This window comes from Luteimonas sp. Soil_C_16, assembly GCF_057657295.1.
In genome coordinates this window covers 55033-108379 of record NZ_JBDGIS010000005.1, presented here as the reverse complement: position 1 = coordinate 108379, position 53347 = coordinate 55033, and the positions used below count along the sequence as shown (strand labels likewise).

General features: G+C 69.0%; 60 protein-coding genes (2 of these 60 running past the window's edge). 26 read left to right on the top strand and 34 right to left on the bottom strand.

Features of this window, described 5'->3' with window-relative positions; genetic code table 11:
* The 3 genes in view from AC3A5T_RS11095 to AC3A5T_RS11085 are tightly spaced (at most 56 nt apart) and all read right to left on the bottom strand, a layout consistent with a single transcriptional unit that may run on beyond the window.
* Positions 1 to 162 carry the 5' portion of a DUF4426 domain-containing protein gene (locus AC3A5T_RS11095; RefSeq protein WP_487628619.1) on the bottom strand. It extends 312 nt beyond the left edge of the window, so the window shows 162 of its 474 coding nt (coding positions 1-162); it begins with the start codon at positions 160 to 162; its stop codon lies off the left edge, out of view.
* A complete protein-coding gene (gene proC / locus AC3A5T_RS11090) occupies positions 155 to 994 on the bottom strand; it encodes a pyrroline-5-carboxylate reductase (RefSeq protein ID WP_487628618.1) in 840 nt (279 codons plus the stop codon). Before proC ends, AC3A5T_RS11095 begins: the two co-directional genes overlap by 8 nt.
* 56 nt (positions 995 to 1050) lie before the next feature.
* The gene (locus AC3A5T_RS11085; RefSeq protein ID WP_332078741.1) at positions 1051 to 1704 is read right to left on the bottom strand and encodes a YggS family pyridoxal phosphate-dependent enzyme; all 654 of its coding nucleotides are present in this window, start codon (positions 1702 to 1704) and stop codon (positions 1051 to 1053) included.
* Positions 1705 to 1883: 179 nt separating this feature from the next.
* On the opposite strand from AC3A5T_RS11085, the gene AC3A5T_RS11080 reads away from it, so the two are divergent.
* The 3 genes from AC3A5T_RS11080 (at position 1884) to AC3A5T_RS11070 (ending at position 4971) form a co-directional block, all read left to right on the top strand.
* Entirely contained in the window at positions 1884 to 2921 is a 1038-nt protein-coding gene (locus AC3A5T_RS11080) for a type IV pilus twitching motility protein PilT (protein ID WP_055246947.1), read from the top strand.
* Between the two features lie 102 nt (positions 2922 to 3023).
* Positions 3024 to 4154 (top strand): PilT/PilU family type 4a pilus ATPase, encoded by a 1131-nt coding sequence (locus AC3A5T_RS11075; protein WP_159679746.1) that lies wholly within the window; start codon positions 3024 to 3026, stop codon positions 4152 to 4154.
* A gap of 190 nt (positions 4155 to 4344) precedes the next feature.
* On the top strand, positions 4345 to 4971 hold the full coding sequence (locus tag AC3A5T_RS11070) for a superoxide dismutase (RefSeq protein ID WP_332078545.1): 627 nt from the start codon (positions 4345 to 4347) through the stop codon (positions 4969 to 4971).
* 218 nt (positions 4972 to 5189) lie between these two features.
* On the opposite strand, the gene AC3A5T_RS11065 is transcribed toward AC3A5T_RS11070, so the two are convergent.
* Positions 5190 to 5756 (bottom strand): DNA-3-methyladenine glycosylase I, encoded by a 567-nt coding sequence (locus tag AC3A5T_RS11065; RefSeq protein ID WP_487628789.1) that lies wholly within the window; start codon positions 5754 to 5756, stop codon positions 5190 to 5192.
* 108 nt (positions 5757 to 5864) lie between these two features.
* Between AC3A5T_RS11065 and AC3A5T_RS11060 the strand changes: the two genes are divergently transcribed.
* The 5 genes from AC3A5T_RS11060 (at position 5865) to AC3A5T_RS11040 (ending at position 9963) form a co-directional block, all read left to right on the top strand.
* A complete protein-coding gene (locus AC3A5T_RS11060; RefSeq protein WP_487628617.1) occupies positions 5865 to 6320 on the top strand; it encodes an FKBP-type peptidyl-prolyl cis-trans isomerase in 456 nt (151 codons plus the stop codon).
* A gap of 106 nt (positions 6321 to 6426) precedes the next feature.
* Positions 6427 to 6981 carry a YqgE/AlgH family protein gene (locus AC3A5T_RS11055; protein WP_487628616.1) on the top strand — a complete coding sequence of 185 codons (555 nt, stop codon included), beginning with the start codon at positions 6427 to 6429 and terminating at the stop codon, positions 6979 to 6981.
* Positions 6978 to 7448 (top strand): Holliday junction resolvase RuvX, encoded by a 471-nt coding sequence (gene ruvX / locus AC3A5T_RS11050; RefSeq protein ID WP_487628615.1) that lies wholly within the window; start codon positions 6978 to 6980, stop codon positions 7446 to 7448. The genes AC3A5T_RS11055 and ruvX overlap by 4 nt, the downstream gene beginning before the upstream one ends.
* A gap of 118 nt (positions 7449 to 7566) precedes the next feature.
* Complete coding sequence (locus tag AC3A5T_RS11045; RefSeq protein ID WP_487628614.1) at positions 7567 to 8511, top strand: aspartate carbamoyltransferase catalytic subunit; 945 nt, start codon at positions 7567 to 7569, stop codon at positions 8509 to 8511.
* 57 nt (positions 8512 to 8568) lie between these two features.
* Positions 8569 to 9963: an amino acid permease gene (locus AC3A5T_RS11040; protein WP_487628613.1), complete on the top strand. Its 1395-nt coding sequence runs from the start codon at positions 8569 to 8571 to the stop codon at positions 9961 to 9963.
* Between the two features lie 37 nt (positions 9964 to 10000).
* Here the strand turns inward: AC3A5T_RS11040 and AC3A5T_RS11035 are convergent, their stop codons facing one another.
* The 16 genes from AC3A5T_RS11035 to AC3A5T_RS10960 all read right to left on the bottom strand — a co-directional run bounded on the left by AC3A5T_RS11035 (position 10001) and on the right by AC3A5T_RS10960 (position 23302).
* Positions 10001 to 10831, bottom strand: a complete 831-nt coding sequence (locus AC3A5T_RS11035; RefSeq protein ID WP_487628612.1) for a carboxylesterase family protein — start codon at positions 10829 to 10831, stop codon at positions 10001 to 10003.
* Positions 10832 to 10850: 19 nt separating this feature from the next.
* Entirely contained in the window at positions 10851 to 11495 is a 645-nt protein-coding gene (locus AC3A5T_RS11030) for a DUF1294 domain-containing protein (RefSeq protein ID WP_487628611.1), read from the bottom strand.
* Positions 11496 to 11505: 10 nt separating this feature from the next.
* The gene (gene mgtE, locus AC3A5T_RS11025) at positions 11506 to 12867 is read right to left on the bottom strand and encodes a magnesium transporter (protein WP_332078555.1); all 1362 of its coding nucleotides are present in this window, start codon (positions 12865 to 12867) and stop codon (positions 11506 to 11508) included.
* A gap of 198 nt (positions 12868 to 13065) precedes the next feature.
* Positions 13066 to 14799, bottom strand: a complete 1734-nt coding sequence (ptsP, locus tag AC3A5T_RS11020) for a phosphoenolpyruvate--protein phosphotransferase (protein ID WP_487628610.1) — start codon at positions 14797 to 14799, stop codon at positions 13066 to 13068.
* The gene (locus tag AC3A5T_RS11015; protein ID WP_332078557.1) at positions 14799 to 15068 is read right to left on the bottom strand and encodes an HPr family phosphocarrier protein; all 270 of its coding nucleotides are present in this window, start codon (positions 15066 to 15068) and stop codon (positions 14799 to 14801) included. Before AC3A5T_RS11015 ends, ptsP begins: the two co-directional genes overlap by 1 nt.
* A gap of 51 nt (positions 15069 to 15119) precedes the next feature.
* Positions 15120 to 15512, bottom strand: coding sequence for a PTS sugar transporter subunit IIA (locus AC3A5T_RS11010; protein ID WP_332078558.1), 393 nt, complete (start codon positions 15510 to 15512; stop codon positions 15120 to 15122).
* A 91-nt stretch (positions 15513 to 15603) separates the two neighbouring features.
* Positions 15604 to 16479: an RNase adapter RapZ gene (rapZ, locus tag AC3A5T_RS11005; protein WP_487628609.1), complete on the bottom strand. Its 876-nt coding sequence runs from the start codon at positions 16477 to 16479 to the stop codon at positions 15604 to 15606.
* Complete coding sequence (hprK, locus tag AC3A5T_RS11000; RefSeq protein WP_332078560.1) at positions 16476 to 17435, bottom strand: HPr(Ser) kinase/phosphatase; 960 nt, start codon at positions 17433 to 17435, stop codon at positions 16476 to 16478. The genes rapZ and hprK overlap by 4 nt, the downstream gene beginning before the upstream one ends.
* Positions 17432 to 17905, bottom strand: coding sequence for a PTS sugar transporter subunit IIA (locus AC3A5T_RS10995; RefSeq protein WP_332078561.1), 474 nt, complete (start codon positions 17903 to 17905; stop codon positions 17432 to 17434). Before AC3A5T_RS10995 ends, hprK begins: the two co-directional genes overlap by 4 nt.
* Before the next feature lie 39 nt (positions 17906 to 17944).
* On the bottom strand, positions 17945 to 18271 hold the full coding sequence (gene hpf / locus AC3A5T_RS10990) for a ribosome hibernation-promoting factor, HPF/YfiA family (protein ID WP_487628608.1): 327 nt from the start codon (positions 18269 to 18271) through the stop codon (positions 17945 to 17947).
* Positions 18272 to 18406: 135 nt separating this feature from the next.
* On the bottom strand, positions 18407 to 19870 hold the full coding sequence (locus tag AC3A5T_RS10985) for an RNA polymerase factor sigma-54 (RefSeq protein ID WP_487628607.1): 1464 nt from the start codon (positions 19868 to 19870) through the stop codon (positions 18407 to 18409).
* Positions 19871 to 19906: 36 nt separating this feature from the next.
* Positions 19907 to 20626, bottom strand: coding sequence for an LPS export ABC transporter ATP-binding protein (gene lptB, locus AC3A5T_RS10980; RefSeq protein ID WP_232137050.1), 720 nt, complete (start codon positions 20624 to 20626; stop codon positions 19907 to 19909).
* Positions 20626 to 21162 carry a lipopolysaccharide transport periplasmic protein LptA gene (lptA, locus tag AC3A5T_RS10975; RefSeq protein WP_487628606.1) on the bottom strand — a complete coding sequence of 179 codons (537 nt, stop codon included), beginning with the start codon at positions 21160 to 21162 and terminating at the stop codon, positions 20626 to 20628. Before lptA ends, lptB begins: the two co-directional genes overlap by 1 nt.
* Positions 21140 to 21706 carry an LPS export ABC transporter periplasmic protein LptC gene (gene lptC / locus AC3A5T_RS10970; protein WP_487628605.1) on the bottom strand — a complete coding sequence of 189 codons (567 nt, stop codon included), beginning with the start codon at positions 21704 to 21706 and terminating at the stop codon, positions 21140 to 21142. Before lptC ends, lptA begins: the two co-directional genes overlap by 23 nt.
* Entirely contained in the window at positions 21703 to 22260 is a 558-nt protein-coding gene (locus AC3A5T_RS10965; protein WP_487628604.1) for a KdsC family phosphatase, read from the bottom strand. Before AC3A5T_RS10965 ends, lptC begins: the two co-directional genes overlap by 4 nt.
* Before the next feature lie 40 nt (positions 22261 to 22300).
* A complete protein-coding gene (locus tag AC3A5T_RS10960) occupies positions 22301 to 23302 on the bottom strand; it encodes a KpsF/GutQ family sugar-phosphate isomerase (protein ID WP_487628603.1) in 1002 nt (333 codons plus the stop codon).
* A 163-nt stretch (positions 23303 to 23465) separates the two neighbouring features.
* Between AC3A5T_RS10960 and AC3A5T_RS10955 the strand changes: the two genes are divergently transcribed.
* Genes AC3A5T_RS10955 through AC3A5T_RS10945 form a run of 3 tightly spaced genes read left to right on the top strand, consistent with a single transcriptional unit; the run spans position 23466 to position 25276 of the window.
* Entirely contained in the window at positions 23466 to 23717 is a 252-nt protein-coding gene (locus tag AC3A5T_RS10955) for a BolA family protein (protein ID WP_232137043.1), read from the top strand.
* Positions 23717 to 24976: a UDP-N-acetylglucosamine 1-carboxyvinyltransferase gene (murA, locus tag AC3A5T_RS10950; RefSeq protein ID WP_487628602.1), complete on the top strand. Its 1260-nt coding sequence runs from the start codon at positions 23717 to 23719 to the stop codon at positions 24974 to 24976. Before AC3A5T_RS10955 ends, murA begins: the two co-directional genes overlap by 1 nt.
* 3 nt (positions 24977 to 24979) lie before the next feature.
* Entirely contained in the window at positions 24980 to 25276 is a 297-nt protein-coding gene (locus AC3A5T_RS10945) for a hypothetical protein (RefSeq protein ID WP_487628601.1), read from the top strand.
* A gap of 70 nt (positions 25277 to 25346) precedes the next feature.
* Here AC3A5T_RS10945 and AC3A5T_RS10940 read toward each other — a convergent pair whose 3' ends face one another.
* From AC3A5T_RS10940 to purM, 5 genes are read right to left on the bottom strand one after another with little or no spacing between them, the layout of a single operon-like run.
* Positions 25347 to 26045 (bottom strand): DUF3108 domain-containing protein, encoded by a 699-nt coding sequence (locus AC3A5T_RS10940; protein WP_332078567.1) that lies wholly within the window; start codon positions 26043 to 26045, stop codon positions 25347 to 25349.
* Positions 26046 to 26062: 17 nt separating this feature from the next.
* Entirely contained in the window at positions 26063 to 26872 is an 810-nt protein-coding gene (locus tag AC3A5T_RS10935) for a DUF3108 domain-containing protein (protein WP_487628600.1), read from the bottom strand.
* Positions 26796 to 27452 carry a phosphoribosylglycinamide formyltransferase gene (gene purN / locus AC3A5T_RS10930; RefSeq protein WP_487628599.1) on the bottom strand — a complete coding sequence of 219 codons (657 nt, stop codon included), beginning with the start codon at positions 27450 to 27452 and terminating at the stop codon, positions 26796 to 26798. The genes AC3A5T_RS10935 and purN overlap by 77 nt, the downstream gene beginning before the upstream one ends.
* Positions 27449 to 27913 (bottom strand): hypothetical protein, encoded by a 465-nt coding sequence (locus AC3A5T_RS10925; RefSeq protein WP_487628598.1) that lies wholly within the window; start codon positions 27911 to 27913, stop codon positions 27449 to 27451. The genes purN and AC3A5T_RS10925 overlap by 4 nt, the downstream gene beginning before the upstream one ends.
* Before the next feature lie 10 nt (positions 27914 to 27923).
* On the bottom strand, positions 27924 to 28967 hold the full coding sequence (gene purM / locus AC3A5T_RS10920; RefSeq protein ID WP_487628597.1) for a phosphoribosylformylglycinamidine cyclo-ligase: 1044 nt from the start codon (positions 28965 to 28967) through the stop codon (positions 27924 to 27926).
* Positions 28968 to 29113: 146 nt separating this feature from the next.
* Here purM and AC3A5T_RS10915 point away from each other — a divergent pair, with 146 nt between their 5' ends.
* The 3 genes from AC3A5T_RS10915 to hda are packed head-to-tail and all read left to right on the top strand — an operon-like array spanning position 29114 to position 32136.
* Positions 29114 to 30208 (top strand): DUF2066 domain-containing protein, encoded by a 1095-nt coding sequence (locus tag AC3A5T_RS10915; protein ID WP_487628596.1) that lies wholly within the window; start codon positions 29114 to 29116, stop codon positions 30206 to 30208.
* 34 nt (positions 30209 to 30242) lie between these two features.
* Positions 30243 to 31427 carry an AI-2E family transporter gene (locus AC3A5T_RS10910; RefSeq protein WP_487628595.1) on the top strand — a complete coding sequence of 395 codons (1185 nt, stop codon included), beginning with the start codon at positions 30243 to 30245 and terminating at the stop codon, positions 31425 to 31427.
* Between the two features lie 7 nt (positions 31428 to 31434).
* Positions 31435 to 32136, top strand: a complete 702-nt coding sequence (gene hda / locus AC3A5T_RS10905; RefSeq protein WP_332078575.1) for a DnaA regulatory inactivator Hda — start codon at positions 31435 to 31437, stop codon at positions 32134 to 32136.
* 77 nt (positions 32137 to 32213) lie between these two features.
* Here the strand turns inward: hda and murU are convergent, their stop codons facing one another.
* Entirely contained in the window at positions 32214 to 32939 is a 726-nt protein-coding gene (gene murU, locus AC3A5T_RS10900; protein ID WP_487628594.1) for an N-acetylmuramate alpha-1-phosphate uridylyltransferase MurU, read from the bottom strand.
* Positions 32940 to 33090: 151 nt separating this feature from the next.
* Here murU and AC3A5T_RS10895 point away from each other — a divergent pair, with 151 nt between their 5' ends.
* Entirely contained in the window at positions 33091 to 33564 is a 474-nt protein-coding gene (locus AC3A5T_RS10895) for a DUF6491 family protein (RefSeq protein ID WP_487628593.1), read from the top strand.
* Here the strand turns inward: AC3A5T_RS10895 and AC3A5T_RS10890 are convergent.
* From AC3A5T_RS10890 to ftsY, 4 genes are read right to left on the bottom strand one after another with little or no spacing between them, the layout of a single operon-like run.
* A complete protein-coding gene (locus tag AC3A5T_RS10890; protein ID WP_310236905.1) occupies positions 33540 to 33815 on the bottom strand; it encodes an oxidative damage protection protein in 276 nt (91 codons plus the stop codon). The genes AC3A5T_RS10895 and AC3A5T_RS10890 overlap by 25 nt on opposite strands.
* A gap of 2 nt (positions 33816 to 33817) precedes the next feature.
* Complete coding sequence (mutY, locus tag AC3A5T_RS10885) at positions 33818 to 34897, bottom strand: A/G-specific adenine glycosylase (protein ID WP_487628592.1); 1080 nt, start codon at positions 34895 to 34897, stop codon at positions 33818 to 33820.
* On the bottom strand, positions 34894 to 36201 hold the full coding sequence (locus tag AC3A5T_RS10880) for an AsmA family protein (protein WP_487628591.1): 1308 nt from the start codon (positions 36199 to 36201) through the stop codon (positions 34894 to 34896). The genes mutY and AC3A5T_RS10880 overlap by 4 nt, the downstream gene beginning before the upstream one ends.
* Positions 36198 to 37496, bottom strand: coding sequence for a signal recognition particle-docking protein FtsY (gene ftsY / locus AC3A5T_RS10875; RefSeq protein WP_487628590.1), 1299 nt, complete (start codon positions 37494 to 37496; stop codon positions 36198 to 36200). The genes AC3A5T_RS10880 and ftsY overlap by 4 nt, the downstream gene beginning before the upstream one ends.
* Positions 37497 to 37577: 81 nt before the next feature.
* Between ftsY and rsmD the strand changes: the two genes are divergently transcribed.
* The 7 genes from rsmD (at position 37578) to AC3A5T_RS10840 (ending at position 42904) form a co-directional block, all read left to right on the top strand.
* Positions 37578 to 38189: a 16S rRNA (guanine(966)-N(2))-methyltransferase RsmD gene (rsmD, locus tag AC3A5T_RS10870; RefSeq protein WP_487628589.1), complete on the top strand. Its 612-nt coding sequence runs from the start codon at positions 37578 to 37580 to the stop codon at positions 38187 to 38189.
* A 75-nt stretch (positions 38190 to 38264) separates the two neighbouring features.
* The gene (gene coaD / locus AC3A5T_RS10865) at positions 38265 to 38759 is read left to right on the top strand and encodes a pantetheine-phosphate adenylyltransferase (protein ID WP_232137019.1); all 495 of its coding nucleotides are present in this window, start codon (positions 38265 to 38267) and stop codon (positions 38757 to 38759) included.
* A gap of 40 nt (positions 38760 to 38799) precedes the next feature.
* Positions 38800 to 39351: a hypothetical protein gene (locus tag AC3A5T_RS10860; RefSeq protein WP_487628588.1), complete on the top strand. Its 552-nt coding sequence runs from the start codon at positions 38800 to 38802 to the stop codon at positions 39349 to 39351.
* A 158-nt stretch (positions 39352 to 39509) separates the two neighbouring features.
* Positions 39510 to 39764: a YfhL family 4Fe-4S dicluster ferredoxin gene (locus tag AC3A5T_RS10855; protein ID WP_232115790.1), complete on the top strand. Its 255-nt coding sequence runs from the start codon at positions 39510 to 39512 to the stop codon at positions 39762 to 39764.
* Positions 39761 to 41545 (top strand): gamma-glutamyltransferase, encoded by a 1785-nt coding sequence (gene ggt / locus AC3A5T_RS10850; RefSeq protein ID WP_487628587.1) that lies wholly within the window; start codon positions 39761 to 39763, stop codon positions 41543 to 41545. The genes AC3A5T_RS10855 and ggt overlap by 4 nt, the downstream gene beginning before the upstream one ends.
* Positions 41546 to 41591: 46 nt before the next feature.
* A complete protein-coding gene (locus AC3A5T_RS10845; protein ID WP_487628586.1) occupies positions 41592 to 42500 on the top strand; it encodes an MBL fold metallo-hydrolase in 909 nt (302 codons plus the stop codon).
* The gene (locus tag AC3A5T_RS10840) at positions 42497 to 42904 is read left to right on the top strand and encodes an MAPEG family protein (RefSeq protein ID WP_332078585.1); all 408 of its coding nucleotides are present in this window, start codon (positions 42497 to 42499) and stop codon (positions 42902 to 42904) included. Before AC3A5T_RS10845 ends, AC3A5T_RS10840 begins: the two co-directional genes overlap by 4 nt.
* A gap of 86 nt (positions 42905 to 42990) precedes the next feature.
* On the opposite strand, the gene upp is transcribed toward AC3A5T_RS10840, so the two are convergent.
* Both upp and AC3A5T_RS10830 read right to left on the bottom strand, forming a co-directional pair.
* A complete protein-coding gene (upp, locus tag AC3A5T_RS10835; protein WP_332078586.1) occupies positions 42991 to 43623 on the bottom strand; it encodes a uracil phosphoribosyltransferase in 633 nt (210 codons plus the stop codon).
* Positions 43624 to 43747: 124 nt separating this feature from the next.
* The gene (locus AC3A5T_RS10830; RefSeq protein ID WP_487628585.1) at positions 43748 to 46567 is read right to left on the bottom strand and encodes a TonB-dependent receptor; all 2820 of its coding nucleotides are present in this window, start codon (positions 46565 to 46567) and stop codon (positions 43748 to 43750) included.
* 405 nt (positions 46568 to 46972) lie between these two features.
* Between AC3A5T_RS10830 and AC3A5T_RS10825 the strand changes: the two genes are divergently transcribed.
* Positions 46973 to 48358, top strand: coding sequence for a purple acid phosphatase family protein (locus AC3A5T_RS10825; RefSeq protein ID WP_487628788.1), 1386 nt, complete (start codon positions 46973 to 46975; stop codon positions 48356 to 48358).
* Positions 48355 to 48963 (top strand): inorganic diphosphatase, encoded by a 609-nt coding sequence (locus tag AC3A5T_RS10820; RefSeq protein WP_487628584.1) that lies wholly within the window; start codon positions 48355 to 48357, stop codon positions 48961 to 48963. The genes AC3A5T_RS10825 and AC3A5T_RS10820 overlap by 4 nt, the downstream gene beginning before the upstream one ends.
* A gap of 30 nt (positions 48964 to 48993) precedes the next feature.
* Here the strand turns inward: AC3A5T_RS10820 and AC3A5T_RS10815 are convergent, their stop codons facing one another.
* Both AC3A5T_RS10815 and AC3A5T_RS10810 read right to left on the bottom strand, forming a co-directional pair.
* Positions 48994 to 50427, bottom strand: a complete 1434-nt coding sequence (locus tag AC3A5T_RS10815) for an amidohydrolase family protein (RefSeq protein ID WP_487628583.1) — start codon at positions 50425 to 50427, stop codon at positions 48994 to 48996.
* 135 nt (positions 50428 to 50562) lie between these two features.
* The gene (locus tag AC3A5T_RS10810; RefSeq protein WP_487628582.1) at positions 50563 to 52059 is read right to left on the bottom strand and encodes an aminotransferase class III-fold pyridoxal phosphate-dependent enzyme; all 1497 of its coding nucleotides are present in this window, start codon (positions 52057 to 52059) and stop codon (positions 50563 to 50565) included.
* A gap of 162 nt (positions 52060 to 52221) precedes the next feature.
* On the opposite strand from AC3A5T_RS10810, the gene AC3A5T_RS10805 reads away from it, so the two are divergent.
* A complete protein-coding gene (locus AC3A5T_RS10805) occupies positions 52222 to 52653 on the top strand; it encodes an Lrp/AsnC family transcriptional regulator (RefSeq protein ID WP_332078591.1) in 432 nt (143 codons plus the stop codon).
* A gap of 389 nt (positions 52654 to 53042) precedes the next feature.
* On the top strand, positions 53043 to 53347 hold the 5' portion of the coding sequence (gene queA / locus AC3A5T_RS10800; RefSeq protein ID WP_487628581.1) for a tRNA preQ1(34) S-adenosylmethionine ribosyltransferase-isomerase QueA. The gene runs 736 nt beyond the window's last position; 305 of the gene's 1041 nt are visible here — the first part of the coding sequence; the start codon lies at positions 53043 to 53045; its stop codon lies beyond the right edge, outside the window.

The following is a 53347-nucleotide window of genomic DNA, read 5'->3' as shown; positions in this document are numbered from 1 at the left end:
CACGCTGGCCATCACTTCGGCATCGCCGAGCATCGTCTGCGCGGGCATCGCGGCGTTCTGCGCGCCGTTTGCCGCGCCCGCGTCTTCGGACGGCGTCTGACCGCACGCGGTCGCCAGCAGCACGAGCGCGGCGAGGCACGACGCGCGCGTGATCTCAGTCATTGGCGGCCGACAGTTCGCCGCCGCGACGTGCGGCGTTGGCGATTGCCTCGCCGACAAGCGTGCGCAACCCGCCGGCTTCGAAGGTCTCGATCGCCGCCTGGGTGGTGCCGCCGGGCGAGGTGACGCGACGCCGCAGTTCCGCCGGCGCCTCGTCGGACTCGACCAGCATCCGCGCCGCACCCAGCACGGTCTGCAGCACCAGCGTGCGTGCATCGTCTGCAGGCAGGCCCTGGGCGATCGCGGCTTCTTCCATCGCCTCGGCCAGCAGGAAGATGTAGGCCGGGCCGCTGCCCGACACCGCAGTCACCGCGTCCATTCGCGCTTCGTCGTCGATCCACACGGTTTCGCCCGCGCTTTCCAGCAGCGCCTGCGCACGCGCGCGTCCGGCAGCGTCCACGCGCGCGTTCGCGAACAGGCCGGTCACGCCGGCGCCGAGCAGGGCGGGGGTGTTGGGCATCGTACGCACCACGGGCACATCGCCGCCGAGCCAGCGGTCGAGCTGGGTCGCAGTGATGCCGGCGGCGATCGACAGCACCAGGGGCCGGGTGGCCTGCGCCACGTCGGCCAGCGATTCGCAGACGCCGCGCAGCACCTGCGGCTTGGTCGCCAGCACCCAGGTCGCGGCGCCGTCGACGGCCTGCGCTGCGTCGGCAAACGTGCGCACACCGAAATCGCGGGCCAGCGCATCGCGGCTGTCGGCGTTGGGATCGACGACGCGGACCGATGCGGCATCGCCGCCACGTGCGACCAGGCCGCCGATCAGGCTGCGCGCCATGTTGCCGCCGCCGATGAAGACGATGGGCGCGGCGGGGGTGTCGTGGAGATCGGTCATGGCGGCTTCGCTGTCGGGAACGCGTCGATGGTAGCCGACCGCCCGCGCGGCGCCGGTCAGGACGCCGGGCGTGCGCCGAACAGGGCCGAGCCGACGCGCACCATCGTCGCGCCCTCGGCGATCGCCAGTTCCAGGTCGTCGCTCATGCCCATCGACAGCGTGTCGATCGCCGGGTCCTGCCCGGCCACGGTGTCGAACAGCCGGCGCATGCGCGCGAAGGCATCGCGGCGGCGTTCGGGTTCGGCATGCGGGGCAGGAATCGCCATCAGTCCGCGCAAGCGCAACGACGGCGCCGCGCGGATCGCCGCGACCAGTGCCGGCACTTCCGACGGCACGCAGCCGTGCTTGCTCGACTCGTCGTCGATGTTGACCTGCACCAGCACGTTCAGCGCGCCACGCGCGGCCGGGCGGTGCGCGGCCAGCGCGTCGACCAGCTTCGTCCGGTCGACGGTCTGCACCCAGTCGAACAGCTCGGCCGCCTGCTTCGCCTTGTTCGACTGGAGGTGGCCGATCAGATGCCATTCGAGGCCCAGCCCGGCCAGCGCGCCGATCTTGTCCGCGGCTTCCTGCACGTAGTTCTCGCCGAACGCGCGTTGGCCCGCGGCGGCGAGCGCGGCGATGGCGTCGGCAGGGTGGCGTTTGCCGACCGCCAGCAGACGTGGCGGCGCTGGCCGCGCGGCGGCGGTGGCCGCGTTCGTCAGACGCGACATCACGGCGTCGAGCGCGGCGCGCGCGGGGAGCGAAGTCACGGGAATCGGGTGTCCGGGCAGGTGTGAACGGGCTGGTTTTGTGCAGGGTTTACAGGTCTATACTGCCGCCGGGGACAGGGAGGCGCCAGCCGGGAAGGCTCGCTGCGCGCCCTGTGCGGATCATCATCAAGGGGTGTTGCATGGATATCGCCGAACTGTTGGCGTTCTCGGTCAAGAACAAGGCGTCGGACCTGCATCTGTCCGCAGGACTGCCGCCGATGATCCGTGTCGACGGCGACGTGCGCCGCATCAACATCCCCGCGCTCGAGCACAAGCAGGTGCACGCGCTGATCTACGACATCATGTCGGACAAGCAGCGTCGCGACTTCGAAGAGTTCCTCGAGGTCGACTTCTCGTTCGAGATTCCGGGCCTGGCCCGCTTCCGCGTCAACGCGTTCAACCAGAACCGCGGCGCCGGTGCGGTGTTCCGGACGATTCCGTCGGAAGTGCTGACCCTCGAAGACCTGAACTGTCCGCCGATCTTCCGCCAGCTCATCGACCAGCCGCAGGGTCTGATCCTGGTGACCGGCCCGACCGGCTCGGGCAAGTCGACCACGCTCGCGGCGATGATCGACCACATCAACAAGAACGAATACGCGCACATCCTCTCGGTCGAAGATCCGATCGAGTTCGTGCACACCTCGCAGAAGTGCCTGATCAACCAGCGCGAAGTGCACCGCGACACGCACGGCTTCAACGAAGCGCTGCGCTCGGCGCTGCGCGAAGACCCCGACTACATCCTGGTCGGCGAGTTGCGCGATCTGGAAACCATCCGCCTGGCGCTGACCGCCGCGGAAACCGGCCATCTGGTGTTCGGCACGCTGCACACCTCCAGCGCGGCCAAGACCATCGACCGCATCATCGACGTGTTCCCCTCGGGCGAGAAGCCGATGGTGCGCTCGATGCTGTCCGAGTCGCTGCGCGCGGTGATCTCGCAGTCGCTGCTGAAGAAGGTCGGCGGGGGCCGGACCGCGGCCTGGGAAATCATGGTCGGCATGCCGGCGATCCGGAACCTGATCCGCGAAGACAAGGTCGCGCAGATGTACTCGGCCATCCAGACCGGCCAGCAGTACGGCATGCAGACGCTCGACCAGCACCTGCAGGATCTGGTCAAGCGCGGCCTGATCACGCGTCCGGCCGCCAAGGAATACGCCAAGGACAAGCGTCTGTTCGAGTGAGGCGTGAGTCGTGAGGAGGTAGGACGTCAGTCGTCGCCTCCGGCACTCCCCGCGCCGCCCTGACGTTTCACGCCTTACGCCTCACGTCTTACGGAGTTCGACATGAGCAGCATCGACTTCACCTCGTTCCTTAAGCTGATGGCCCATCAGAAGGCCTCGGATCTGTTCATCACCGCCGGCATGCCGCCGTCGATCAAGGTGCACGGCAAGATCTCGCCGATTACCCAGAACCCGCTGACGCCACAGCAGGCGCGCGATCTGGTGCTCAACGTGATGACCCCGCCGCAGCGCGAGGAATTCGAGAAGACCCACGAGTGCAACTTCGCGATCGGCGTCTCGGGCGTCGGCCGCTTCCGCATCTCGTGCTTCTACCAGCGCAACCAGGTCGGCATGGTGCTGCGCCGGATCGAGACGCACATCCCGAGCGTGGAAGAGCTCAACCTGCCGCCGATCATCAAGACGCTGGCGATGACCAAGCGCGGCATCGTGATCTTCGTCGGTGCGACCGGTACCGGCAAGTCGACGTCGCTCGCGGCGATGATCGGCTACCGCAACCAGAACTCGACCGGCCACATCATCACGATCGAGGACCCGATCGAGTTCGTGCACAAGCACGCGGGCTGCATCATCACCCAGCGCGAAGTCGGCATCGACACCGACAGCTGGGACGCAGCGCTGAAGAACACGCTGCGCCAGGCGCCGGACGTGATCATGATCGGCGAGGTGCGCACGCGCGAAGGCATGGACCATGCGATCGCCTTCGCCGAAACCGGCCATCTGGTGCTGTGCACGCTGCATGCGAACAACGCCAACCAGGCGATGGACCGCATCATCAACTTCTTCCCCGAAGACCGTCGCAACCAGCTGCTGATGGACCTGTCGCTGAACCTCAAGGGCGTGGTCGCGCAGCAGCTGATCCCGACGCCCGACGGCAAGGGTCGGCGTGTCGCGATGGAGATCATGCTCGGCACGCCCCTGGTGCAGGACTACATCCGCGAAGGCGAGATCCACAAGCTCAAGGAAGTCATGAAGGAGTCGACCAACCTCGGCATGAAGACCTTCGACCAGGCGCTGTTCGAGCTCTACCAGGCCGGCGAGATTTCCTACGAGGACGCGCTGCGCTACGCCGACTCCGCGAACGAGGTGCGTCTGCGCATCAAGCTCGCCCAGGGCGGCGACGCGCGCACGCTGTCGCAGGGTCTCGACGGCGTCGAGGTGGCCGAGGTCCGCTGACCGTTCGCCTCCATCGCGAACGCTCGACAGGCGCCCCGCATCCGCGGGGCGTTCTGCTTTCTTATGGGCGCCCGCAACGCAGTGTTGCCACAGACCGTCACGTCGCAGCGGTATCGTGACGCCGCCTTGTCGCCAACTTGACCCCGTCCGGGGGACAATGCGGCGCATTCATTCACGAAGGAGATCGCTGATGGCCTACACCCTCCCCGAGCTGGGTTACGCGTACGACGCGCTCGAGCCGCACATCGATGCCAAGACGATGGAAATCCATCACACCAAGCATCACCAGACCTACATCAACAACGCCAACGCCGCGCTGGAAGGCACGCAGTGGGCGGACACGTCGGCCGAAGACCTGATCGCCGATCTCGACGCGCTGCCGGAAGACAAGCGCGGCCCGCTGCGCAACAACGCCGGTGGCCACGCCAACCACTCGCTGTTCTGGACGGTGATGTCGCCCAAGGGCGGCGGCAATCCGGTCGGCGACGTCGCCAAGCACATCGACAGCGACCTCGGCGGCTTCGATGCGTTCAAGGAAGCCTTCACCAAGGCTGCGCTGACCCGTTTCGGCAGCGGCTGGGCGTGGCTGTCGGTCGACAAGTCGGGCGTGCTGAAGGTCGAAAGCAGCGCCAACCAGGACAACCCCCTGATGAAGGGCATCGGCTCGGGCAACACCCCGATCCTCGGCCTCGACGTCTGGGAGCACGCGTACTACCTGAACTATCAGAACCGTCGTCCCGACTACATCGCCGCGTTCTACAACGTCGTCGACTGGAACGAAGTCGAGCGTCGCTACCAGGAAGCGGTCAAGGGCTGAGTTTCCCCGCCTTGATGCAGTCCCGTTCCGGCCGCGCAAGCGGCCGGAATGCTGTGCGGAACTCGTTATCGAATCGCGTGCAGGACACCGCGCGTCGCCCCAGCGAACGCTGGGGCCCATCTTGATCTTGCATCGGCTGGCCGAAATGGGTCCCGGCTTGACCGGACATCCGTCTGTTGAACGCCGCCGGGATGACGGTGATCGTGCATCGCGACAGCTCAGCGTGTCGGGCGCGATGCACCAGAAGCCGCTCGCTTCGCCTTCTCGATATCCCGCATCACCGGGCAATCCGGTCGATGCGCGCCCGGCAGATAGCCCAGGCTCATCAGGAACTCGCCGGTGATCTCGCCGCCGGTGAAGCGGAAGGTCTTCTTGAACAGCTTGACCCACGAGGCCTTGTCGCGCGGCGCGCCGTGCTCGGTCGCGTGTGCGTCCAGCCAGTCGACGAAACCGCCGTGGCTGTCGCGCAGGCCCTGGATCACCTGCGCGTTGTGGATCGCGGCGCCGACCTTGAGCCGGTTGCGGATGATCGAGGCGTCGCCGAGCAGGCGCGCGCGATCGGCCTCGCCATAGGCGGCGACTGTGTCGACGTCGAAGCCGTCGTAGGCCGCGCGGAATCCATCGCGCTTGCGCAGGATGGTTTCCCAGCTCAGGCCGGCCTGGTTGATCTCCAGCAGCAGGCGCTCGAACAGCACCGCTTCTTCGCGCTGCGGAATGCCGTACTCGGTGTCGTGGTAGGGGCCGTGGACCGGATGGCCCGGGGCGATGTCGCAATAGCCGCTCATCCACGCAGCATAGGCCGCGCGGGCGGGGCCCGCCATCCGGCGCGACCCCGGTTGCGGCTTTCACGTCACGCACGTCACCATGCGCCGTCGCCCTTGCCGGATCCGTCGATGGAAATCGCCCACCGCCGCGTTGCCACCGTGCACTTCACCCTGTCCGACGACAGCGGCCAGCGCATCACCACCACCCGCGGCCACGATCCGCTGGTCTACATGCACGGCAACGGCTCGATCATCGCCGGGCTGGAAGAGGCGCTCGAAGGCCGAAAGGCCGGCGAGACGTTCACGGTCGACATCCCGCCCGAGCGCGGATTCGGTCCGCGCCACGACAGCCTCGTGCAGACCCTGCCGCGCACGATGTTCAGCGGCAGCACCACACCCGCGGTCGGCGAGAAGCTGCGCGCGCAGACCGAGAAGGGGTCGTTGGACGTCATCGTGACCGCGCTGGACGACAGCCAGATCACCGTCGACGGCAACAACCCGCTGGCCGGGCGCCTGCTGCGCGCGGACGTGGAGGTGGTCGGCGTGCGGGTGGCCACGCCCGACGAGCTCCAGTTCGGCCTCTGAACCACGGCGGCGGGGGCGGCGACAGCCGTTCCGCCGTTCAGTCCCGGTGGGGACATGCGAAGGCGCCTGGCCGGTTCGCCGACAGCCGGTTGGCTAGAATGCGCGCATGTCGTTCTTCGCCAATCAGATGCTGGTCGCGCTGCCTGCGCTCCGGGATCCCAATTTCGCACGGACCGTCGCGCTGATCTGCCAGCACGATGCGGACGGTGCGATGGGTGTGGTCATCAACCGGCCCTCGGAATACACCTTCGGCGATCTGCTCGACCAGATGAACATCCTGCTGCGCGACGAGCGTCTGCGTGACCACCGCGTACTCGCGGGCGGGCCCGTGCATCCCGAGCGCGGATTCGTGCTGCATGACGGCGAGGGCGGCTGGGATTCGAGCCTGGCGATCGGCGAGGGGCTGCATGTGACCACGTCTCGCGACGTGCTCGAAGCGATGGCGGCCGGCGACGGTCCGGAGCACGCGACCGTCGCGCTGGGCTGCGCCGGCTGGGGCAAGGGCCAGTTGGAGCGCGAACTCACCCAGCACAGCTGGCTGACCGTGCCGTCTGATGCGCAGCTGATTTTCGAAACGCCCCTCGATGCGCGCTGGCAGGCGGCCGCGGGACGCATCGGCGTCGACATGATGCACATCGCCAGCCACAGCGGCCGCGCATGAGCGACGCACCTGCGCCGGCGATCCGCCGTGACGGCACGGTGCTCGGCTTCGATGTCGGCTCGCGCCGCATCGGTGTGGCAGTCGGCAGTGCTTTCGGCCACGGCGCGCGCGCGCTGGCGGTGATCGACGTGCATGGCGACCAGATCGACTGGCAGGGCGTCGATCGCCTGCAGAAGGAATGGCGGCCCGACGGCATGATCGTCGGCGATCCGATGACGCTCGAAGGCGGTGACCAGCCGGCCCGCGCACGTGCCCACGCGTTCGCGCGCGAGCTGGTCGCGCGCTACCGGTTGCCCGTGGTGCTGGTGGACGAACGCGCCAGCTCGATCGAGGCCGCGCAGCGCTTCGCGATCGATCGCGCCGAAGGCCGCCGCAAGCGTCGCGATGCCGCTGCGCTGGACGCCGTGGCGGCCGCGGTCATCGTCGAACGCTGGCTGGCGTCGCCGGATGACGGCGTGCCGGTCTGAGGCATCGCACCGCGACGCGTCGATGCGCGCGTCGTTCGTACATGAGGCATGACGCGGCACTCGCCGCATGCGCGTCGCTGCGGGACAATGTCGCTCCCGACGCCGCACGTGCCCCGCGATGACTTCTGCTCCCGATGCCCAGATCGATGCGAACGGCCGCCTGCGCCATCTGCTGACACTCGAGGGCCTGCCGCGTGCGACGCTCGACGCATTGCTCGACCGTGCGCAGGCGATGGCCGATGCCGGCGAAGTCAATGCGCGCCTGGCCGGCATCGCGGTCTGCACGCTGTTCTTCGAGCCATCGACGCGCACCCGGCTGAGCTTCCAGCGCGCCAGCCAGCGCCTCGGCGCCGATGTGCTCGGCTTCGATGCCTCGACGTCGTCGACGACCAAGGGCGAGACCGCACTCGACACCTTCCGCAACATCGAGGCGATGGGCGTGCGCGGATTCGTCGTGCGGCATTCCGATGATGGCGCGGTCGCCGCCCTCGCATCTGCGGCTGCGCCGGACACCGCCCTCGTCAATGCCGGCGACGGCCGCAGCGCGCATCCCACCCAGGGCCTGCTGGACATGCTGACCCTGCGGCAGGCCAAGGGCACCGATTTTTCGGGCCTCAAGGTCGTCATCGTCGGCGACGTGCGGCACTCGCGCGTCGCGCGCAGTGATCTGCATGCGCTGCGCACGCTCGGCGCCGGCGAGATCCGCGTTTGCGGACCGGCCTCGCTGCTGCCCGATGCCGCGGTGCTGTCGGGCTGCACGGTCTCGCACGATCTCGACGCCGCGCTCGAAGGCGTCGACGCGGTGATGATGCTGCGGCTGCAGCGCGAGCGTATGGCCGAAGGCCTGGTCGATTCGCTCGAGGATTACCACCGCGACTACGGTCTCGATGTGCGTCGCCTGCGCCGCGCCGCGCCCGACGCCGTGGTGCTGCATCCCGGGCCGATGAACCGGGGCGTCGAGATCGACGACGACGTCGCTGACGGCCCGCAGTCGCTGATCCTGCGCCAGGTCGCCAATGGCGTCGCCGCGCGCATGGCGGTGCTGGAGACGCTGCTCGGCTGAGGGCCGGGCCGTCGCGAATCCGGTATGGTGCGGCGTCCCCAAGCCGCGCCCCACACGATGTCCTCGAACGATCCCCATGCTTCTCTGCCGGCGCAGGCCGCCGCCGCGCCCGCGCACGCGCTGACGCCGCGCCAGCTGGTGATGATGGGGCTGGGCAGCGCGATCGGCGCCGGCCTGTTCCTCGGCTCCGGCGTCGGCATCCAGACCGCCGGTCCCGCGGTGCTGGTGTCGTACCTGATCGCCGGCGCGCTGGTGATCGTGGTCATGCACGCGCTCGGCGAAATGGCGGCGGCCAAGCCGGCCAGCGGGGCGTTCTCGGTCTACGCGGCCGATGCGATGGGTCCGGTGGCCGGCGCGACCGTCGGCTGGTTGTGGTGGCTGCAGGTGGTGATCGTGATCGCGGCCGAGGCGGTTGGCGCGGCCGGATTGCTCGCCTCGATCTGGCCGACGCTGTCGGTGCCGGGTTTGGCGCTGTGCTTCATGGTCGTGTTCACCGCGATCAATCTGCTGGGCGTGCGCAACTTCGGCGAATTCGAATTCTGGTTCGCGATCCTCAAGGTCATCGCGATCCTCGCCTTCATCGCGATCGGCATCGCGCTGCTGGCGGGCTGGTTGCCGGCCGTGGCGTCGCCGGGCCTGTCGAACGTGCTGGGGCCCGACGGCTTCGCGCCGCGTGGCTGGGCTGGCATCGGTGCGGCGCTGCTGGTCGTGGTGTTCGCCTTCGGCGGCACCGAGATCGTCGCGATCGCCGCGGCGGAAACTAACGACCCGGCGAAGAGCCTCGCGCGTGCGATCCGCACCGTGGCCTGGCGCATCCTCGTGTTCTACCTCGGCTCGATCGCGGTGATCGTGGCGGTGGTGCCGTGGGACAGTCCGGCGCTGGCGTCGCCGTTCGCCGCGGTGCTGCAGGTCGCGCGCATTCCGGGCGCGGCGACCGCGATCACGCTGGTCGCGGTGATCGCACTGCTCTCGGCGCTCAACGCCAATCTCTATGGCGCGTCGCGGATGATCTGGTCGCTGGGTCGTCGCGGCGATGCGCCGGCGGTGCTCGGTCGCAGCGACCGCCGCAACGTGCCGATCGCCGCCGTCGTCGCCAGCGTGAGTTTCGGATTCGCCGCCGCCGCGCTGGAACTCGCATTCCCGCAGCGCGTGTTGCCGGTGCTGCTCAACATCGTCGGCGCGACCTGTCTGTTGGTCTGGACGCTGGCGCTGGTGTCGCAGTTCATCCTGCGCCGTCGCGCCGATCGCGCGAACGCACCGCTGCCGTTCCGCATGCGCGCGTTCCCGGTGCCCACGCTCGCCGCGCTGGCGGTGCTCGCGGTGATCTTCGCGATGCTGGTCGCCTCGCCCGATACCCGCGCGCAGTTCCTGTCGATGGCCGCGCTCACGCTGGCCATCGCCGGCCTCAATGCACTGGCGCAGCGCCTGCGGCGGAGGCTGCCCGCAGGCTGAGGCGCGAAGCCAGGTCGAGGTCGGCCGCCCCTGCGTGTCAGCGCTTCTGCGCGAACAGCCACGGCCACAGCGCCTCGGTGCGGTAGGCCGCATCCCAGCTGTTGTGGTTGGCGTCGGGAAACTCGGTGTAGCGCACGTCCGCGCCGGCATCGCGCAGCGCGGCGTGCATGCGCCGCGACTGTTCCGGCGGCACCACGTCGTCGAGCGCACCGTGGAAGATCCAGATCGGAATGTCGCGCAGGCGACGCGCAGCCTCGGCGAAGGGATCGCGGGCTGCGCGTGTGGATTCGACGAACAGCGTGTCCAGGTCGGGCCGCGAGCCGGGCGGGGTGATGCCGCCGCACACGGGCACCAGCGCGGCGAAGCGTGTCGGCTCGCGCAGCGCCAGCGACCAGGTGCCGTAGCCGCCGCGCGACATGCCGGTCAGCGAGGTGCGGCTGCGGTCGCCGTCGAATTCGGCGGTGGCCGCATCGAGCGTCGCCAGCGCCATCGTCGCGGTGTCGCCTTCCCAGGACTCGCCGTCGGGCGACTGCGGGAACACCACCAGTGCCGGGAAGTCCGCGGCGTGCGCGCGCACGTAGGGCCCGAGTCCGGCGTGGATCTGCTTCTCGCCATCGTCGCCGCGCTCGCCCGAGCCGTGCAGGAACAGCACCGCCGGCAGCGGACGCGGCACCTGCGCTGCAGGCACGAAGACCTGATAGGCGTAGCGGCGGCCGTTCGAGGTGAGCTCGCGCCGGACGAAACGGCCGGGCGTCGTGCCGGTCTGGGGCAGCGCGCTCACGCAGCCCGACAACACGGCGGCACCGCCGGCGAGGGCGAGGCCGCGCAGCAGGCGACGGCGGGTCAGGGAATGGGAAGCGTTGGACATGCGATCACTCCGGAATGGATCAGGCGAAGGTCCACAGACCCAGCGCCAGCAGGTGCAGGACGATCATTGCGACGAATACCCGACGGTAAGCCGGTTTGGCGCGTTTGTGACGCAGCAACTGCTGTGCGAGCCCTGCGGCGGGCCAGCCGCCGAGCAGTTCGAGCAGATGCAGTTGCGCCTCGGGCGTGCGCCAGCGGCCGTGGCGCGCGGCGTGCTTGTCGAGCGCGTAGGCGGCTGCGGTCAGCAGATTGAGCCCCGCCAGCGCGACGAGTGCGAGGTGCGGCAGCCGCCCGAAGACGATTCCGTAGCCGAGCAGCGCACACCAGACCACGATCGCGACCGGCAGCCCGCGCATGCCGCCCGCAGCTGCGGACGCCGATGCACGACCATCGCGGCGCTTCGACGTGGTGCGCACCGTGCGCGGTGATTGCGCCGTGCCGACTGCGGCAACGTGGACCGCGCGCCAGCGTCCGTCGGCCTGCCGCTCCGGCGTATAGCGCACACGTGCGCCGGCGTCCGGGCGTGCGCCGCTGCGATCGAAATCGCGAACGTGGAAGAACAGGCGATCCGGTCCATCGGCAGCAGCATCTTCGGGTGTGATGAAACCGAAGCCGCGCGCGTCGTCCCAGCGTTCGATCCGACCGAATCCGGCACGTGCGCGCATGGTCGTGGCGTCAGCGCAGCATGATCGCGGTGGCAAGGCCGAGGAAGCTGAAGAAGCCGACGATGTCGGTCACCGCGGTCACGACGACGGTGCCGGCGACGGCGGGATCGACGCCCATGCGCTTGAGCAGCAGCGGCAGCAGGGTGCCGGCCAGCGCGGCCGAGCAGAAGTTGATCACCAGCGCGGCGAAGATCACCAGCGATAGCACCCAGTCGTGGAACCAGACCAGGGCCACGAGGCCGACCAGACCGCCGATCAGCAGGCCGTTGATCAGGGCCACGCGCAATTCCTTCCACAGCAGGATGCGCGCATTGCTCGCGCCGACCTGGCCCAGCGCGATGCCGCGCACCATCAGCGTCAGCACCTGCACCGCAGCATTGCCGCCGATGCCCGCGACGATCGGCATCAGCACCGCGAGCGCGACGATCTGCTCGATGGTCGCCTCAAAGCGGCCGATCACGAACGCCGCCAGGAACGCGGTGCACAGGTTGATGCCCAGCCACACCACGCGGCCGCGCACGGCGCGCCTGATCGGCGAGAACAGATCCTCGTCCTCGTCGAGACCGGCGGCGGACAGCGCCTGGTGTTCGGCCTGCTCGCGGATGATGTCGATCACGTCGTCGACCGTGATGCGGCCGAGCAGGATGTTGCCGTCGTCGACGACCGGTGCCGACACCCAGTCGTTGTCCGAGAACTGGCGCGCGACCTGTTCGGCGGATTCGGCGACGTGGATCGAATCGAGTTCGTCGTCGATCAGCTTGTTGATCGGCGTGCCCGGCTCGCGGGTGACCAGATCCTGCAGCGCGACCCAGCCGGCCAACTGGTGGCGGCGGTTGACGACGTACAGATGGTCGGTGTGCTCGGGCAGTTCGCCGCGCAGGCGCAGGAACCGCAGCACCACGTCCACGGTGGTGTCGGCGCGCACCGTCACCACGTCGGGATTCATCAGACGGCCGGCGGTGTCCTCGGGATACGAGAGCACCTGCTCCAGGCGTTCGCGGTTCTCGCGGTCCATCGCCCGCAGCACTTCGTCGATCACCGCATCGGGCAGGTCCTCGACGAGGTCGGCGAGATCGTCGATGTCGAGATCCTCGACCGCGGCGACCAGCTCGTCGGCATCCATGTCCGCGATCAGGCTTTCGCGCACCTCGTCGCCGACGTGGACCAGCACCTCGCCGTCGTCTTCGGGATCGACCAGACCCCACACGACCATGCGCTTGTCGTGCGGCAGCGATTCGAGGAGGTTGCCGATCTCGGCAGGCGCCAGCGTGTTGACCAGCCGGCGCACCGGTCCGAGTCGACCGCTGTCGAGTGCATCGGACAACAGACGCAGCTGGCGCGCGGTCTTGTCGGGGCGGACGGCTTCGGCCATGGAGAGCTCCGTTGCGCGTCGCGACAGTCTCGGCGCGACAGGGGTCAAATGTGCATCCGGCCATTATCCGGGAAAGCGCACGTCTTACGCCATCGTCCGTGCGTCGGCGGGCAGGTGGGCTTCATGCGGGCGGCGCTCGCGACACGCACAGCAACCGGACCGACAGCTTTCGCAGGCAGCCGCGACGCGTGCGCGGATTCAGTCGGCGGCGTGCACCGGCTGCACCGCGTCGAGCCAGCGCTCGATGCCGGCGCGGTCGCGGGCGCGCAGCAGCGCTGGTGCGCGGGCACGCAGATGGCCGAGGTCGAGCGCGCGGATCGCGCGGCGCACTTCGAGCAACGGCGATGGATGCAGACTCAGTTCTTCGATGCCGAGCGCGAGCAAAAGCGGCGTGAAACGGGCATCGCCGGCGATCTCGCCGCAGATGGAGGCCGGCATGCCGCGCGCGCGGGCGACGCGCACGACGCTGTGCACCAGTCGCAGCACGGCCGGGTGCAGCGGCGAATACAGATCGCCGAGCGCGTCGTTGTTGCGGTCGGCCGCGAGCAGGTACTGGACGAGATCGTTGGTGCCGATGGAAATGAAATCGAGATCGCGGGCGAAGGTCGGCAACGCGATCGCCGCCGACGGCACTTCGATCATCGCGCCGAGCGCGATCTGCGCGGCGGTCTCCTGACCCTCGCGCGCGAGATCCTGCAGCACGCGCGTAAGCATCCGCCGCACGGCGATGATCTCCTCGCGTCCGCTGACCATCGGCACCAGGATCCGCACCGGGCCGTAGCCCGAGGCGCGTGCGATCGCACGCAGCTGGGTTTCCAGCAGGCCGGTGCGCGCCATCGACAGGCGCACGCCGCGCAGGCCGAGTGCGGGATTGGGCTCGTTGCGCAGCGCGAGGCCGCTGTTGTCGGCCTTGTCGGCGCCGATGTCGAGCGTGCGGATGGTCACCGTGCGGCCGGTCATGCCGAGCACGAGATCGCGATACGCGCGGAACTGCGCTTCCTCGTCCGGCACCTCGCGACCCTGCAGGAACAGGAATTCGGTGCGGTACAGGCCGATGCCGGCCGCGCCCAGCGCGTGCGCATCGGCGACGTCCTCGCGCGATTCGGCGTTGGCGTACAGCCGGATGTCGACGCCGTCGAGCGTCTTGCTGGGCTCGCGCCGCAGGCGGCGCAGCTGCTTGCGCTCGCGCTTCTCCTCGCGCAGGCGCGCGCGGTAGATGCGCAGATCGCTCGGGCCCGGCTCGACGACGATCTCGCCGGTGCTGCCGTCGATGACCAGCACGTCGCCGTCGTTGATCGCACCCAGCGCCTGCGGCGCATTGACGATCAGCGGCAGGTGCAGGCTGCGGGCGAGGATCGCGGTGTGCGACAGCATGCTGCCGCCCGAGGTCACGATGCCGAGCACGCCCTGGGCGTGCAGACGGCCGATCTCCGACGGCGCGATCGCATCGGTGACCAGGATTTCGCCGGCGACGCCCTGCAGTTCCGCCTCGTGGTCGTGCAGCGCGGCGTGCACGCGCCCGATGACGTGGTCGATGTCCTCGATGCGGCTGCGGAAATAGGCATCGTCCATGCCCTCGAACACGGCCGCGAGTCGATCACGTTGCAGGCGCAGGGCGTAGTCGGCGCCGTACAGGCCGGAGCGCACGAGTTCGTCGAGGCCCTGCAGCAGTTCCGGGTCTTCGAGCAGCAGGGTGTGCAGGTCGAGGAACTCGCCGACCTCGTGCGCCAGCGCGCCGTGCAACTGGTCGCGCATCGCGCGGATCTCGCCGCGCACCTGTTCGATCGCGGCATGCAGCCGCGCCAGTTCCGCTTCGGCCTCGGACGGCGCGATGCGCGCCTCGGCCACTTCCAATGCATGCGGTTCGCGCACGCGTGCGCGACCGAGCGCGCTGCCGCGGGAGGCACCCTGTCCGTGGAGCCCCTGCCGCATCAGCCCTCCTCGTCGAACCTGCGCTCGAACAACGCGGCAGCCGCCTCCATCGCGGCGGCATCGTCCTCGCCATCGAGTCGCAGCACGACCTGGGTGCCGTGCCCGGCGGCCAGCAGCATCACGCCCATGATGCTCTTGGCGTTGACCTCGCGGCCCTTGGCGACGAGCGTGGCGTTGCAGCGGAAGCCCGACAGCACCTGCACCAGCTTGGCGGTCGCACGGGCGTGCAGGCCGAGCTTGTTGGCGACGAGCAGTTCGCGTTCGATCATCGGGGAGCAGTCCTGGTACAGCACGGGGGAAAGAGGGCGGAGCGGTGCGACTCAGGCATCGTCGAGCAGGACACCGTTCCGGGCGCCTGCCGCGGCGGTGGCCGGCAGGTCGTCGAGCGCCTGCTCAGGATAGTTCATGACCCGCAACAGCATCGGCAGGCTCAAACCCGACACGCGCCTGGCCGGTGTGCCCAGACGCGCGAGCTGCGCGGCGACGTTGCTCGGGCTGGCGCCGTAGAGATCGGTCAGGATCAGCACGCCGTCGCCACCGTCGACACGCCGCATCGCCGCACTCGCGCGGGGCAATGCGACGTCGGGATCCTCGTCGAACGGCATTTCGAACACGTCCGTCTTCAACGGCAGCTGCTGCATCAGACGGGTCGCCACCGCGAGCATCGCGGAACCGATCCCCTCGTGGGTCATTAGAAGTACGCCGACGGCCATCCGTGGACGTTAGCAGAGCAGGGGGATCGCCCGGAAGCGTCGTGCGCGCGACGCTGCATCCGTGCGCGTCGATGCTGCGTCGCCGCAGGCGTCAGTCGAGTTCGCGGTGATAGGTCGCGACGTCGCGCCAGCCCTGTTCGCGCGCGTGCCGCGCCAGCGTCTCGGCCAGATACACCGAGCGATGGCGACCGCCGCTGCAGCCGAAGGCGACCGTCACGTAGCTGCGCGTGTCGCTGCGCAGCCGCGGCAACCAGTTGCCCAGGAACTGCGAGACCTGGGCGATGAATTCGCCCACGTCCTCCTGGCCTTCGAACCAGGTGCGCACGTCGGCATCGCGACCCGACAACGGGCGCAACCGCGGATCCCAGTGCGGGTTCGGCAGCGCACGCGCGTCGAACACGAAATCCGCATCGGCCGGCACGCCGCGCCGGTAGGCGAAGGATTCGAACAGCAGCGAGACCGACTGGTCCTGGGCCAGATCCAGCTCGGTGATGATGCGTCGACGCAACTGGTGGACGTTGAGATCGCTGGTGTCGATGACCGTGTCGGCGAGACTACGCAGCGGACGCAGCAGATTGCGCTCCAGCGCGATCGCATCGGCCAGCGACAGGCCGACCCGGCTCAGCGGATGGCGTCGGCGGGTGTCGGCGAAGCGTCGCAGCAGCACTTCGTTGCCGGTCTCGAAAAACACAAGCCGCGGATCGAGACCGAGCGCGCCGACATCCGACAGCCAGCCCGGCACTTTCGACAGATCGGTGTGGCGGTTGCGCACGTCGATGCCGACAGCAAGCCGCCGCGGTGGCTCGTCGGCGCGGGTGAGGTTGGCGACGAAGTCGGCGAGCATGCCCGCGGGCAGGTTGTCGACGCAGTAAAAATCCAGATCCTCGAACGTGCGCAGCGCGACCGACTTGCCGCTGCCCGACAGGCCGCTGACGACGTAGAACAGCGGTGGCGCCGTATCGCTCACGGTGCACCCCGCTCGAGAAACTGCGAATGCCGGGCGAGAAACGCCGCGGCCGGGTCGAGCCCCTTGGTGCGCAGGATGTGGATGCGTGTGGCGGCCTCGGCGAGCACCGCGAGATTGCGGCCGGGCATGACCGGCAGGGTGATCAGCGGCACGTCGAGATCCAGCACGCGACGCATGCCCAAGTCACCGGTCAGGCGCACCATGCCGTCGCCATCGCCGGCCATCGTGTCGGCGTTGGGCCGGCTCAGATGGATGATCAGGCGCAGGTACTTGTTCCGCTTCACGGCGGTGTCGCCGAACATCTCGCGGATGTTGAGCACGCCGAGACCGCGCAGTTCCAGCAGGTCCTGCAGCAGTTCGGGGCAGGTGCCGTCGAGCACGTCGGGCGCGATCTGGGTGAACTCGGGCGCGTCGTCGGCGACCAGGCGGTGCCCGCGGGTGATCAGTTCCAGTGCCAGTTCGCTCTTGCCCGACCCCGACTCGCCGGTGATCAGCACACCGATCGAATACACCTCCATGAAAACGCCATGCAGGGTGATGCGCGGCGCCAGCTGGCGCGCCAGGTGGTACTGCAGCAAGTTCAGCAGTTCATGGCCGCGGTTGGGCGAGGTCCACAGCGGTGTCTGCGATTCCTCGGCGGCCTCGCGCAGATCCTCGGGGCAGGGCTGGTCCTTGCTGATGACCAGCGCGAGCGGACGGTACTGGATCACCCGCTCGATGGTTTCCCAGCGCAGGCGCGAGTCCAGCCCGTCGAGCCAAGCCAGTTCCTCGGTGCCGAGGATCTGCACCTTGTTGGGATAGATGATGTTGAGATAGCCGGCGAGCGAAGGCCGGCGCGCGACCGTTTCGATCGATTCGAGCACCTTGCGGCCGCCGTGCTGGCCCGCGAGCCAGCGCAGGCCCAGGCGCTCGTGCAACTGCGCGAACAGTTCCTGCGCCTGGATGCTCGCGTTCACGCGCGGACCGTGTCGGCGAGCGGGGCGGCATCGAGCAGCAGACTGCGCAATCGGGCGAGATCGGGCGCGGCGCGCAGATCGTCGCGGAAGTCTGCGTTGGAAAAATGTTCGACCAGTCCCGACAGCGTCTGCAGATGCTGTTCGACCTGGTGGTCGGGCACGCACATCGCGAACACCAGATCGACCGGCTGGCCGTCGGTGGCACCGAAATCGATCGGGTGCGAAAGCCGCAGGAACGCGGCGCGCGGTTCGCGGAACGCGGTGCTGCGTGCGTGCGGAATCGCGACGCCGCGACCGATGCCGGTGCTGCCCAGTTGCTCGCGCTCACGCAGTGCGTGGCCGAGCAACGGGGTGAGCGTCGGGGAATTGCCGGCGAGCAACCGCGCGGCGGAGTCCAGTACGACATCGCGGGAACCGGGAGCGACCAGCATCACGATGCGGTCGGCCGAGAGCAGATCGGAGAAGGACATGCCGCGCGTGGCCCGGAGGCAATTCGTGGGAGCAGCAGCCTAGCCGAAAGTGCCGTCGCGTGCAGGGCTCTCGCCGCGATGATGGTCGACGACCTTCTTGCGATGCTTGACCAGCAGGCGGTCGACCTTGTCGGTCAGCTGGTCGATCGCGGCATACATGTCGGCTGCGCTCGCGTCGGCGTGGAACGTCTTGCCGGCGATGAGGACGGTCGCCTCGGCCTTGTGGTGCGGCTTGTCGACACTGAGCTGGGCGCGCACGTCCAGCGGTCGATCGAAGTGCTTGGCGAGCTTCTGGAACTTGGTGTCCACGTAGTCTCGCAGCGCGGGCGTCACCTCGAGCTGGTGGCCATGGGTCTCGACATGCATCGGCAACCTCCTTCAACGGTTCGGGAAGGACCCGTCCGCGATCGACGCGAACGATCAGGTCCAGAGTAGCGCGGCGGGGGCCCGGTGCAAGCGCCGTCCGTCACGTCTCTGGGACCAACTTAGGGAACCGGAAGTTCAGGCGATGCGAACGCGCTCGTGCGACGAGACGATGTGCAGCGCTTCGCGGTACTTGGCCACCGTACGGCGCGCGACCGGCACGCCGGCCGCCTTGAGCAGGTCGGCCAGCCGCGCGTCCGACAGCGGTTTACGTGGGTCTTCGGCATCGACGAGGCTGCGGATCATCTGCTGGATCGCGGTGCTCGACGCCTCGCCGCCGCCGTCGGTACCGACGCCGGAATCGAAGAAGTCCTTCAGCGACAGCGTGCCGCGTGGTGTGTGCACCCACTTGCGGGCGACCGCGCGCGACACCGTGGATTCATGCATGCCGATTTCCTCGGCGACTTCGCGCAGCGTCAGCGGCCGCAGGGCGCGCTTGCCGAACTCGAGAAAACCCGACTGCTGCCGCACCAGACAGCGCACGACCTTGAGCAGGGTCTCGCCGCGTGCCTCGATGTTCTTCAGCAGCCAGCGCGCTTCCTGCAGGCGTCCCTTGAGATAGCCGGCATCGCTGGCGCCCGCGTGCTGGATCATCTGCTCGTAGCCGCGATGGATGGTCACGCGCGGAAAATGCGAGCCGGCGAGCGTGACCTTCCAGACGCCGTTCTGCCGTGCGATCACGCAGTCGGGTGTCACGTAGTTGTCGTGCGGCACGTTGCCGATCTGCGCGCCCGGGCGCGGATCGAGACTGCGCAGCAACTGCAGGGCGGTCGCGGCTTCCGCGGGCGGACAGCCCAGCGCATCCGCCAGTCCCGGCGCGCCGAGTTTCGGCAGACGTTCGATGTGATCGCGCGCGGCCAGCAGCGCCACCGCGCGACCGGGTGTGTCGACGTGCAGCGGTTCGAGTTGCAGGCGCAGGCATTCGCCCAGATCGCGCGCGCCGACGCCGACCGGGTCGAACCGCTGCACGCGGCACAGCACCGCAGCGACTTCGCCGACGCTCGCGCGTGTTTCCGGCAGCAGCGCCGCGACGATGTCGTCCAGCGATTCGCGCAGATAGCCGTCGTCGTCGATCGCGTCGATCAGCGCCACGCCGATGTTGCGGTCGCGCGCGGACATGGTGCTCAGGTGCAGCTGCCAGGACAGATGGTCCTGCAGGCTTTCCGACTGGATCATGCGGTCGGCGGCATCGCCGTCGCCGTCGTTGTCGCCGTGGCCCTGACCGCTGCCGCTGCCGCTGCCGCGCTCGTTCCAGCCGTCGTCGCCATCCCAGGCGGCGGGAGGTTCTGCATCGCCGTCGCTGCCGTGGTCGTCACGGTCCTGGCGGGTGTCGTCCTGGTCCTGCGTAGTGCCGCGTTCGGACAGCGGCTGCGCGGAGATGGACTCGGGTTCTTCCCAGTCGAGCAGCGGATTGCTCTCGACCGCGGTGATGATCTCGGTTTCGAGTTCCACCGTCGACAACTGGAGCAGATGCAAGGCCTGACGCAGTTGCGGCGTCAGAACCAGATGTTGCCCCAGCGATGTCTGCAGACGTGGCTTCATCGACTCCGGAACTCCCTGGCCGGATGCGTGCGCCGACTACAGACGGAAGGATTCCCCCAGGTAGACACGACGCACGTCTGGATTGGCCAGCAGTGCTTCCGGAGCCCCCTGCGCGAGCACGCCGCCGTCACTGAGGATATACGCCCGGTCACAGATCCCCAAGGTCTCGCGGACGTTGTGGTCGGTGATCAGCACGCCGATCCCGCGTTCCTTTAGATGGGTGACGATCCGCTGGATCTCGCCGACCGAGATCGGGTCGACGCCGGCGAAGGGTTCGTCGAGCAGCATCATGCGCGGATTCGCGGCCAGTGCACGGGCGATCTCGACGCGGCGCCGCTCGCCGCCCGACAGGCTGGCGCCAGCCTGGTCGGCGACGTGGGTGATCTGCAGTTCGTCCATCAGGTCGGCCAGCGTCTTCTGGCGGCCGGCCTTGTCGAGATCCTCGCGCAGCTCCAGCACCAGCATGATGTTGTCGGCCACGCTGAGCTTGCGGAATACCGACGGTTCCTGCGGCAGGTAGCCGACGCCGCGCTTGGCGCGGGTGTACATCGGCTCGGCGGTGATGTCGTGGCCGTCGAGCACGATGCGCCCGGCATCGGCCGGCACCAGGCCGACGATCATGTAGAAGCAGGTGGTCTTGCCCGCGCCGTTAGGGCCGAGCAGGCCGACGACCTCGCCCGATTCGAGCGTCAGCCCGAATTCCTTGACGACCTCGCGCTGCTTGTAGCTCTTGCGCAGACCTTCGGCGACGAGCATCAGCGGCCGCCCTGCGCTGCGGGCGCCGGCTGCGCCGGCGTCTGGTTGCGCGGCTGGAACTGCATGCGCACGCGGCCCTGGCCTTCGCCGCCGCCCTGCACCCGGCCGGTTCCCATGTTGTAGACGATGCGCTGACCTTCGATCTTGCCCTGGCCCGGCTGGTTGACGACGGCGTTGCCGGTCAGCACGACGGTGTCGGAGGTCAGCGTGTAATCGGCCTGCGCGGCGGTCGCATCGACCCAGCCACCGTCATCCATCTGCTGCTTCATGCGCACTGGCGAGCCGGTCAGCAACGTCCGCTGGATCTCGCCGTTGCTCCGGCGCACGTCCACCCGTGCCGCCTTGATCTCGAGCGTGCCCTGGGTGATCTCGACGTTGCCGGTGAACAGGCACGGCGCGCGTTCGTCGGTCGAGCAGTCGCTGCTGTCGGCATCGACGCCCAACGGCTGGTTGCGGTCGGACGACTTCGCAGCCGCGCCCATCGGCACGGCCAGCGCGGCAAGCAGGAGCAGACTAGCGGCGGGAATTCGGTTCATTGCGGAATTTCACCTTGGAAAGAAGCTCGATCCGTCCCGAATCGAGGTCGGCACGCATGCCCGTGCCCTGCATTGTAGAACCGGGCTGTTCGACGTCGACGACCGCATCGGAGGTGGCCTGGTTGCGCTGCGGGAAGACGTTCAGCGACTCGGTGCGCACGCGGGTCGGGCGCGCGCTGCCTTCGGGACTGTCGGCCGTGACCTCGCCGCGCAGCCTGACTTCCTCGTTGTCCTCGGACACCCAGCCGGTCTGCGAGCGGATCTCCCAGCGGCCGTCGCCTTCCTTCTCGGGCACATGGAACAGCGGGGTGACGAGTTCGAGCGTGCGTGCGCCGGGCGTCTGCTGCAGCTGCGGCGCCTGCAGCGAAAACGCTTCGCGGCCTTCGTTATCGAGGGCGACGATGTCGAAGTCGCGCAACAGATAGTCGGTGCGACCGTCGGCCGGATCTTCCGAGATGATCGTGTCCTTCTGCCGCCAGGCCGACCAGCCGGAGATCAGCGCGCCGAGCAGCAGCACCACGGTCAGGGTCAGGCGCCAGTTCACGAGACCCGCCCATCGGCATGGATGCCGGCCAGGCGACCCTGCGCGTGCAGGATCAGATCGCACAGCTCACGCCCTGCGCCGCGACCACCGTTGGCGCGGGTGCGCCAGTGCGCGCTGTCGCCGGCGCAGGCGTGCGCATCGGCGGGGGATACGGCGAAGCCGACGGCGCGCATCACACCGACATCGGCCAGGTCGTCACCCATGAAGGCCACTTCGTCCAGCGTGATGCCGAGCGAGGCGCTCAGCGATTCGACGCGCGCACGCTTGTCGGCGACGTGCACATGCGCCTCCACTCCAAGATCGGCCGCGCGGCGCTCGACGATGCCACCCTTGCGCGCGGTCACCAGTGCGACCGCGATGCCGATCTTGCGCAGCAGTACCAGCCCCTGGCCGTCGTGGACGTGGAAGGTCTTGATCTCGCGGCCGTCGCTGTCGAAGCCCAGGCTGCCGTCGGTCAGCGTGCCGTCGACGTCGAAGCACGCCAGGCGCACGCGGGCGGCGCGGGCGAGGATCGCGTCGGAGACATCGGCAAAAGGGGCGGAGGCGTCAGGCATGGTCGCGAAAGTATCGGGCATCGGATGAATGGGCGCCGGCTCAGACCACGCGGGCGCGCAGCAGGTCCTGGATGTTCAGGGCCCCGACCACCCGGCGTTCGCCATCGATGACCGGCAGCATGGTGATCTTGCGGGTTTCCATCAGGCGCGCGGCCTCGACCGCGAGCGCATCGGCCGCTATCGCGATCGGATCGCGGGTCATGACATCGGCAATGCGCGCATCGCGGACGTCGATCGCCGGATCGGTCAGCGTACGGCGCAGGTCGCCGTCGGTGTAGAGGCCGATCAGGCGCTGGGCCTCGTCGACGACCACGGTCATGCCCAGCCGCTTGCGGCTCATCTCCAGCAGCGCATCGGCCAGCGAGGCGTCGGCAGGCACGGTCGGAATCTCGCCGCCACCGTGCATGACGTCGCGGATGTGCAGCAGCAGGCGGCGACCGAGTGCGCCGGCCGGGTGCGAGCGGGCGAAGTCGTCGGCCGTGAAGCCGCGCGCTTCCAGCAGCGCGACCGCCAGCGCATCGCCCATCGCCAGCGACGCCGTCGTGCTCGCTGTGGGCGCCAGCGCCAGTGGACAGGCTTCGGCCGGCACGCTGATGTCGAGGTGGATATCGGCGGCCATGGCCATCGTCGAGGCGGCGCGTCCGGTCACCGCGATCAGGGCGTTGCCCTGGCGCTTGAGCACCGGCAGCAGCATCAGGATCTCGTCGGATTCGCCCGAGTACGACAGCGCCAGCACCACGTCGGCGTCGGTGATCATGCCCAGATCCCCGTGGCCGGCTTCGCCCGGGTGCACATAGAAGGCCGGGGTGCCGGTCGATGCGAAGGTGGCGGCGATCTTTCGGGCGACGTGGCCCGACTTGCCCATGCCCATGCAGACCACGCGGCCGCGGCATTCGAGGATGCGCGCGCAAGCGGCGGAGAATTCACCATCCAGCCGCGCGGCCACCGCCTGCAGACCGTCGACCTCGACCGCGAAGACACGTCGTCCGCTGGCCGCGAAATCGGACCGCGCAGCGGCAACATCACGGGGGTGGTCGACCATATCCGGCACAGGGCTTTTCCGTTAGGCTAAGCCGTTCATTTTATGCGCTTTCCGGCGTGAATGCCCCGCGACAGGCGGCGTCGGCGATGACGGCTCATCCGCGCTTCACGCAGCGGTCGCAGCGACGTTCACGGCCCGGCAGCGCGGCCACAGGACCCGATTCTTGGATACCCAGACCATCACCGACCTCATCCAGCAGGGTCTGCCCGACGCCGTGGTGCACGTGCAGGGCGACGACGGCGTGCACTTCGAGGCGCTGGTCGTCTCGCCCGCATTCGCCGGCAAGCTGCCGCTGGCGCGTCACCGCATGGTGTACGCGACGCTCGGCGCACTGATGGGCCGCGAGATCCACGCGCTTGCGCTCAACACGAAGACGCCCGACGAACACGCGGCCGCCGGCGCAGGGCAGGGCTGATGGACAAGATCATCGTCACCGGCGGCGCCACGCTGCAGGGCGAAGTGCGCATTTCCGGTGCCAAGAACGCCGTGCTGCCGATCCTGTGCGCGACCCTGCTCGCCGATGCGCCGGTCGAAGTCACCAACGTGCCGCATCTGCACGATGTGCTGACGACGACCAAGCTGCTGTCGGGTCTGGGCGCGGGCGTGGAGCACGACATCGAGAACGGGCGCGTCACCGTCGATCCGCGCAGCGTGACCAGTCATGTCGCACCGTACGAACTGGTGCGCACGATGCGCGCCTCGATCCTCGTGCTCGGCCCGTTGCTGGCCAAGTACGGCGCGGCGGAAGTCTCGCTGCCCGGCGGCTGTGCGATCGGCGCCCGCCCGGTGGATCTGCACATCAAGGCGCTCGAGGCGCTGGGCGCGACGATCACCGTCGAGCACGGTTTCATCCGCGCGCAGGCCGAGCGTCTGCGAGGCGGCCACGTGGTGTTCGAGACGATCAGCGTTGGCGCGACCGAGAACGTGCTGATGGCGGCGACGCTCGCCGACGGCACGACGCTGATCGACAACGCCGCGCGCGAGCCGGAGATCGTCGATCTGGCCGAGTGCCTGATCGCGATGGGCGCCGACATCCGCGGCGCGGGCACGTCGCGCATCGAAGTACGCGGCGTCGAGCGCCTGCACGGCGCCACGCATGCCGTCGTCGCCGACCGCATCGAGACCGGCACCTTTCTCGTCGCTGCGGCGATGACCGGCGGCCGCGTGACCGCGGTGGGCGCGCGTCCGGATACGCTGGGCGCGGTGATCGAACGCCTGCGCCACGCGGGCGCGACGGTCGAGATCGACGGCGATCGCATCACCGTCGACATGCAGGGCCGCCGCCCGCGCGCGATCGACATCGTCACCGCGCCGCACCCCGGTTTCCCGACCGATATGCAGGCGCAGTTCATGGCGATGAACTGTGTCGCCGAAGGCACCGGCACGATCGACGAAACGATCTTCGAGAACCGTTTCATGCACGTCAGCGAGCTGATGCGCCTCGGCGCGGAGATCGACATCGACGGCCCGCGCGCCAGCGTGCACGGGGTTGAGCGTCTCAGTGGCGCGCCGGTGATGGCGACCGATCTGCGCGCATCGGCGTCGCTGATCCTCGCCGGCCTGGTGGCCGACGGCGACACGACGATCGACCGCATCTACCACCTCGACCGCGGCTACGAGCACATCGAGCGCAAGCTCTCCGGTCTTGGTGCGCGCATCCGGCGGGTGAAGTAGGCCATGGCGTTCAGGGGCCGGTTCTCGAACCGCCGCATCGCACTGTTCGCGACGATCGCGGTGGTGCTGATCGCGCTGGGCTGGATGCGCTACACCAATGCCGCGGCGCTCAGCGGGATGCCGTTCAAGGAGATGGACTGGAACGAGGACGGTGAACTGACCCGCGGCGAAGTGCTGCAGAGCTTCTTCACCATCACCGCGGTGCGCACGCAGGACGGCAACCGCAGCTGCGTCGACTACCGTCGGCGCGGCTCGGCTGAATCGATCCGGGTGGAATGCAGGACCGAGACCGCGCCCTGACGCGCAGTCGCCCGCACGAGAAAAAAGGCCCCGCGATGCGGGGCCTTTTGCTTGACGCGATGCGCGTGGATCAGTTCACCGACTGCAAACGCATGTCGATGTGGTCCTTGCCGTCGCGACGCTGCAGCAGACGTGCCGGCACCGGCATGTCGTCGACGATCCACGCGATGATTTCGCGGCGACCGTCGGTGCGCACGACCTTAGTCGCCTGCATCGACTTGCCGCCCACCGTGACCTGCTCGGTGCCTTGGCGCTCGAACAGCTGGCGCTTCGCACGGCCGTCCTCGACCAGCCGGTAGCGCAGCGGCGACTTGCCGGCCTGCACGTCGCGCACCAGCACGAGGTTCATCAGCATGCCGTCGAGATCGCCGGTCTGCAGCTTCACCGGCGCGCTCTGGCCTTCGCGCACGTCACCTGCGAAACGGGCCTCGCCCGCGTTCCAGTCGTAGGTGGTGTTGAGTTCGCGGTTCTTCATCAGCATCGCCGCGAGGCCGGATTCGCCGCGCTGCGAATCGCTGCTCGACACCGGGCGCCACTGCTCGCCGTTCGCTTCGAACGTGGTCGACTGTTCCAGACGCGCGCCGGCGCCGGCGACCTGCAGGCCGTACTTCCAGCGGTTGCCGCCTTCCTGCGCGAGATTCATGTTCGCCTGCGCGCGCATGCCCATGTAGTTGGCCTGGTAGGTCGCGGTGAACGGCTCGATCGCCAGCGCGGGCAGCGCAGCGAAGGCCAGCAGCGCGGCGCCGGTAGCGGTCAGCAGTCGGGTCATGGGGGCTCGTGTCTTCATCATGGTGCTCCTTGGTATTCGACCAGGCGCAGGTCCACCGCGTCCTCGCCATTTTCGCGTTGCAGGATCCGGACCGGCGTCGGTACGCCGTCCGCAACCCAGATGATCATCTCGTCGTTGCCGCCGTTGGTTCGTGAAACGCGCAACGCCGAATAGCTGATGTCGCCGACCTGCACGAGCTCCGGCTCGGCCGCCGCCTGGTAGGCGTGTTGACGCACGCGGCCGCCGTCGACGAAACGATATTGCAGGGCCGCGTTCGGCGCTGCATCGCGCATCACCGCCAGATTGATCAGCAGTGCGCTCATGTCACCGGGCTGCAGCGGCACCGGATCGCGCCGCCGCTTGCTCAGATCGCCGGTCCAGCGTGCGACGTTGTTGGCCCAGTCGTAGACGCCTTCGACCTTGCGGTTGAAGAACACCGCGGCCTTGCGCGTCGTGCTCTGGCGCAGCGGCCGGTAGACGGTACCGACGACGTCGAACACGGTGTCCTGCTCCAGGTTCAGACCGAGGATGCCGGCGAAGCCACGGTTGCCGCGGATGCCCAGATCCACCTGCCACTGCGCGCCCTGCGGTTGCAGGCGCATCGTCGCCGTGCCGGCCTGCCTGCCCTGATACCAGGCGTCGTAGGTCGCGACGAACGGCTCCAGCCCGGCACCGCGCGCGGCCGTGGGCCACGCGACGATCAGCAGGGCGGTCGCGAACAGGGAGAGGAGGGCGCGCATAGGACGGGCATCATGCGAAGCGATCAGTGGCTGCCAGCTGAAGCGGCGCGGCGGCGCGTTCGCCGTCGACGTGAACGCCGTCTTCATGCAGCCGCACGCGGCCGGCGGCGATCCAGCGCAACGTCTCCAGCAGCAGGGGATGTTCGCGGCCCAGCACGCGTGCCGACAGCGTCGCGGCATCATCGCCGGGCTGCACCGGCACCCGCGCCTGCGCGACGACCGGGCCGCCGTCGAGCTCGGCGGTCACGTAATGTACGCTGGCGCCGTGTTCCGGCACGCCGGCATCGAGCGCGCGCTGGTGGGTGTGCAGGCCCTTGAAGTCGGGCAGCAGTGAGGGATGGATGTTGATCATTCTGCCGGCGCGCGCGGTCATCACCCCGGCGCCGATCAGGCGCATGTAGCCGGCGCAGACGATCAGGTCGGGCTCCGCGGCATCGAGGGCGTCGAACAGCGCGGCATCGTGCGCGGCGCGATCGGCGAAGTCGCGCGGGCGGATCGCATGGGCCTGCAGGCCCGCGTCGCGGGCGCGCACCAGTGCGTGCGCGTCCTTGCGGTCGGACCAGGCGCCGATGACCTCGGCGTCCAGCGTGCCCGCCGCGACCGCGTCGAGGATCGCCTGCAGATTGGTGCCGCGACCCGAGGCCAGCACCGCCAGTCGCAACGTCATCGGCGCACGCCCGCGGCGTCGAACAGGGCGCGCGCGTCGAGGCGCTGCAGGAGCACCAGCGTGGCGATGCCCAGCGCGGTGCCGAGCGGCACGTGCAGGCAGAGCAGCGCGGCGATGGTGGTACACAACGTAAGGCGTCTGTGCCGCAGCAGATGCAGGCCGGACGCGAAGCACAGCACGCCGGCGATCGACGCGCCGATGGCCAGCATCGCGAAGATCGCGATCGTCGCCTTGCCGACCGGATCGGTGAAGCCCTCGGCGGCTTCCTGGGTGAAGCCGAACACCAGAATGATGCCGAAGACCACGGCGCCGGCGAGCGAGAGCACGCCGAGGACGTGATGCAGCACGCCGAGCGTGCGCAACTGGCGAGACGCCGTGGCAGGCGACACCGGCAAGCGCGCCGCCGGCGATGCGGTCGCAGGCAGCGCGTACGGCGACGCGGGTTCGGGTCCGGCCGACACGGCGCCGGAATCAGCCGATGCGGACGCGTTCGCCGTCGCCGGCGTCGACGACTTCGCCGATCGTCCAGTGGGCGAGATCCAGACCGTCGAGCGCGGCGCCGAACGCGGCCTCGCTGTCGGCCGGCACCACCAGCACGAAGCCGATGCCGCAGTTGAACGTGCGCCACATCTCGTGATCGGCGACCGCGCCTTCGCGCTGCAACCACTCGAACACCGGCGGCTGCGGCCACGATCTGGCATCGATCGTCAGGCCGAGGCCGTCGGGAATCACGCGGATGATGTTCTCGGTCAGGCCGCCGCCGGTGACGTGGGCCATCGCATGCAGCTGCGGGCCGAGATCACCACGCAACAGTTCCAGCACCGGCTTGACGTACAGCGTGGTCGGCGCCATCAGCGCATCGACCAGATTCACGCCGCCGATTTCGACATCGGTCGGACGCCCGGCGCGTTCGAAGATGCGGCGGATCAGCGAATAGCCGTTGGAGTGCGGGCCGCTCGATGCGATGCCGACCAGCACGTCGCCGGCCTGCACCTTGCTGCCGTCGCGCAGCTCGGACTTCTCGACCGCGCCGACGGTGAAGCCGGCCAGGTCGTATTCGCCGATGCCGTACATGTCCGGCATCTCGGCCGTCTCGCCGCCGATCAGCGCGCAACCCGACAGCTCGCAGCCGCGGGCGATGCCGCCGATGACCGACGCGGTGGTGTCGATGTCGAGCTTGCCGGTGGCGAAATAGTCGAGGAAGAACAGCGGCTCGGCGCCCTGCACCAGCACGTCGTTGACGCACATCGCGACCAGATCGATGCCGATCGTGTCGTGGCGGCCGAACTGCTGGGCCAGCTTGAGCTTGGTGCCCACGCCGTCGGTGCCGGAGACCAGCACCGGTTCGCGGTACTTGCCCGACAGGTCGAACAACGCGCCGAAACCGCCCAGGCCACCCATGACCTCGGGCCGGAAGCTGCGCTTGACCAGCGGCTTGATGCGTTCGACGAGTGCGTTGCCCGCGTCGATATCGACGCCTGCATCGCGGTAGGTCAGGGGAGTGGGGGCAGTCACGGCAACCGTCGCAAGGCGGGAAGACCGCGGATTTTAGCAGCCGGCCGGCCCGCAGTCGTGGCCCGTGCATCGGCGTCGCCACGGACCGTCCGCATCGTTTATGGCACCATCGCGCCTCGATGACGCCCCGATCCAGGACTTGCCGGATGCACCGCCCGAAGCGCTCGTTCAACATGATGACGTGGCTGCTGGCCGCGCTGCTGGGCACGTTCGCCGTGTCGGGAACCGCCTCCGCGCAGCGCGTGGAAGGCGACCGGGCCGCGGCCGTGGGCCTGTATGCGGCCGAGATTCCGGTGCGCAGCCAGAGCGAATCCGAGCGCGAGGCCGGCTTCACCCGCGCGCTGGCGCAGGTGCTCGGCAAGCTGTCGGGCGACCGCAACGCGGCCCAGCGCCCGGGCGTGTCGCAGGAACTCCGCCGCGCGGCCCAGTACGTCGAGGGCTATGACTACCGCCAGGACGAGGGCGTGTCCTCCCGCGGCTCGCCGACCTTCACCACCACCCTGGTCGTGCGTTTCCGCCAGGACGATGTGGACGCCGTCGCCGGCGCGCTGGGCCTGCCGGTGTGGCCGGACCCGCGGCCCAAGCCGGTGATGTGGCTGGCGATCGACGACGGCTCCGGCCCGCGTCTGGTCGCGCTGCAGCAGAACAACGTGGCCCGTCCGACGCTGCAGCGCGCGATCGAACGCGGCTACCGCCTCGGCCTGCCGTCCGGCAACGCCGCCGAACAGGCCGCGGTGGGTGCGATCTGGCGCGGCGACACCGCATCCGTCGCGCGCATTTCGTCGCGTTACAACCCGCCGATGCAGCTCATCGGCAAGCTCTACCGCGACGGCGCCGGCTGGAAGGCCGACTGGATCTTCGTCGACAGCGGTCGCGTGCTCGCGCGCTGGAGCGAAACCGGCGCCGATGCCCGCCGCACGCTGGCCAGCGGCGCAGACGGCGCGGCCGATGCACTGACTAAGCGCTATGCGCGCACCAGCCCGACCGGTGCGCCGTCGACGCAGGCGATCGTGTTCTCCGGCATCAACAGCAGCGCCGACTACGTGAAGCTGTCCGCGCAGTTGCAGCGCATGTCGGTGGTGCGCGGCATCCGCCCCGTCCGGGCGACGCCGCTGGGACTGGAAGTCCAGCTCGACCTGCTCACCGGCCTGACCGGCTTCCGCCGCATGGCCGACGAGAACGTGTTCGTCGAAGCCGACGGCAACATCGAGGGCGTCACGCCCGTGTTCCATCTGCGTTGATCCCTTCTTCGCTGTACCGCACGGACCGCCACCGATGATCCAGACAGATCCCGCGAACGCCGACATCGCGCGTTTCCTCAAGCGCCTGCAATGGGGTCTGGTGGCGTTCGCCGTCGGCTACGTGATCTGGCTGCTCGGCCCGATCCTCACTCCGTTCGTGCTGGCGCTGCTGCTCGGCTGGCTCGGCGATCCGCTGGTCGATCGCCTGGAGCGTCGCGGCCGTTCGCGTGCGGTCGCGGTGACGCTGGTGTTCCTGCTGATGACGCTGCTGCTGGCGCTGGTGCTGATCATCCTGGTGCCGATGATCGAGCGGCAGATCGTCACCCTGATCGACAGCCTGCCGCAATACCGCGACTGGCTGCTCGGCACCGCGCTGCCGTGGATCGAGCAGCGCACCGGCTACGAAGTGATGTCGTGGCTCGACACCGAGCGCCTGATCGAGCTGATCCGAGGCCACTGGCAGCAGGCCGGGGGCGTCGCGGCGACGGTGCTGGCCTACGCATCGCGCTCGGGCTTCGCGATCCTCGCGCTGGTCATCAATCTGGTGCTGGTGCCGATCCTGGCGTTCTATTTCATGCGCGACTGGGACCTGCTGGTCGAGCGCGTCGCCGCGCTGATCCCGCGCGACCACATCGACACCGCGACCCGCCTCGCCCGCGAAACCAGTGAATCGCTGGGCGGTTTCCTGCGCGGCCAGTTCCTGGTGATGCTGGGGCAGGGCGCGATCTACGCGGTCGGCATGTCGATCGTGGGCCTGCGTCTGGGCCTGCTGATCGGCATGGTCGCCGGCCTGATCAGTTTCATTCCGTATCTGGGCGCGACGGTCGGCATCCTGCTCGCGCTGATCGCCGCCATCGTGCAGGCGCAGGGCTTCGACTGGCAGCTGCTGATCCTGATCGGCGTGGTGTTCACGATCGGCCAGCTGGTCGAGAGCTACGTGCTGACGCCGCGCCTGGTCGGCGATCGGATCGGCCTGCATCCGGTCGCGGTGATCTTTGCGGTGCTCGCGGGTGGTCAGCTGTTCGGCTTCCTCGGCATGCTGCTGGCGCTGCCGGTGGCGGCGGTCGTCAACGTGCTGCTGCGCTACGCGCACGAACGCTACACCCACAGCCGCCTGTACGCCGGCGACAAGCCGGACATCGAGATCGCGGGCGCAGGGACGTCGCAACGCCCGGTGATCATCGTGACCGACAGCAAGGATCCGGACGGCGAGCGTTGAGCCAGGCATGAGTGGTCCATCGCCCCAGCTGCCGCTGGCGCTCCGGTATCCGCCGGACCAGCGGCTCGAAACCTTCGTTGCCGACGATGCCGCGTTGCTACCGCAACTGCGCGATTTCGCGCTGGCCGGCGTGCGCCGCGGGCTCTACGTCGAGGGCGCCTCGGGCACCGGCAAGACCCATCTCGCGATCGCCCTGTGCGCGGAAGCCGACCGGCTCGGCCGGCGCGCCGTGTATCTGCCGCTGCGCGGCATCGCCGGTCGCCTGCGCGACGCCGCGCAGGCGCTCGATGGGCACGATCTGGTCGCGATCGACGACGTCGATGCGATCGCCGGCGATCGCGACGACGAGGTCGCGCTGTTCGATCTGCACAACCGTCTGCACGATGCCGGCCGCGCGGTCTTCTACACCGCGTCGGCATCGCCGGACGCGCTCGCGCTCGGCCTGCCGGATCTGCGCTCGCGACTCGGCCAGTGCGTCCGCGTGCCGTTGCCGGTACTCGACGACGCCGGCCGTCACGATCTATTGCGCCTGCGCGCCGAACGTCGCGGCCTGCAGGTCGACGCCGCGACCATCGACTGGCTGCTGCGTCGTCACGACCGCGATCTCCCCGCGCTCACCGCGCTGCTGGATCGCCTCGATCACGCCTCGCTCGCCTCGCAGCGCCGGTTGACCGTGCCCTTCGTGCGCCAGGTGCTGGCGCTCGACTGAGCGCGGCAGCCCGCAACTGCGCTTCGTAGGATGGGGGAGCGCGCAGCGAAACCCATCGCCACGCCCCGCGGATATCTCTAGCGCAACGCCGCATCCAGCTGCGCCAGCCGCTCCGGCGTGCCGACATCGGTCCAGCGGCCTGCATGATGCGCACCGCTCACGCGGCCGTGCGTCATCGCCGCGCGCAGCAAGGGGGCGAGCTTGAAGCGTGGTGGCTGCAGATCGACGCCGGGCGCGCTGCCGATGATGTCGCGCCAGTGATGCAGCAGCGCGGGGCGATAGACGCCGATCCCCGAGAACGTCAGCTTCGACGCGCCGTCGCTTTGCACCTGCGCGCCGACGAGCGCGAAATCGCCGTCCGGGTTGTGCACGGGATTGTCGACGAGCACCAGATGCGCATCGCCTGCCGGCTCGGCCGGCAACTGCGCGAAGTCGCAATCGCTCCAGATGTCGCCGTTGACCGCGATGAAGGGGGCATCGTCGAGCAGGCGCAGCGCATGCAGCATGCCGCCGCCGGTTTCCAGTGGTGGCGCGCCTTCGTGCGAGTAGTGCAGCCGCAGTCCCCAGCGGCTGCCGTCGCCGAGCGCGGGTTCGAACCGGTCGGCGAGCCAGGACACGTTGACCACGACATCGCGCACGCCGAGCGCAGCGAGTTTCTCCAGATGCCAGACGATCAGTGCCTTGCCGCCTGCCGCCAGCAACGGCTTGGGCGTGGTGTCGGTCAGCGGCCGCATGCGCTCGCCCAGACCCGCGGCGAAGATCAGGGCCTGGCGATGGCGGGCGGGTGCGGTCGCGTTCGACACGGCGTGTCCAGCAGGGCGGGCGCGACAGCGTAACCGCAGCGCCGGCCGGCCGGCGACTGAACGCCGTATGCGCCGTCGGCGACGTGACCACATCGGGACGCGCATCATCCGCGTGACATCCATCGCCGCGCGGATCGCGCAGGAGACCGCCATGGCCGCATCCTTCTTCCGACACGCGGCACTCGCCGTGTTGTGTGCCGCGACGTCCGTGCTCGCCGCATGCGCCTCCACGTCGAACATGACCGACGCCGAGAAGTACGCGCTCAACGATGCGCACGCCGGTGCACCCGTCGATCATTTCCGCTACCTGGGTTCGATCAACGGCTGGACGCCGCTCGGCGATGCGGCACTGGTCGTGTGGACGCGGCCCAGCGAGGCCTGGCTGCTGGATCTCTCGGGCACCTGCCAGGATCTGCGCTCCACACCCGCGATCGGTCTGACCAGCAGCATGGGGCGGGTCAACGCGCGCTTCGACAAGGTGCTGGTACGCAGCCGCGGGTCGATCAGCATGCCGTGCCACATCCGCCAGATCCGCCCGCTCGACGTCAAGGCGGTGCGCGTGGCGGAGAAGCGGAACGCGGCCGGCGTGCCGTCGATGGATCAGGCGTCGGACGCGGGCACGTAACCGGCAACGCTGCCGGTCTGGCGTTCGAACAGATACTTGCGCATCTCGCCTTCGAGGAAGGCGCGGTGCTTGGGATCCAGCGGCGACAGCCGGTTCTCGTTGATCAGCATGGTCTGGTGCGCCAGCCAGCGCGCCCAGGCCGGCTTGCCGATTTCGGCGAAGACCTGCTTGCCGAGTTCGCCCGGCCAGGGGATGAAATCCAGACCGTCGGTTTCGGTCTGGTCGTGGACGCAGAAGACGCGTCGGCTCATGGTCAATCCTCGGTTGCGATGCGCGGCGCCAGCAGCAGCGTGCGGATCGGGGCGGGAATGCCGAGCGTCGCGAGTTCGTCGCGTGCCACCCAGCGCAGTCGGTCATTGTCGCCCACGCGGTGACGCGCCGGCAGGCCCGGCCAGTGCAGCGGCCGCAGGCGCAGTCTGAAATGAGTGAAGCCGTGCTGCACCGGCAGCAGGCGTTGCGGCGTATCGAGATCGACGGCGTCGACGAGGCCGGGCGCATGCGCGCGCAGCCAGTCGACTGCGCGCGCGTCGTCTTCGGCCTGCGGCAGCGACCACAACGCGGCCCAGATGCCGGTCGGCGGGCGCTTCTCCAGCAGCACGCGGCCCTTGGCGTCTTCGAGCAGCAGCACGCTGGCGTCGCGCTCGGGCAGGGCCTTGGTCGGGCGCGGCGTCGGCAGTTCGTCGACGCGGCCCTGCGCGAACGCGGCACAGTCGTCGTTGACCGGGCACAGCAGGCACGCGGGGTTGTGGCGCGTGCACAGCGTCGCGCCGAAATCCATCTGCGCCTGCGTGTAGTCGGCCAGGCGCGTTGCCGGCAGCAGCGTTGCGGCGATCGCCCACAACTGCTTTTCGATCTTCGGCTGTGCAGGCCAGCCTTCGACCGCGTGGCGTCGCGCGAGCACGCGTTTGACGTTGCCGTCGAGGATCGGAAACGGATCGCCCCAGGCTTGCGACAGGATCGCGCCGGCCGTGCTGCGGCCGATGCCGGGAAGGGCGAGCAGCGCGTCGAGATCGCGTGGCAGATCGCCATCGTGCAGCTCGACGCAGCGCTGCGCCGCGGCGTGCAGATTGCGCGCGCGGGCGTAATAGCCGAGGCCCGACCAAAGCGCCAGCACGGTGTCCTGCGGCGCGCCGGCGAGTGCGCGCACGTCGGGCAACGCGTCGACGAAACGCTCGAAGTACGGAATCACCACCCGCACCTGGGTCTGCTGCAGCATGATTTCCGACAGCCATACACGGTACGGCGTGCGCGGGTGCTGCCACGGCAGATCATGGCGGCCGTGCACGTCGAACCACGCCAGCAGACGCGTCGCGTAGTCGGTGCGTGCGCTCACGGCGTCGTGTCTCCGCTGCCATCGTCGAACGTGATCTCGACGTCTTCCAGCACCGCGCCCGACACTTCGACACGATCGGCAGTCAGCTGGCCGCGCAGCGGCGGCAGGGGTGAGCCGGTAGAAAGTGCATCGAACCAGCCGAGCATCGCCGTGATCCTCGCCTCGCCATCGAAGCGCGCATGTTCGTGTTCGAGCCGCAGCGCGATCGGCGCGGATACATCCGCCGGACCGTCATAGCGCAACGCGAACGGCAAAGGCTGGGTCGAGTCAGACAACGGCGGCGGCAGCGCCGGCCACGCCTCCGGCCATCGTGCGATGCGGCCATCGAGCGCGAGGGCGAGTCTATCGCCGAGCGCGATGCGGCCGCCGGCGACGAGATCCGGCACAACGCCCTCGCCGCGCAGCGCGATGCCCATCGGCGCGAAGCCGAGCACGTTGCCATCGCCGCCGACATGCAGCGCGCCGTGCAGGCCGAGTGCGAACGGCAACGGTTCGGCAGCGTCTGTGCCCGTCCAGCGCGCATCCGCCGCGATGCGCAGCGGTGACAGCGCGAAGCCGGGAATGTCGGCATCGATGCGTGTGGCATCGGCCTGCAGCGTGGTGTCGAGCCGGCCGGACGCATGCACCAGAGCGAGCGTGCCGCGTGCCTGCAGTGCACGTGCATCGACCGCGCGATCCGCATGCAGGCGCAGCCGGAATGGCGCCTGCAGCGCATCGAGATGCACGGTGCCGCCGATCTGCGCGTCAATCGCGCGATCGGCCTGCAGAGCCGGCAGGTCGAACGCGAGTCCGTCGATGCGCCAGCCATCGCCGTCGAGACGGCCGCGCACGATGCGCACGCCATCGGTGATCGTCGGCACCTTGCCGTCGCCAGGTGGACGCGCATCGAGCCAGCGCAGCAGCGACGGCAGATGCAGGCGCGGCGCGTCCAGCTCGACGCGGCTGATTTCGAGATCGATGCCGCGGCTGCGGATGGTCTTCCACGGCAGCGACAGCAACATGCGTTCGGCCTGCAGCATCGGCACGTCGGACGTGTCCGATCCGGTCGCAGCGATGCGGACGTCGCGCACCACCAGCTGCGGCGTGCCGCGCAGGCGGTACTCGACATCGCCTTCGAAGGTGATGCGCAGGCCCAGCGTGGGTTCGAGACGCGCCAGCACAAGGCGCAGAGCGCGTTCGGGCGGCAGGAGCACCTGCACCAGCAGCGCGGCGACGATTCCCAGCGCCAGCGCCATCAGCAGCAGGCGCAGCCAGCGCAGGCGCCGCGGCGCCGATGGCTCGGGCGCCGGAGCGGGGTTGCTCACGCCCCCAGCGTCTCCGGCAGCATCGCGTCGACGAAGGATTCGGCGTCGAATACGCGCAGGTCTTCCGGGCGCTCGCCGATGCCGGCGAAGCGGATCGGAATGCCGAACTCGCGGGCCAGCGCGAACACCACGCCGCCCTTGGCGGTGCCGTCGAGCTTGGTCACGACCAGGCCGGTGACCTGCGCCGCGGCATTGAACTGGCGCAACTGCGACAGCGCGTTCTGGCCGGTGGTGCCGTCGATGACCATCAGTACTTCGTGCGGCGCGGTGGCGTCGATCTTGCCGAGCACGCGACGGATCTTGCCGAGCTCGGCCATCAGGCCCTGCTGCGTGTGCAGCCGACCGGCAGTGTCGGCGATCAGGATGCCGGTGCCGCGCGACTTCGCCGCCTGCAGTGCATCGAAGGCGACCGCGGCCGGATCGGCGTCCTGGCCCTGGGCGACGACGGGCACGCCGTTGCGCTCGCCCCAAGCCTTGAGCTGGGCGACCGCGGCCGCGCGAAAGGTGTCGCCGGCCGCGAGCATCAGCGCGTGGCCTTCATCCTTGTAGCGCTTGGCGAGCTTGCCGATCGTCGTGGTCTTGCCGACGCCGTTGACGCCGACGGTCAGGATCACGAAGGGCTTCGCGTTCGTGTCGATGACCAGCGGTTTCGCGACCGGCTCGAGCATGGCGATGAGGTCACCGCGCAGCGCTTTGAGCAGATCGTTGGCATCGACGAACGCGCGCGCCTTCATGCGTTTGCGCAGGGACTCGACCAGTTCGGTGCTCGCGGCGACGCCGACGTCGGCCGTCAGCAGCGCGGTTTCGATCTCGTCGAGCAGATCTTCATCGAGCTTCGGATTGCGGGAGAACAGACCGCCGAAGCTCTTTGCGAACGTGCTGCCGCCCAGACGCTCGCGCCAGCCGGACTTGCCGGGCGCAGCGGCGGGCATGGTGCTCGCGAACACGTAGTCGGCCAGCGCCGCGGCTGGATCGACAAAGGCGGGCGGCGGAGGCGTGGGCGTTGCGACGGCTTCGGGAACGACCGGTGCGATCGCGGTCGCCGGCGACGTCGCGTCGGCGGGCAAATGCCCGGCATCGAGCGATTGCGGCTGTGTCGCGACCGGTTCGACAGCCTGGGTACCAGGCGTAACGGCGGGCGCCGTCGGCGGCACCACGGGCGGCTGCGCAGGGGCAGGCGCGGGCGCAGCGGGCGGCGCGAACGCGGCAGCGATTTCTTCGGCGCTGAGGCGGCGTCGGCCGCTGTCGGCCTCGGGCTTGTCGGAGGATTTGTCGCGCTTGAACCAGCTGACCATGCGGCGGTCGGGTCGGGGATGGGGGAGAATGGCGCGCATGGTATCACCCGCCTTTCAGGCGCCCCGTGCGGGCGCAGACGCATGAAGACCCCTCGTCACGGCGGCTCGGGCAGATCGTCACCGACCGTCGATCGCAACACCGGCCCGGGCCGGGTGCGCATCGTCGGCGGTCGCTGGCGTGGCACGCGGCTGGAGGTGCCCGATGTCGCCGGCCTGCGGCCGACCTCCGACCGGGTGCGCGAAACCCTGTTCAACTGGCTGCAGCCGGTGCTGCCGGGCGCGCGCGTGCTCGATCTGTTCGCGGGCACCGGCGCGCTCGGGCTGGAGGCGGTTTCGCGCGGCGCGGCCAGTGCGGTGCTGGTCGAACGCGACCTCGGACTCGCCGCAGCCCTGACCGCGACCGCGGCGCGCCTGTCCGGCGGCGACGTGGTCTCGGTCCAGCGCGGCGATGCGGTGTGGATGGCGGGCGCGTTGCCGGCGGGCAGCATCGACATCGCCTTCGTCGATCCGCCGTTCGCCGCCGACCTGTGGGCGCAGGCCTTCGCCGCGCTCGCGCCGGCGCTGGCGACCGACGCCTGGCTGTACGTCGAATCGATGGCCGAACGGCCCGCGCAACCCGGTGCCGGCTGGCAGTTGCACCGTGAGCTGGCGACCCGCGAAGCGCACTGCGCGCTGTACCGGCGCGCCGGCTGATCGGCGCCCGCGCCGCTGCTACACTTGCCGCCCGCGCCACGTGCCTCCCGATTCCTTCGACAGCGAACGCAAGCCATGAGTGCGAGCCGCCACCGCATCGCGGTCTATCCCGGGACCTTCGATCCGATCACCAACGGCCACGTCGACCTCGTCGACCGGGCCGCGCCGCTGTTCGAGAAGCTGATCGTCGGCATCGCCGAAAGCCCGGCCAAGCGCCCGGCGATGACGCTCGAAGAACGCGTCGAACTGGCCCGTGTCGCAACCGCCCACCACACCAATGTCGAAGTCATCGGCTTCGATTCGCTGCTCGCGCACTTCGTGCACGAGGTCGGCGCCGGTGTGCTGCTGCGCGGCCTGCGCGCGGTGTCGGATTTCGAGTACGAATTCCAGCTCGCCAGCATGAACCGGCATCTGATTCCGGATGTCGAGACGCTGTTCCTCACGCCGGCCGAGCAGTACGGCTTCATCTCCTCCACGCTGGTGCGCGAGATCTCGCGTCTCGGCGGCGACGTGTCGGGTTTCGTGCCCGCCGCAGTCGATCGCGCATTGCGCAAACACTCGCAACGCTGACGTTGCCCATCAAACACCAGAGAAAAGAAGAGGGAATCCCATGAAGTCCATTACCCGCGCAATGCTGATCGCCTGCCTCGTCCTGCCGGTCATCGCCTGTGGCAAGAAGGAAGAGCCGCAGCAGGTCGAAGCCGCGCCGGTCGCGGTGCCCACCACCGAGGACAAGACCGCGTGGAACGCCTATCTCAACGACGTGGCCGGCCGCCACATGGAAGGCGTCAACAACTCGCCCTACGTCTATCTGGTGCCGCCGGCGCCGGCGCCCGCCGCCGATGCGCCGCCCGCGGAGACCACGACCGCCGACGGTGACCCGACGATGTCGACCCCGGTCGACGGTGCGTACGAGCGTCTGCTCGAGAAGGCCGAGCAGGACGTCGCCCGCGGCATCACCCGCGGCAACCTGCTGATCTTCGCGGGCCTGGATTCGACGCGCACGGCTGATCTGACCGTCGCCTCGTTCGCCAAGGTCGGCGCCGGCACCATGAACGGCGTGCGCGTGCTGTTCATCGGCAGCGCAGCGGACAGCGAGCGCGTCAAGGCCGCCGTCGAGCCGACCGGTTCGCAGTACGTGTTCATCGACAACGCAGGCTGATCCAGCGCTTCAACGGCGGCCGGCGCGTCCGGCCCGCCGTTCCTCGACGACGCCACCGCGCGCAGGCCCGGTGGCGTCGTCGTATCTGAAGGGCGCGCGGTGGACCGAGTTCCACCCATGGAACGCCGGCGCCACGGCGCACCCTCTACAATGCGCACATGTCCTTGAAGATCAACGAGCTCTGCGTCAACTGCGACGTGTGCGAGCCGGCCTGCCCGAACCAGGCGATCGCGCAGGGCGAGACGATCTACGTCATCGATCCGGCGCGCTGCACCGAATGCGTGGGCCACTTCGACGAGCCGCAGTGCGTGGTCGTCTGCCCGGTCGAATGCATCGATCCCGATCCCGACATCCCCGAAACCCAGGTGCAGTTGCTCGCCAAGCTGGCGCGCCTGCAGCAGGAGGCGTCATGAGCCGTTCCCGCTTCGCGTCCGCCGGCCTGCCGGCGCTGCTGCTGTCGATGCTGCTGCTCGCGGTCGCGCCGTCGTGCGCGCGCGACGTCCGTGCGCCGGATGCGCCTGCGGCCCGCAGCGCGCAGAACACCGCGACGCCGCCGGGCAACGCGGTCGCCTCGGCGCATACGCTCGCGACCGAAGCCGGCCTGCAGGTCATGCGCGAGGGCGGCAACGCCTTCGACGCGGCGATCGCGACCTCGGCGGTGCTGTCGGTGGTCGAGCCGATCTCGTCCGGACTTGGCGGCGGCGGCTTCTTCCTGCTGCACGACGCCAGGACCGGCCGCGACATCTTCGTCGACGCGCGCGAGACCGCGCCGGCCAGCGCGCACTCGGATCGCTATCGCAAGCCCGACGGCAGCTTCGACCGCGACCGCGCCGAGAACGGCCCGTGGTCGGCCGGCATCCCCGGCCTGCCCGCGGCATTCGTGCACATCGCCGAGACCTACGGCGCGCTGCCGCTGTCGAAATCGCTGGCGCCGGCGATCCGCATCGCCGAAGAAGGCTTCCCGGTCTACGCGCGTTTTGCGCGCGGTTACCAGTCGCGTCGCGCGGTGATGGAGCGCTACCCCGGCACGCGCGCAGTCTTCCTCGCCGATGGCCAGGCGCCGAAGGAAGGCGACACCTTCCGCCAGCCCGATCTCGCGAACACCCTGCGTCTGCTCGCCGAGCGCGGCTTCGACGGGTTCTACGGTGGCGAAACCGGCGCCAAGCTCGTCGCCGGCGTCAATGCAGAAGGCGGCGAATGGACCGCTGCGGACCTGTCCGCCTACAAGGTGGTCGAACGCGAACCGATCCGGTTCCGCTATCACGACTGGGACGTGGTCACCGCGCCGCCGCCGTCGTCGGGCGGCATCGCGATGGCGCAGATGCTGCAGATCCTCGAGCCCTGGGATCTGACGAAACTGGACGATGCCGCGCGTACGCATCTGGTCGTCGAATCGATGCGCCGCGCGTTCCGTGACCGCACCTTCTATCTGGGCGATCCGGACTTCGTGAAGATTCCGCAGCGCACGCTGCTGAGCCGCGACTACGCCGCCGGCCTGCGCGCGACGATCAATCCGGCGAAGGCAACGCCCAGCGATCTGCTGTCGGGTGATCCGACCCCGCTGGAAGACGAGGAGACCACGCACTTCTCGATCGTCGATGCCGCCGGCAACCGCGCCGCGGTCACGCAGACGGTCAACCTGTTGTTCGGCAGCGGCCTCGTCGCGCCCGGCACCGGCGTGCTGCTCAACAACGAGATGGACGATTTCGCGCTGCAGCCCGGCGTGCCGAACGCGTTCGGCGTGATGGGTTTCGAGGCGAACGCGCCGAAGCCGGGCAAGCGCCCGCTCAGTTCGATGACGCCGACCTTCCTCGTGTCCGACGATCGCGTCGCCGTGCTCGGCACGCCCGGCGGCAGCCGCATCATCACGATGGTGCTGCTGGGCATCCTCGGCTACGACGCCGGCCTCGATGCGCAGTCCGTCGCCGCGCTGCCGCGCTACCACCACCAGTGGATGCCGGACACGATCTCGGCCGAATCCGATGCGTTCTCCGCCGACATCGCGGCGAAGCTGCGCGCGATGGGCCATACCGTCGATCTGCCCGGCGATCGCGCTGCGGGTGGTCGCGGGTCCAGCCATGTCTGGGGCAATCTGCAGACCATCGAGTGGAACCGCGCGAACGGTACGCTCACTGGTGGCAGCGATCCGCGCAATCCGGTCGGCTCGGCGAAGGTGGAAGCGGCCGCGCGCTGAGCGGCTGCGCCTACAATCGGCCACCGGTCTGACGCGGGAGGGCGTCATGAAGCTGTGGTCGATCCAGGGCAACACCCAGAAGCTCGACGGCGGGTCGATGTTCGGCAACGCGCCGCGCGCGATGTGGACGCAGTGGGCCACGCCCGACGATCTCAACCGTATTCCGCTGGCGACGCGCGGCCTGCTGGCCACGCCGCTCAACGGCAGGACCGTGCTGTTCGAAACCGGCATCGGCGCGTTCTTCGAGCCGAAGCTGCGTGCGCGTTTCGGTGTGCAGGAAGACCGGCACGTGCTGCTCGACTCGCTGCGTGACGCGGGCTTCGACCACACCGATATCGACGTCGTGGTGCTGAGCCACCTGCATTTCGATCACGCCGGTGGTCTGCTGGCGCCGTGGTCGGAAGGCGGTACGCCAGAACTGCTGTTCCCGAATGCGACCTTCGTGCTGTCCACGCCGCACTGGCTGCGCGCGAAACGTCCGCATGCGCGCGATCGCGCGAGTTTCATTCCCGGTCTGTGCGAACTGCTCGAAGCCACGGGCCGGCTGGAATTCATCGAAGGCGCGCACGCGCCGTCGCTCGGCGACGCAGTGCGCTTCCATTACAGCGACGGCCACACGCCCGGCATGATGCTGGCCGAAATCCTCGGCCCCGACGTGCACGACGGCGTGCATCACGGCGGCGTGGTGTTCTGCGCCGATCTCGTGCCCGGACGACCCTGGGTGCACGTGCCGATCACGATGGGCTACGACCGCTTTCCCGAACTGATCATCGACGAGAAGCAGGCGTTTCTCGTCGACATGGCGGCGCGCGGCGTGCGCCTGTTCCTCACGCATGATCCGGACATCGCGCTGGTGCAGGTCGTACGCGATGAGGCCGGCCGTTTCCGCGCCACACATCCGACCGCGGCGCTCGCCGCGCGTTCCCTGCAGCATCCCTTCGAGACCATGCCATGACGCCTCGCATTTCGCTTCTCATCGCATCGCTGCACGTGCTGCTGTACCTCGTGCTGACCGTCCGCGTGGTCCTGCACCGCAACGTGCACAAGATCGGAATCGGCACCGGCGGCGACGAGACCCTGTCGCGCAAGGTCCGGGTGCATGCGAATTTCATCGAGTACGTCCCGCTCGGCCTGCTGCTGCTCGCCCTGCTGGAACTGGCGGCCGTCAACACGACGCTGTTGTGGACGTTCGGTATCGCGCTGCTGGTCGCGCGCGTGCTGCATGCGATCGGACTGGGCGGCTCGGCGGGCTATTCGTTCGGTCGCGGCACCGGCGCATTGCTGACGTTCGCCACGCTGTTCGCGATGGCCGCGTTCGGTATCTGGCGTTTCGTCGTCGGGGCGATGATCGTCCCGTAACCGTCCGCGTGGGAGCGCGCTTGCGCGCGGTGGACGTTCGCGCGCAACGCCAACGCGCGCAAGCGCGCTCCCACGGCCGCGGGTTTTCAGTCCACCCGCGTACCGAAGATCTTGTCGCCGGCATCGCCGAGGCCGGGCAGGATGTAGCCCTTCTCGTTGAGGCGTTCGTCGATCGAGGCGGTGTAGACCTCGACATCCGGATGCACCGCTTCCAGCGCCTGCAGGCCTTCCGGCGCGGCGACCAGAAACAGCCCCTTGATGCGGCTCGCGCCCGCGGCCTTGAGCATCGCCACCGTGGCGATCAGCGTGCCGCCGGTCGCCAGCATCGGATCGAGGATCAGCGCGGTGCGGTCGGCCATGTCGCCGACGAGATTCTCGTAGTAGGGCACCGCTTCGAGCGACGCCTCGTCGCGCTTGATGCCGACCACGCTGACTTTGGCCGCGGGAATGAGATCGAGCACGCCCGGCAGCATGCCGATGCCGGCGCGCAGGATCGGCACCAGCGTGATCTTGCGGCCCTTGATACGGCGCACGCGCACGGTGCCGGCCCAGCCCTCGACCTCGGCATCCTCGGTTTCCAGATCCGCCGTGGCCTCGTAGGTCAGCAGCGTCGCGACTTCGGCCGAGAGCTCGCGGAAGGTCTTGGTGCTGTTGTCGGCGCGGCGCATCAGGCCGAGCTTGTGCTGCACTAGCGGGTGGCGGACTTCGACGGTTTTCATGGCGTGACCTGTGCGGAAGCGATGCGCATAGGATCGCATGCGTCTCCGCACCGGGCGCCTCCGTCTCCGGAACGCAGAGGGGGCGGACAGGCCGGCCCCTCGTCACGCACGGTGAGGCGATGGATCAGAACTGGTAGCGCACGCCCGCCAGCCACGAGCGGCCGAAGCCTTCCATTTCCAGCACGCGGTTGCGCTGGCCCTGGAAGCGGATCTGCTTCGTTTCCTGGATGTTGTTGATCTCGCCGAACACACTCCAGCCGGCGCCGAGCGTATAGCTGGTCGAGAAATCCAGGCTGGCGCGATCGTTCCAGTAGACGTTCAGTTCGGGATTGGTGATGTCGAAGGACTGGATGAACTTCGAGCGGTAGTTGTACGCCAGACGCGCGTTGAGACCGGACTTTTCGTAGGTCAGGGCGAAGTTGTAGTTCGTCCGCGAGGTGCCGGGCAGTTCGGTCTCGCCCAGATCGAACGGCAGTTCGGCCTTCGACTTCGCGTAGGTGTAGTTGGCGTAGATGCCCAGGCCCGACAGGGCGCCCGGCAGCATGTCGAAGGTCTGCTGCCACGACAGTTCCGCGCCGTAGATGCGACCCTTCTCGCCGTTCTCGGCGCGGGTGATCTGGAAGATCTGGCCGGGGCCCGCAGCCTCGTCGCGCGAGGCGACGAACAGCGGGTCGTCGATGCGCTTGTAGAACAGCGCCGCCGACATCAGGCCGAGTGGACGCAGGTAATGCTCGAACGACAGGTCCAGATTGTGCGCGAATGCTTCGCGGACCAGCGGGTTGCCTTCGCTGATGGCGATCACATTGAGATCGTCCGCCTCGCCGATCACCCGGTAGGGCGCGGTGTGCATGAAGTCCGGGCGGTTGATCGCGGTGGAGTAGGAGGCGCGCAGGATGGAATCCGGGTTGGCTTCGTAACGGAAGTGCAGGCTCGGCAGCACGTTGCCGTAGCTGCGGCTGGCGGTCTGCGGCAGTACGTCGCCGGTGTCTTTGTCGAACTGCAGCGCGCTGCCTTCGAGTTCGGTGCGCTCGTAGCGCACGCCGGCAATCATCGTCAGCGCGTCCCAGTTGGCATCGATGCGCGCATAGCCCGCATAGACGTTCTCTTCGGCCTGGTAGTCGCCGGTCAGCGAATCGGGAATCAGACGCGCGTGGTTGCCGCTTTCGAGCAGCGGGCCAGCGTACTTGTCGAAGATGTCGCGGCAGAAGCGGCGACCGGTCAGGAAGTAATCGAAGTTGTTCGACACGCTGTCGCACAGCATGTCCGAATAGCGGATCCCGAGGCCGGCGAAGTCGGAAGCGCTGCCGTTGCGGTAACGCTCGTCGTCGAACATCTTGTCGCGCTGGCGGGCGCGGACACCGAACTTGATATCGCCGCTGTCGCCGAGGAAGGTCTGCTGGCGCCCCAGATCCAGGCGCAGTGCGTTCTCTTCTTCCTCGCCGTACTCGTAACGATCGTTGAGGCGACGGAACGCGTACCAGCTCTCCGGCAGGTTGACGCCGCTGGCCGGCGCGTCGGGACGGCCGAGAATGGTCCAGGTCGGGAAGTCCGGATTGGCATAGTCGTAGGCGAACTGCGGACGCACGCTGGAGCGGAAGATGTACTGCATGCGCGGACTGGTGGTCTTGGTAGCCCGGCTCTGCGAGGCCTGCCAGTCGAGCTTCCACATCTCGCCGAGGAAATGCTCACCGGCGAGGTTGTAGGTGCGGATGGACTTGTCGTAGGTGCGCTCGCGCAGCTCTTTGTCGAACGTCGCGCGCGCGCGGCCGGTGGTCTCGTCGGAGCCGGTGGCGTAATTGTCGAGCGCGATCGTCAGGTTGTCGCGGAACTCGCGGTCGACGAAGTTCGAGTCCGACACGACGAAGTAGACCAGGTTGTCGGGGTTGATGCGGTAATCGAAACGGCCGGTGATGCCCTTGCGCGTGCGCAGGCCTTCGTAGTCCTTGATCTGGATTTCGCTGGGCGCGAACGTGTCGGCGCCGATGCGGCTGTACAGCGTTTCCACGTTGTCGGTGAAGCGGCCCTGCTTGCTGATCGAGCTGGAGATCAGTACGCCGATGTTGCCATCGGCGCCGAAGCGGTTGCCGATGGTGGCGTTGTAGCGCTGGTTGTCGCCGTCGCCGAGCTGGTACTTGCCGCCCGCCGCCGATGCGCGCAGCGTCAGGCCTTCGCGGTCCAGCGCGCTCTGCGTGCGGATATTGATGTTGCCGGCGATCGCGTCACCGTCCATGTCCGGGGTGATCGCCTTGGTGACTTCGAGCGCGGCGATGACGTCGGAGGGAATCGTGTCCAGCTCCACGCCGCGGCTGGCGGCATCGGGATTGGCCAACTGCACGCCGTCGATCGTGACGGTGGTGAACTCTTTCGGCGCACCCCGCACGGTGACGTAGCGGCCTTCGCCCTGGTCGCGTTCGATCGACACGCCCGGGATGCGCTGCGTGGATTCGGCGATGTTGTTGTCCGGGAACTGGCCCAGCAGATCGGCCGAAACCACGTTGACGTAATTCGTCGAAGCGCGCTGCTGGTTGAGCGCCATGGCCTGCGCGTCCCGGCTGGCGCGCACTTCGACCACACCCATGTCCGTCGCGGCCACCGTGCTGCGCAGCGTGACCTCGACCTGCGCGCCGCGGGTGTCGCCGACTTCGACGTCGGACAGGTGGCGCGTATAGCCGAGATAGTCGACCTGCAGCGGATAGCGGCCCGGCGCCAGGCCGGTCACGCGGAAGAAGCCTTCGCGGTCGGTGCTGACCTGGCGGCCGTCGACGGTGACGATCGCGCCTTCGAGCGACACACCGCGCGAGGCTTCGCTGACCTTGCCGACGATCGTGTTCGCCATGGCGGCGATCGTGTCGACGCTCGACGGCTGTGCGGTGGCGGGCTGCGGGCAGGCCAGGGCGAGCGTGGCGGCGATGGCCGCGGCGAGGACGGTACGACTGGGTGACATGGGGACTCCGATGAGGGCTGCGTGTGTCGAGGGCATGGCGAAGCCGCCGCCGTCACGTCGCGGAAAGCGGCGTGCGTTGCGTGGTCTGCGTCGTGGCGTACGTCGCGCGTCGGCGACGACCCGTTCCCCCGGGGTCGGCATCTTGCGACGCTTCGATGACAGTTCTGTTGTGGCGACGCGTCAGTGCGATGTCGCGGCGTGCATGCAACGTGTCTGCAACTTCGCGCGGCGATCATGACGCGCTGTGTCGATACGCATGACCGTCCCGCGACATCGATGCGACGGTGAGATGGCGGTCGCCGCATCACCTCTCCAGACCCGCTTCTTCGACATCCGCCGTGCGCGACGCGTTCGCCTGCAGCGGATGCGGTTCCACACAAGGACACCTCCCCGATGACATACGCGCTGCCCGCACGCCTGCCCCGTCTTCTGCTGCTGAGCGCCGCGCTGCTCGCGATGCCGCTTCACGTCGGCGCCGCCGGCGAGACGCGCGTCGAGCCGAACACGCTCGTCCCCGAAGGCGTGATGCGCTACGCGCCGAGCGTGTTCCCCGATCGCATCGTCGCCTCGCCCGCGCAGGACGCCTCGACGGGCTTCGGGGTGTCGTGGCGCACGGCCGCGTCGGTCGAGGCGCCGGTGCTGGAACTCGTCGTCGCCGGCGATTCGCCGGACATGGGCCCGCGTCGCCGCATCGCCGCGCGCAGCGCGTCGCTCGAAGGCGAGAACGGCGCGGCGCAGTTCCATCGCGCGCAGGTCGACGGCCTGCAGCCCGATACGCTCTACGTCTGGCGCGTGCAGGGCGGCGGCACCTGGAGCCCGTGGATGCAGACGCGCACCGCGGCCGCGGCCGATGCGCCGTTGACGCTGCTCTACTTCGGCGACACCCAGAACAAGAATGCGAGCCTGAGCACGCGCGTGTTGCGCGAAGCGCACCGGCAGGCGCCCGACGCGAAGCTCGCGTTGTTCGCCGGCGATCTGGTCAGCGGTGGCGACGGCGAGGACGACAACGAGTGGGGCGAGTGGTTCGACGCGGTCGGCCCGCTGGCGACGATGGTCGTCAACGCACCGGCGCCCGGTAACCACGAGTACTGGGAAGAGTTCGAGGACACGCCGCAGGAGCGTCGCGTGCTCGGCGGCCACTGGCCGCGCACGTTCGCACTGCCGGCCAATGGCGCGCCCGGTGCGGAGCAGACCAGTTACTGGTTCGACTACCAGGGCGTGCGCGTGGTGGTGCTCGATGGCACGTCCGCGCTCGACCTCGGCACCGCCGCAGCGCAGGCCGCGTGGCTCGATCGCACGCTGGCCGCCAATCCGCATCCCTGGTCGATCGCGCTGATCCACCAGCCGATGTATTCGCCGCGCCAGGACCGCGACAACGTCGCGCTGCGCGAGCAGGTGCTGCCGGTGCTGGAACGCCGCCGCGTCGATCTGGTGCTGCAGGGCCACGACCACGTCTATGGCCGCCGCCCAGGCGAGGACGCGAAACGCGCGACGCCGCAGTACCTCGTATCGGTGGTCGGCGCAAAGCAGTACCGCCTGTCGGACGGCGCCCGCCGCGACATGGCCCCGACCGCCGAGGACACGCAACTGTTCCAGGTGATCCGCCTCGACGGCGACACGCTGCACTACGAATCGCGCACCGCAACTGGCCGCCTCTACGACGCGTTCGAGATCCGCGGCGCCACGCCGGAGACGCGCACGCTGCACGAGATCACCGAAGGCCGCATCGCACCGCGCGACTGCGCGCGTGACGAGACGCTCAAGGGTCGCGCCGACCGGTGCTGGGAGTGATACACGTGCGCACCCGACTGTCCGCAACGGTGCTCGCCACCGCGCTGGCCTGCGCGATCCCCTTCGCGGCGCATGCCGCGACACCGCCCGCGCACGATCGCCAGCCGGCGAACGCGCCGGAGGAGGCCGTGCTGCTGGTCGAGATTCCGGCCGGCGGTTTCACCAAGTACGAGAGCGATGCCGAAGGCCGGATCTTCGTCGACCGGTTCCTGTCGATGCCGATGGCCTACCCGGCGAACTACGGCTCGATGCCCGGCACGCATGCCGGCGACGGCGATCCGCTCGACGCTCTGGTGCTGACGCGCGCGCCGCTGCATCCGGGCGTGCTGATCCGCTTCCGCCCGCTGGGCGTGCTGCGGATGATCGACGGCGGCGACGCCGACGAGAAGATCATCGGCGTGCCGGCCGACGACGTGGATCCGACCTATGCCGGCATCCGGTCGATCGACGATCTGCCGGCGATGGAGCGCGATCGCATCGAAGCGTTCTTCCGCGTCTACAAGGACCTGCCGGCCGGCAGCAAGCGCGTGGAACTGCGTGGCTGGGGCGGCGCGGACGAGGCGCGCGCGCTGATCCGCGCGACGATCGAGGCCGCGGCGGGCTGAGCGTCGATCGGACAGCCGACGCGCGTTCGCTCAACTCTCGGCGGTTTCGGCCGCCTGCGCCTCGCGCGCCGTCTGCAAGGCGGCGTCGACTGCGTTCCACGCCTGCGCGAGATCGACCGGTGCGCCACTGGTCCACACCGCCTGGACGGTGCGCGTCGCCCGGATGTCGGACAGCGGGTCTCCACTGACGACCAGGACATCGGCGCGTGCGCCGGCTTCCAGCCGCCCGAGATCGGCCTGGCCGAGAATGTCGGCGGCAACGTGCGTGGCAGCCTGCAGGGCCTGCACCGGAGTGAGGCCGGCGCGCACCAGTGCGTCGAGTTCCTGATGCAGCGCGGGTCCAGGCAGCATGAACGGTGCAGCAGGCAGGTCGGAGCCCGCGCCGATGCGCACGCCGGCGGCCAGCAGGCGCGGCAACAGCGCCTGCATCAAGCGCTGATCGCTGCGCACGCGCGCCTGCACGCGTGGATCGTCGACCACGCCTGACAGATAGGACCAGTAGCCGGCGAAATCGGCTGCCATCCGGTCGGCGCCGGGCAGGTCGTCGCGCGCCAAGCTGTCGGGCGAGGCGAACTGGGCGCTGTTGGCCGTCGTCGGCACCACGGCGACGCCGGATTTCGCGAGGTCGGCGACGATCACATCGAGCAGCGCCGGGTCCAGCGTGGCCGCATTGGGATCGCCGCCGAGCCGCGAGTACGCGAGTGCGGCGCCACCGAGGTGTTCCAGCGTCCGCACGCCGGAAGCGGCCGCTTGGCGCGCATCGACGTGCGCGCCGCTCAAGCCGCGTGTCAGCACGGTGCCGAGGTCGCTCATCACCGGCAGGCCATGGCGTGCAGCGGCCTGCGTCGCCGCGTCGAAGATGTCGGGCGGCAACTGCTCGTAGAGCTTGATCCAGTCGACGCCTGCCGTCGCCAAGGCGTCGACGACGATGTCCGCATCGGCAGGCGAGGAGAGCGTGATCGCAGGCTGTGTGCCCAGCGCGTCGGCATCGAACGGTGCGGGGCCTTCGGGCGTCAGCACGCTGACCGGACCGTCGAGTAACGGGCCGGTCGCGAACAGGCGCGGCGCGCCTGCCGTCGCGCGCAGCTCGGCCAGCATGTCGAGCGTGTTGCCGGCATCGCGCACCGTGGTCACGCCGGCGGGCACGAACGCGCCGATGAAATGCGGGCGGGCGTGGACGTGCAGGTCGATCAGTCCCGGCAGCAGCAGGGCGTCGCCGTAGTCGTGCTCGGGCGCCGCCGCGTCCCAGGTGCAGGACGTGCGCTCACCGGCGCAGTGCACCCGCTCTCCGGCGATCACCACCACGCCGCGGTCGATCACCGTGCCCGCGCGCGCATCGAACAGGCGGCCGAGCAGCACGGCATCGGCCGGCGGATCCGAAGCGGGTGGGGCGGACTCGCTGCCGCACGCCGAGAGCAGAAGCGCTGCACACGACAGCGCGAGGACACGGGAACGTCGAAACATGGGCACCACACCTTCCATCGAACGCGCGGATGGACGATGCGTGATCAGGTCGTTCCAGGCACGAAGCGCGACACCCACCGCGACTGCGCCCGGGCGGACGCAGACCGGTGTCGGCCGCGCGGGCCGCAGACCTTATCAGGCCGCGGCGGCGCTCGTCTGCCGCGGACCTTCGCGCAATGCCTTGCCGACCATCGACACGAACAATGCGATCTCGGCGTCGTCGATGTTGAAGTGCGGCGTGAAGCGCAGCGAATTGGTGCCGCCGTGGATCACACCCAGGCCCTGTTCGCGCAGCCATTCCTCGGTCGAGCCGGCGCCGTAGCACTTGAACTGCGGCGCGAGTTCGCAGGAGAACAGCAGGCCGGTGCCCTGGACCTTGGTGATCAGGCCGCCGAGTTCGGCCTTCAACGCTTCGAGCGCTTCGACCGACTTGCGGCCTGCATTGCGGATGTTGGCGCGCACCTCGGGCGTGAGCTGCGCGAGCACGGCGCAGGCGACTTCCAGCGCACGCGGATTGGCGGTCATCGTGTTGCCGTAGACGCCGCTCTTGTAGAGCTGCGCTGTGTGTTCGGTCACGGCGAGCACCGACAGCGGGTACTGGCCGGCGTTGAGCGCCTTCGAGTAGGTCTCCATGTCCGGCGCGTCGAGGCCTTCGAAGCCGGGATAGTCGACGACCGACAGCACGCCGTGCGCGCGCAGGCCGGCCTGGATCGAATCCACCAGCAGCAGGCTGCCGTGTGCGCGGGTGAGTTCGCGGGCGACGGCGTAGAACGCCGGCGGCAACGCGCGGCCGGGATCGCCTTCGCCCATCACCGGCTCCAGGAACACGGCTTCGACGAACCAGCCGTTCGCATCCGCATCGGCGAAGGCCTGGCGCAACGCGTCGGCGTCGTAGGGCGCGATCGCGATCAGCGAGTTCTCGTCGCGGAAGCTCGCGAGATACTTCTTGTAGGTCGCGCGCGAGGAATCGGAATACAGCGCCGGGCGCTCGGTGCGGCCGTGGAAGCTGCCCTTGACGACGATGCGCTTGACGGTGCGGCCGGCGTGGCGGCCACCCGGATCGGTCTGCGTGCGCGTGTTGATGTCGGCGATGCGCGCGGCGAGGCCGACCGATTCCGAGCCGGAGTTCAGGCACAGGAAATGGCTGTACGGCGAGCCGCCGCGGGTGTGGCCGATCTCGCGGCGCAAGGCACGATCGAGCTTCAGCTGCGACAGGCTGGGCGTCATGATGTTGGCCATCGGCACCGGCTGCGCCATCGCGTCGATCACGGCCTTGGGCGTGTGGCCGAAGCCGAGCATGCCGTAGCCGCCCGAATCGTGGAGCACGGCGCCCTTGAGCGTGACGATCCACGGGCCGCGCGCGGTCAGCGCGACGTACGGATTCACCGCGTCCCCGGGGTAGAAATTGATGTAGCCGGCCTGCACGGCGCGCGCCTGCGCGTCCTCGTCCAGGTCGAGCAGATCGGCGAAGTCCTGCTGCAGCTGCGCGTGCGCGTCGACGGCGGCGTGCGCGGCTTCGAGAAGCTCGGGGTGCGTCGCGGCGAAGCGTTCGAGCACATCGTCCGGCAGACCGGTGGTGCGGCGCGTGCCGCCGTGGGCGCGCAGCGGGGCGAGGATCTGGATCACGGACATGCGAATCACTCCTTGGGACGTCGGGGAGGGCCGGCAGCACGCGTTTTCGTTCCAGCGGCGCCGGCGCTCTCTCCATTATCTGGACGATTCCGTCGGGCGGAAGCGACGGAACGCCGAAGGAATCGTAGAATTTCGGCAGATCGCCGAACCGTGCCCCCGCCCATGTCCACCGAATCCGCCGATGTCCGCCTGCTGATGCTGCTGCGCGAGAACGCGCGCCTGTCGACCGCGGAAATCGCGCGCCGGCTGGGCCTGTCGCGCACCACGGTGCAGAGCCGCATCGAACGGCTGGAGCGCGAAGGCGTGATCAGCGGCTACACCGTGCGCGTGCGCGACGACTTCGAGCAGGGCCACATCCGCGCCCAGATCATGATCACCGTGCGTCCGCGGCAGACCACGCCGGTGGTGACCGCCCTGCGGGCGATCGATGCGGTGCGCGCGCTGCATTCGGTCAGCGGGCCTTACGACCTGATCGCGCTGGGCGTGGTGCCGACGGTGGCCGACATGGACGCACTGACCGACCGCATCGGTTGCATCGAAGGGGTCGAGCGGACGACGTCGTCGATCATCCTGTCGACGAAGTTCGAAAGATGAATCTGTCTTCCACTTGCGGAAGACGCGCTGGCCCCTCTCCCTAGGGAGAGGGGAGGACCATCGGCGGAGGCCGATGGTGGGGTGAGGGCGCGGCTCGCGGATCGACCCAACACCTCTCCCCCCGGGAGAGGTCGATGCGCGGAGCGCATCGGGTGAGGGCAGGGCTTTCCAGCCGTACCGTCCTGTCATCCCGGAATGAAAGCACCCTCACCCCAACCCCCGCTCCGCGCCCCAGCCCTCGCTTCGCCGCGAGGGCGTTCATCGACACGCGAGCCAGTGGCTCGCAAACGTCTCTCTTCACCCCGAAGGGAGAGGGGCTCAAGCTTCGCCCCGCCGACCTCGTTGCCTGCCTTCATTACAATGTCTCCCCCGCATTCCCCGCCGATCTCTTGAAGAAGTCCGACTTCCACTTCGACCTGCCCGAACATCTGATCGCCCAGGCCCCCTTGGCCGAGCGCTCGGCGAGCCGGCTGCTGGTCGTGCCGCCAGGCCAGGGCGCGTTCGAGGATCGGCACGTTCGCGACCTGCCGGACCTGCTGCAGCCGGGCGATCTGCTGATCTTCAACGACACGCGGGTGATTCCGGCGCGGCTGTTCGGGCAGAAGGACAGCGGCGGGCGCGTGGAAATCCTGATCGAGCGGCTGCTGCCCGGCAACGAGGCGCGGGCGCAGATCGGCGCGAGCAAGTCGCCCAA

What these genes read in the sequence shown, in the direction of transcription:
- proC (WP_487628618.1), bottom strand. Translation starts at nt 994, where the DNA reads ATGACCGATCTCCACGACACCCCCGCCGCGCCCATCGTCTTCATCGGC.
- AC3A5T_RS11085 (WP_332078741.1), bottom strand. Translation starts at nt 1,704, where the DNA reads ATGTCGCGTCTGACGAACGCGGCCACCGCCGCCGCGCGGCCAGCGCCG.
- AC3A5T_RS11080 (WP_055246947.1), top strand. Translation starts at nt 1,884, where the DNA reads ATGGATATCGCCGAACTGTTGGCGTTCTCGGTCAAGAACAAGGCGTCG.
- AC3A5T_RS11075 (WP_159679746.1), top strand. Translation starts at nt 3,024, where the DNA reads ATGAGCAGCATCGACTTCACCTCGTTCCTTAAGCTGATGGCCCATCAG.
- AC3A5T_RS11070 (WP_332078545.1), top strand. Translation starts at nt 4,345, where the DNA reads ATGGCCTACACCCTCCCCGAGCTGGGTTACGCGTACGACGCGCTCGAG.
- AC3A5T_RS11065 (WP_487628789.1), bottom strand. Translation starts at nt 5,756, where the DNA reads ATGAGCGGCTATTGCGACATCGCCCCGGGCCATCCGGTCCACGGCCCC.
- AC3A5T_RS11060 (WP_487628617.1), top strand. Translation starts at nt 5,865, where the DNA reads ATGGAAATCGCCCACCGCCGCGTTGCCACCGTGCACTTCACCCTGTCC.
- AC3A5T_RS11055 (WP_487628616.1), top strand. Translation starts at nt 6,427, where the DNA reads ATGTCGTTCTTCGCCAATCAGATGCTGGTCGCGCTGCCTGCGCTCCGG.
- ruvX (WP_487628615.1), top strand. Translation starts at nt 6,978, where the DNA reads ATGAGCGACGCACCTGCGCCGGCGATCCGCCGTGACGGCACGGTGCTC.
- AC3A5T_RS11045 (WP_487628614.1), top strand. Translation starts at nt 7,567, where the DNA reads ATGACTTCTGCTCCCGATGCCCAGATCGATGCGAACGGCCGCCTGCGC.
- AC3A5T_RS11040 (WP_487628613.1), top strand. Translation starts at nt 8,569, where the DNA reads ATGTCCTCGAACGATCCCCATGCTTCTCTGCCGGCGCAGGCCGCCGCC.
- AC3A5T_RS11035 (WP_487628612.1), bottom strand. Translation starts at nt 10,831, where the DNA reads ATGTCCAACGCTTCCCATTCCCTGACCCGCCGTCGCCTGCTGCGCGGC.
- AC3A5T_RS11030 (WP_487628611.1), bottom strand. Translation starts at nt 11,495, where the DNA reads ATGCGCGCACGTGCCGGATTCGGTCGGATCGAACGCTGGGACGACGCG.
- mgtE (WP_332078555.1), bottom strand. Translation starts at nt 12,867, where the DNA reads ATGGCCGAAGCCGTCCGCCCCGACAAGACCGCGCGCCAGCTGCGTCTG.
- ptsP (WP_487628610.1), bottom strand. Translation starts at nt 14,799, where the DNA reads ATGCGGCAGGGGCTCCACGGACAGGGTGCCTCCCGCGGCAGCGCGCTC.
- AC3A5T_RS11015 (WP_332078557.1), bottom strand. Translation starts at nt 15,068, where the DNA reads ATGATCGAACGCGAACTGCTCGTCGCCAACAAGCTCGGCCTGCACGCC.
- AC3A5T_RS11010 (WP_332078558.1), bottom strand. Translation starts at nt 15,512, where the DNA reads ATGGCCGTCGGCGTACTTCTAATGACCCACGAGGGGATCGGTTCCGCG.
- AC3A5T_RS10995 (WP_332078561.1), bottom strand. Translation starts at nt 17,905, where the DNA reads ATGTCCTTCTCCGATCTGCTCTCGGCCGACCGCATCGTGATGCTGGTC.
- hpf (WP_487628608.1), bottom strand. Translation starts at nt 18,271, where the DNA reads ATGCATGTCGAGACCCATGGCCACCAGCTCGAGGTGACGCCCGCGCTG.
- AC3A5T_RS10985 (WP_487628607.1), bottom strand. Translation starts at nt 19,870, where the DNA reads ATGAAGCCACGTCTGCAGACATCGCTGGGGCAACATCTGGTTCTGACG.
- lptB (WP_232137050.1), bottom strand. Translation starts at nt 20,626, where the DNA reads ATGCTCGTCGCCGAAGGTCTGCGCAAGAGCTACAAGCAGCGCGAGGTC.
- lptA (WP_487628606.1), bottom strand. Translation starts at nt 21,162, where the DNA reads ATGAACCGAATTCCCGCCGCTAGTCTGCTCCTGCTTGCCGCGCTGGCC.
- AC3A5T_RS10965 (WP_487628604.1), bottom strand. Translation starts at nt 22,260, where the DNA reads ATGCCTGACGCCTCCGCCCCTTTTGCCGATGTCTCCGACGCGATCCTC.
- AC3A5T_RS10960 (WP_487628603.1), bottom strand. Translation starts at nt 23,302, where the DNA reads ATGGTCGACCACCCCCGTGATGTTGCCGCTGCGCGGTCCGATTTCGCG.
- murA (WP_487628602.1), top strand. Translation starts at nt 23,717, where the DNA reads ATGGACAAGATCATCGTCACCGGCGGCGCCACGCTGCAGGGCGAAGTG.
- AC3A5T_RS10945 (WP_487628601.1), top strand. Translation starts at nt 24,980, where the DNA reads ATGGCGTTCAGGGGCCGGTTCTCGAACCGCCGCATCGCACTGTTCGCG.
- AC3A5T_RS10940 (WP_332078567.1), bottom strand. Translation starts at nt 26,045, where the DNA reads ATGACCCGACTGCTGACCGCTACCGGCGCCGCGCTGCTGGCCTTCGCT.
- AC3A5T_RS10935 (WP_487628600.1), bottom strand. Translation starts at nt 26,872, where the DNA reads ATGAAGACGGCGTTCACGTCGACGGCGAACGCGCCGCCGCGCCGCTTC.
- purN (WP_487628599.1), bottom strand. Translation starts at nt 27,452, where the DNA reads ATGACGTTGCGACTGGCGGTGCTGGCCTCGGGTCGCGGCACCAATCTG.
- AC3A5T_RS10915 (WP_487628596.1), top strand. Translation starts at nt 29,114, where the DNA reads ATGCACCGCCCGAAGCGCTCGTTCAACATGATGACGTGGCTGCTGGCC.
- AC3A5T_RS10910 (WP_487628595.1), top strand. Translation starts at nt 30,243, where the DNA reads ATGATCCAGACAGATCCCGCGAACGCCGACATCGCGCGTTTCCTCAAG.
- hda (WP_332078575.1), top strand. Translation starts at nt 31,435, where the DNA reads ATGAGTGGTCCATCGCCCCAGCTGCCGCTGGCGCTCCGGTATCCGCCG.
- AC3A5T_RS10895 (WP_487628593.1), top strand. Translation starts at nt 33,091, where the DNA reads ATGGCCGCATCCTTCTTCCGACACGCGGCACTCGCCGTGTTGTGTGCC.
- AC3A5T_RS10890 (WP_310236905.1), bottom strand. Translation starts at nt 33,815, where the DNA reads ATGAGCCGACGCGTCTTCTGCGTCCACGACCAGACCGAAACCGACGGT.
- ftsY (WP_487628590.1), bottom strand. Translation starts at nt 37,496, where the DNA reads ATGGTCAGCTGGTTCAAGCGCGACAAATCCTCCGACAAGCCCGAGGCC.
- rsmD (WP_487628589.1), top strand. Translation starts at nt 37,578, where the DNA reads ATGAAGACCCCTCGTCACGGCGGCTCGGGCAGATCGTCACCGACCGTC.
- coaD (WP_232137019.1), top strand. Translation starts at nt 38,265, where the DNA reads ATGAGTGCGAGCCGCCACCGCATCGCGGTCTATCCCGGGACCTTCGAT.
- AC3A5T_RS10860 (WP_487628588.1), top strand. Translation starts at nt 38,800, where the DNA reads ATGAAGTCCATTACCCGCGCAATGCTGATCGCCTGCCTCGTCCTGCCG.
- AC3A5T_RS10855 (WP_232115790.1), top strand. Translation starts at nt 39,510, where the DNA reads ATGTCCTTGAAGATCAACGAGCTCTGCGTCAACTGCGACGTGTGCGAG.
- ggt (WP_487628587.1), top strand. Translation starts at nt 39,761, where the DNA reads ATGAGCCGTTCCCGCTTCGCGTCCGCCGGCCTGCCGGCGCTGCTGCTG.
- AC3A5T_RS10845 (WP_487628586.1), top strand. Translation starts at nt 41,592, where the DNA reads ATGAAGCTGTGGTCGATCCAGGGCAACACCCAGAAGCTCGACGGCGGG.
- AC3A5T_RS10840 (WP_332078585.1), top strand. Translation starts at nt 42,497, where the DNA reads ATGACGCCTCGCATTTCGCTTCTCATCGCATCGCTGCACGTGCTGCTG.
- upp (WP_332078586.1), bottom strand. Translation starts at nt 43,623, where the DNA reads ATGAAAACCGTCGAAGTCCGCCACCCGCTAGTGCAGCACAAGCTCGGC.
- AC3A5T_RS10830 (WP_487628585.1), bottom strand. Translation starts at nt 46,567, where the DNA reads ATGTCACCCAGTCGTACCGTCCTCGCCGCGGCCATCGCCGCCACGCTC.
- AC3A5T_RS10815 (WP_487628583.1), bottom strand. Translation starts at nt 50,427, where the DNA reads ATGTTTCGACGTTCCCGTGTCCTCGCGCTGTCGTGTGCAGCGCTTCTG.
- AC3A5T_RS10810 (WP_487628582.1), bottom strand. Translation starts at nt 52,059, where the DNA reads ATGTCCGTGATCCAGATCCTCGCCCCGCTGCGCGCCCACGGCGGCACG.
- AC3A5T_RS10805 (WP_332078591.1), top strand. Translation starts at nt 52,222, where the DNA reads ATGTCCACCGAATCCGCCGATGTCCGCCTGCTGATGCTGCTGCGCGAG.